General features: G+C 59.8%; 55 protein-coding genes and 3 pseudogenes (2 of these 58 running past the window's edge). 32 read left to right on the forward strand and 26 right to left on the reverse strand.

Annotated elements, in window-relative coordinates:
• Window positions 1–121, reverse strand: the 5' end (the start) of a protein-coding gene (locus tag C2I35_RS18445; protein WP_103764525.1) for a ParB N-terminal domain-containing protein. It extends 128 nt beyond the left edge of the window; the window shows 121 of its 249 coding nt (coding positions 1–121); the start codon lies at window positions 119–121; its stop codon lies off the left edge, out of view.
• Between the two features lie 632 nt (window positions 122–753).
• Between C2I35_RS18445 and C2I35_RS18450 the strand changes: the two genes are divergently transcribed.
• The 10 genes from C2I35_RS18450 to C2I35_RS18495 all read left to right on the forward strand — a co-directional run bounded on the left by C2I35_RS18450 (window position 754) and on the right by C2I35_RS18495 (window position 12781).
• Entirely contained in the window at window positions 754–1122 is a 369-nt protein-coding gene (locus tag C2I35_RS18450; protein ID WP_170067259.1) for a response regulator, read from the forward strand.
• Between the two features lie 188 nt (window positions 1123–1310).
• Entirely contained in the window at window positions 1311–1517 is a 207-nt protein-coding gene (locus tag C2I35_RS18455) for a cold-shock protein (protein WP_103764527.1), read from the forward strand.
• A gap of 377 nt (window positions 1518–1894) precedes the next feature.
• Window positions 1895–2131, forward strand: coding sequence for a hypothetical protein (locus C2I35_RS21970; RefSeq protein WP_146050079.1), 237 nt, complete (start codon window positions 1895–1897; stop codon window positions 2129–2131).
• A 362-nt stretch (window positions 2132–2493) separates the two neighbouring features.
• On the forward strand, window positions 2494–3135 hold the full coding sequence (locus C2I35_RS18465) for a helix-turn-helix domain-containing protein (RefSeq protein ID WP_103764529.1): 642 nt from the start codon (window positions 2494–2496) through the stop codon (window positions 3133–3135).
• 1362 nt (window positions 3136–4497) lie between these two features.
• Window positions 4498–5427 carry a DUF2493 domain-containing protein gene (locus tag C2I35_RS18470; RefSeq protein WP_103764530.1) on the forward strand — a complete coding sequence of 310 codons (930 nt, stop codon included), beginning with the start codon at window positions 4498–4500 and terminating at the stop codon, window positions 5425–5427.
• A 155-nt stretch (window positions 5428–5582) separates the two neighbouring features.
• Window positions 5583–6737, forward strand: coding sequence for an SH3 domain-containing protein (locus C2I35_RS18475; RefSeq protein WP_103764531.1), 1155 nt, complete (start codon window positions 5583–5585; stop codon window positions 6735–6737).
• 359 nt (window positions 6738–7096) lie between these two features.
• Window positions 7097–7303, forward strand: a complete 207-nt coding sequence (locus C2I35_RS18480) for a hypothetical protein (protein WP_007120662.1) — start codon at window positions 7097–7099, stop codon at window positions 7301–7303.
• Between the two features lie 555 nt (window positions 7304–7858).
• Window positions 7859–8452: a helix-turn-helix domain-containing protein gene (locus C2I35_RS18485; protein ID WP_103764532.1), complete on the forward strand. Its 594-nt coding sequence runs from the start codon at window positions 7859–7861 to the stop codon at window positions 8450–8452.
• Entirely contained in the window at window positions 8439–10772 is a 2334-nt protein-coding gene (locus tag C2I35_RS18490) for a relaxase/mobilization nuclease domain-containing protein (RefSeq protein ID WP_103764533.1), read from the forward strand. Before C2I35_RS18485 ends, C2I35_RS18490 begins: the two co-directional genes overlap by 14 nt.
• A gap of 8 nt (window positions 10773–10780) precedes the next feature.
• Window positions 10781–12781, forward strand: coding sequence for a type IV secretory system conjugative DNA transfer family protein (locus C2I35_RS18495; RefSeq protein WP_103764534.1), 2001 nt, complete (start codon window positions 10781–10783; stop codon window positions 12779–12781).
• A 281-nt stretch (window positions 12782–13062) separates the two neighbouring features.
• Here the strand turns inward: C2I35_RS18495 and phnF are convergent, their stop codons facing one another.
• Both phnF and C2I35_RS18505 read right to left on the reverse strand, forming a co-directional pair.
• On the reverse strand, window positions 13063–13860 hold the full coding sequence (gene phnF / locus C2I35_RS18500; protein WP_103764535.1) for a phosphonate metabolism transcriptional regulator PhnF: 798 nt from the start codon (window positions 13858–13860) through the stop codon (window positions 13063–13065).
• Window positions 13853–14977, reverse strand: a complete 1125-nt coding sequence (locus tag C2I35_RS18505; protein WP_103764536.1) for an alpha-D-ribose 1-methylphosphonate 5-triphosphate diphosphatase — start codon at window positions 14975–14977, stop codon at window positions 13853–13855. The genes phnF and C2I35_RS18505 overlap by 8 nt, the downstream gene beginning before the upstream one ends.
• Window positions 14978–15079: 102 nt before the next feature.
• Here C2I35_RS18505 and C2I35_RS18510 point away from each other — a divergent pair, with 102 nt between their 5' ends.
• From C2I35_RS18510 to C2I35_RS18525, 4 genes are all read left to right on the forward strand, one after another.
• On the forward strand, window positions 15080–15937 hold the full coding sequence (locus C2I35_RS18510; RefSeq protein WP_103764623.1) for a PhnD/SsuA/transferrin family substrate-binding protein: 858 nt from the start codon (window positions 15080–15082) through the stop codon (window positions 15935–15937).
• Between the two features lie 137 nt (window positions 15938–16074).
• Complete coding sequence (locus C2I35_RS18515; RefSeq protein ID WP_425442944.1) at window positions 16075–16815, forward strand: phosphonate ABC transporter ATP-binding protein; 741 nt, start codon at window positions 16075–16077, stop codon at window positions 16813–16815.
• Window positions 16808–17608, forward strand: a complete 801-nt coding sequence (phnE, locus tag C2I35_RS18520) for a phosphonate ABC transporter, permease protein PhnE (protein WP_103764537.1) — start codon at window positions 16808–16810, stop codon at window positions 17606–17608. The genes C2I35_RS18515 and phnE overlap by 8 nt, the downstream gene beginning before the upstream one ends.
• A gap of 327 nt (window positions 17609–17935) precedes the next feature.
• Entirely contained in the window at window positions 17936–18127 is a 192-nt protein-coding gene (locus C2I35_RS18525; RefSeq protein ID WP_103764538.1) for a hypothetical protein, read from the forward strand.
• A 5-nt stretch (window positions 18128–18132) separates the two neighbouring features.
• Here C2I35_RS18525 and C2I35_RS18530 read toward each other — a convergent pair whose 3' ends face one another.
• Window positions 18133–18939: a helix-turn-helix domain-containing protein gene (locus C2I35_RS18530; RefSeq protein ID WP_103764539.1), complete on the reverse strand. Its 807-nt coding sequence runs from the start codon at window positions 18937–18939 to the stop codon at window positions 18133–18135.
• 112 nt (window positions 18940–19051) lie between these two features.
• Here C2I35_RS18530 and C2I35_RS18535 point away from each other — a divergent pair, with 112 nt between their 5' ends.
• The 7 genes and pseudogenes from C2I35_RS18535 to C2I35_RS18565 form a co-directional block, all read left to right on the forward strand.
• Entirely contained in the window at window positions 19052–21058 is a 2007-nt protein-coding gene (locus tag C2I35_RS18535) for a CocE/NonD family hydrolase (RefSeq protein ID WP_103764540.1), read from the forward strand.
• Window positions 21059–21164: 106 nt separating this feature from the next.
• Complete coding sequence (locus C2I35_RS18540; protein WP_103764541.1) at window positions 21165–22757, forward strand: ABC transporter substrate-binding protein; 1593 nt, start codon at window positions 21165–21167, stop codon at window positions 22755–22757.
• A gap of 21 nt (window positions 22758–22778) precedes the next feature.
• Entirely contained in the window at window positions 22779–23717 is a 939-nt protein-coding gene (locus C2I35_RS18545; protein ID WP_103764542.1) for an ABC transporter permease, read from the forward strand.
• Window position 23718: 1 nt separating this feature from the next.
• Entirely contained in the window at window positions 23719–24597 is an 879-nt protein-coding gene (locus C2I35_RS18550) for an ABC transporter permease (RefSeq protein WP_103764543.1), read from the forward strand.
• On the forward strand, window positions 24597–25625 hold the full coding sequence (locus C2I35_RS18555; protein ID WP_103764544.1) for an ABC transporter ATP-binding protein: 1029 nt from the start codon (window positions 24597–24599) through the stop codon (window positions 25623–25625). The genes C2I35_RS18550 and C2I35_RS18555 overlap by 1 nt, the downstream gene beginning before the upstream one ends.
• The gene (locus tag C2I35_RS18560) at window positions 25622–26581 is read left to right on the forward strand and encodes an ABC transporter ATP-binding protein (protein ID WP_103764545.1); all 960 of its coding nucleotides are present in this window, start codon (window positions 25622–25624) and stop codon (window positions 26579–26581) included. Before C2I35_RS18555 ends, C2I35_RS18560 begins: the two co-directional genes overlap by 4 nt.
• A gap of 161 nt (window positions 26582–26742) precedes the next feature.
• A pseudogene (locus C2I35_RS18565) lies at window positions 26743–27132 on the forward strand (IS6 family transposase); the annotation flags it as partial.
• A 622-nt stretch (window positions 27133–27754) separates the two neighbouring features.
• Here C2I35_RS18565 and C2I35_RS18570 read toward each other — a convergent pair.
• The 17 genes from C2I35_RS18570 to C2I35_RS18650 all read right to left on the reverse strand — a co-directional run bounded on the left by C2I35_RS18570 (window position 27755) and on the right by C2I35_RS18650 (window position 42465).
• Window positions 27755–28315: an ATP-binding protein gene (locus tag C2I35_RS18570; RefSeq protein WP_103764546.1), complete on the reverse strand. Its 561-nt coding sequence runs from the start codon at window positions 28313–28315 to the stop codon at window positions 27755–27757.
• Window positions 28315–29844, reverse strand: a complete 1530-nt coding sequence (locus C2I35_RS18575) for a GNAT family N-acetyltransferase (protein WP_103764547.1) — start codon at window positions 29842–29844, stop codon at window positions 28315–28317. Before C2I35_RS18575 ends, C2I35_RS18570 begins: the two co-directional genes overlap by 1 nt.
• Window positions 29819–30613 (reverse strand): helix-turn-helix domain-containing protein, encoded by a 795-nt coding sequence (locus C2I35_RS18580; RefSeq protein ID WP_103764548.1) that lies wholly within the window; start codon window positions 30611–30613, stop codon window positions 29819–29821. The genes C2I35_RS18575 and C2I35_RS18580 overlap by 26 nt, the downstream gene beginning before the upstream one ends.
• A 279-nt stretch (window positions 30614–30892) precedes the next feature.
• The gene (locus C2I35_RS18585) at window positions 30893–31972 is read right to left on the reverse strand and encodes a TrbL/VirB6 family protein (protein WP_103764549.1); all 1080 of its coding nucleotides are present in this window, start codon (window positions 31970–31972) and stop codon (window positions 30893–30895) included.
• Between the two features lie 407 nt (window positions 31973–32379).
• Window positions 32380–32568, reverse strand: coding sequence for a hypothetical protein (locus C2I35_RS18595; protein WP_103764551.1), 189 nt, complete (start codon window positions 32566–32568; stop codon window positions 32380–32382).
• Window positions 32565–33551 (reverse strand): ATPase, T2SS/T4P/T4SS family, encoded by a 987-nt coding sequence (locus C2I35_RS18600; RefSeq protein ID WP_103764552.1) that lies wholly within the window; start codon window positions 33549–33551, stop codon window positions 32565–32567. Before C2I35_RS18600 ends, C2I35_RS18595 begins: the two co-directional genes overlap by 4 nt.
• Window positions 33552–33555: 4 nt before the next feature.
• Window positions 33556–34935, reverse strand: a complete 1380-nt coding sequence (locus C2I35_RS18605) for a TraB/TrbI/VirB10 family type IV secretion system protein (protein WP_103764553.1) — start codon at window positions 34933–34935, stop codon at window positions 33556–33558.
• Entirely contained in the window at window positions 34932–35597 is a 666-nt protein-coding gene (locus C2I35_RS18610; protein ID WP_103764625.1) for a TrbG/VirB9 family P-type conjugative transfer protein, read from the reverse strand. Before C2I35_RS18610 ends, C2I35_RS18605 begins: the two co-directional genes overlap by 4 nt.
• A 32-nt stretch (window positions 35598–35629) precedes the next feature.
• Window positions 35630–36283, reverse strand: a complete 654-nt coding sequence (locus tag C2I35_RS18615) for a VirB8 family type IV secretion system protein (RefSeq protein WP_103764554.1) — start codon at window positions 36281–36283, stop codon at window positions 35630–35632.
• A 114-nt stretch (window positions 36284–36397) separates the two neighbouring features.
• Window positions 36398–37207, reverse strand: a complete 810-nt coding sequence (locus tag C2I35_RS18620; RefSeq protein ID WP_103764555.1) for a type IV secretion system protein — start codon at window positions 37205–37207, stop codon at window positions 36398–36400.
• A complete protein-coding gene (locus C2I35_RS18625) occupies window positions 37207–38322 on the reverse strand; it encodes a lytic transglycosylase domain-containing protein (protein ID WP_425442945.1) in 1116 nt (371 codons plus the stop codon). The genes C2I35_RS18620 and C2I35_RS18625 overlap by 1 nt, the downstream gene beginning before the upstream one ends.
• A gap of 28 nt (window positions 38323–38350) precedes the next feature.
• Complete coding sequence (locus tag C2I35_RS22215; protein ID WP_170067260.1) at window positions 38351–38518, reverse strand: hypothetical protein; 168 nt, start codon at window positions 38516–38518, stop codon at window positions 38351–38353.
• Window positions 38515–40890: a VirB4 family type IV secretion/conjugal transfer ATPase gene (locus C2I35_RS18630; RefSeq protein WP_103764556.1), complete on the reverse strand. Its 2376-nt coding sequence runs from the start codon at window positions 40888–40890 to the stop codon at window positions 38515–38517. Before C2I35_RS18630 ends, C2I35_RS22215 begins: the two co-directional genes overlap by 4 nt.
• Window positions 40880–41158 (reverse strand): VirB3 family type IV secretion system protein, encoded by a 279-nt coding sequence (locus C2I35_RS18635; RefSeq protein WP_057796642.1) that lies wholly within the window; start codon window positions 41156–41158, stop codon window positions 40880–40882. The genes C2I35_RS18630 and C2I35_RS18635 overlap by 11 nt, the downstream gene beginning before the upstream one ends.
• A gap of 8 nt (window positions 41159–41166) precedes the next feature.
• A complete protein-coding gene (locus C2I35_RS18640) occupies window positions 41167–41457 on the reverse strand; it encodes a TrbC/VirB2 family protein (protein ID WP_103764557.1) in 291 nt (96 codons plus the stop codon).
• Window positions 41454–42068 (reverse strand): lytic transglycosylase domain-containing protein, encoded by a 615-nt coding sequence (locus C2I35_RS18645; RefSeq protein ID WP_103764558.1) that lies wholly within the window; start codon window positions 42066–42068, stop codon window positions 41454–41456. Before C2I35_RS18645 ends, C2I35_RS18640 begins: the two co-directional genes overlap by 4 nt.
• Before the next feature lie 46 nt (window positions 42069–42114).
• On the reverse strand, window positions 42115–42465 hold the full coding sequence (locus C2I35_RS18650; RefSeq protein WP_103764559.1) for a hypothetical protein: 351 nt from the start codon (window positions 42463–42465) through the stop codon (window positions 42115–42117).
• A gap of 214 nt (window positions 42466–42679) precedes the next feature.
• Between C2I35_RS18650 and C2I35_RS18655 the strand changes: the two genes are divergently transcribed.
• A complete protein-coding gene (locus tag C2I35_RS18655) occupies window positions 42680–42928 on the forward strand; it encodes a hypothetical protein (protein ID WP_103764627.1) in 249 nt (82 codons plus the stop codon).
• A 25-nt stretch (window positions 42929–42953) separates the two neighbouring features.
• Here C2I35_RS18655 and C2I35_RS18660 read toward each other — a convergent pair whose 3' ends face one another.
• Window positions 42954–43166, reverse strand: coding sequence for a helix-turn-helix domain-containing protein (locus C2I35_RS18660; RefSeq protein WP_103764560.1), 213 nt, complete (start codon window positions 43164–43166; stop codon window positions 42954–42956).
• A 726-nt stretch (window positions 43167–43892) separates the two neighbouring features.
• Here C2I35_RS18660 and C2I35_RS18670 point away from each other — a divergent pair.
• Window positions 43893–44624 carry a hypothetical protein gene (locus C2I35_RS18670; protein WP_425442946.1) on the forward strand — a complete coding sequence of 244 codons (732 nt, stop codon included), beginning with the start codon at window positions 43893–43895 and terminating at the stop codon, window positions 44622–44624.
• Window positions 44625–44933: 309 nt separating this feature from the next.
• Here the strand turns inward: C2I35_RS18670 and C2I35_RS18675 are convergent.
• Window positions 44934–45020: pseudogene (locus C2I35_RS18675) on the reverse strand (response regulator); the annotation flags it as partial.
• A 34-nt stretch (window positions 45021–45054) separates the two neighbouring features.
• On the opposite strand from C2I35_RS18675, the gene C2I35_RS18680 reads away from it, so the two are divergent.
• From C2I35_RS18680 to C2I35_RS18690, 3 genes are all read left to right on the forward strand, one after another.
• Window positions 45055–45279, forward strand: a complete 225-nt coding sequence (locus tag C2I35_RS18680) for a plastocyanin/azurin family copper-binding protein (RefSeq protein WP_103764562.1) — start codon at window positions 45055–45057, stop codon at window positions 45277–45279.
• 249 nt (window positions 45280–45528) lie between these two features.
• Window positions 45529–47025 carry a fused MFS/spermidine synthase gene (locus tag C2I35_RS18685; protein WP_103764563.1) on the forward strand — a complete coding sequence of 499 codons (1497 nt, stop codon included), beginning with the start codon at window positions 45529–45531 and terminating at the stop codon, window positions 47023–47025.
• A gap of 468 nt (window positions 47026–47493) precedes the next feature.
• Complete coding sequence (locus tag C2I35_RS18690; protein ID WP_103764564.1) at window positions 47494–48111, forward strand: antibiotic biosynthesis monooxygenase family protein; 618 nt, start codon at window positions 47494–47496, stop codon at window positions 48109–48111.
• A gap of 142 nt (window positions 48112–48253) precedes the next feature.
• On the opposite strand, the gene C2I35_RS18695 is transcribed toward C2I35_RS18690, so the two are convergent.
• Window positions 48254–49285 (reverse strand): trans-3-hydroxy-L-proline dehydratase, encoded by a 1032-nt coding sequence (locus C2I35_RS18695; protein WP_103764565.1) that lies wholly within the window; start codon window positions 49283–49285, stop codon window positions 48254–48256.
• 194 nt (window positions 49286–49479) lie between these two features.
• On the opposite strand from C2I35_RS18695, the gene C2I35_RS21975 reads away from it, so the two are divergent.
• Entirely contained in the window at window positions 49480–49983 is a 504-nt protein-coding gene (locus C2I35_RS21975; protein WP_146050080.1) for a hypothetical protein, read from the forward strand.
• Between the two features lie 286 nt (window positions 49984–50269).
• Here C2I35_RS21975 and C2I35_RS22220 read toward each other — a convergent pair whose 3' ends face one another.
• Complete coding sequence (locus C2I35_RS22220) at window positions 50270–50428, reverse strand: hypothetical protein (RefSeq protein ID WP_170067261.1); 159 nt, start codon at window positions 50426–50428, stop codon at window positions 50270–50272.
• 708 nt (window positions 50429–51136) lie between these two features.
• Between C2I35_RS22220 and C2I35_RS18705 the strand changes: the two are divergent.
• The 5 genes and pseudogenes from C2I35_RS18705 to C2I35_RS18725 all read left to right on the forward strand — a co-directional run bounded on the left by C2I35_RS18705 (window position 51137) and on the right by C2I35_RS18725 (window position 56459).
• A pseudogene (locus tag C2I35_RS18705) lies at window positions 51137–51850 on the forward strand (IS6 family transposase).
• Between the two features lie 154 nt (window positions 51851–52004).
• Entirely contained in the window at window positions 52005–52538 is a 534-nt protein-coding gene (locus tag C2I35_RS18710; protein ID WP_103764630.1) for a TRAP transporter small permease subunit, read from the forward strand.
• The gene (locus tag C2I35_RS18715) at window positions 52535–53860 is read left to right on the forward strand and encodes a TRAP transporter large permease (protein WP_211286182.1); all 1326 of its coding nucleotides are present in this window, start codon (window positions 52535–52537) and stop codon (window positions 53858–53860) included. Before C2I35_RS18710 ends, C2I35_RS18715 begins: the two co-directional genes overlap by 4 nt.
• 26 nt (window positions 53861–53886) lie before the next feature.
• Window positions 53887–54972, forward strand: a complete 1086-nt coding sequence (gene dctP, locus C2I35_RS18720; protein ID WP_103764631.1) for a TRAP transporter substrate-binding protein DctP — start codon at window positions 53887–53889, stop codon at window positions 54970–54972.
• A gap of 416 nt (window positions 54973–55388) precedes the next feature.
• Window positions 55389–56459 carry a DMT family transporter gene (locus C2I35_RS18725; protein ID WP_245890555.1) on the forward strand — a complete coding sequence of 357 codons (1071 nt, stop codon included), beginning with the start codon at window positions 55389–55391 and terminating at the stop codon, window positions 56457–56459.
• Between the two features lie 66 nt (window positions 56460–56525).
• On the opposite strand, the gene C2I35_RS18730 is transcribed toward C2I35_RS18725, so the two are convergent.
• Window positions 56526–57079: the 3' portion of an NAD(P)H-dependent flavin oxidoreductase gene (locus tag C2I35_RS18730; RefSeq protein ID WP_103764567.1), read on the reverse strand. Its footprint extends 454 nt past the window's final position; 554 of the gene's 1008 nt are visible here — the last part of the coding sequence; its start codon lies beyond the right edge, outside the window; it ends in the stop codon at window positions 56526–56528.

Below are 57079 nucleotides of genomic sequence, written 5' to 3' on the forward strand. Positions count from 1 at the left end.
TTGTTTGACCCATTTCAATTATGCTTTCAGCAATCTGTTGGACTTTCTCTTGATCCAGCGTCTTTAGGCGCTTCGCGGGTATGTAAATCTCAGCGATGGGGAAAGCCTTTTTGACAAGCATTTGAATTTTTAACACAGACGCAGCAACTTAGACAGTGAATTTGCTAAAAGTTCGGCATCCCTTTAAACTAAGGTTCTCGTAAATTTGACGGGACAGTTCCGAAGAGCTGGTTTGTCCCCCATATCACCCAACCGTCCAAAGTCTTCTAGATATTCGCCACTGCAAGTTCTCGGAGGGGCACATCAGCGGCGACAGAAAGCAGCAGCACACTGGCACGTTGGGTAAAAATGTCCCGCGCTGATTGTACGCCACGCCACTCTTGCGAATTCAGGAGGTCGCATCATTCCCCGTTAACTCGTATGGCATTTTCGATTTGCAGATCCGTCTGGCGGCCGTAACTCGTGAAGCAATCTCTCGCCTCATCACTGAGGCCATATTTTTAAGCATAGGCCGCAAGTATTCGTTCTGTTTGTTTCAGTCGGTCTTTGGTCATCTGTAGCGCTCCTGTGCGAGGAGAGTCGCGTCGAAAGGTTAATAAACATTTAGCCCTGCCAGATTATCCGCCCCACACTAATTAATCCCGAATATTTCTCGATTTGCGATTGTCTGGAACCATTAATGGTACATGAAAGTTAACAGACGCGTCTCGGATGGCCCCACATTCATGCGCCGGTTGCCGAGGAGCGCACACCATGAAATTCCCAAGGCTTAATATACTTCTTGTTGAAGATGAGGCTTTGATCCGCATGGATATGGCCCTCATACTCACGGATTGGGGCCATAGCGTTTCAGAAGCGTGCAACGCCAGTAGTGCGCTCAGTGTGCTCTTGCAGTTGACCAAAATTGACCTGCTCGTGACAGACATCAATATGCCTGGCGCAATGAATGGTCTTGCGCTTGCGTTTGACGTTCGAGGCCAATTGCCAGAGTGCCATATTCTTGTTCTGTCGGGAAATCTGCCACCGAACGCAGAAGAAATGCCTTGCCGAAGTCGCTTTCTAAGCAAGCCCGTGAACACCGACGACTTGTCATGCATTATGGAAGCATTTTTGACGGCTTGATGCAATTTGCAGGCCGGGATCAAGTATTGGAGGTTGTATTTTGATCAGAGAGACCATAGGTGTTTTTAGCTTATGTTGTTCCCTTCGAACCGCTGCCTCCGTTTATCCGGCTCTCAGTTGATCGATTCAGTCTGACTTTGCCGGGCTGCCGCATCCTGTGGGCAGCACCTAAACAGGAGTACACGGATATGGCCAATGGCACCGTGAAATGGTTCAACTCAACCAAGGGCTTTGGATTTATTCAGCCGGATAGCGGCGGCAAGGATGTGTTCGTTCACATCTCCGAGCTTGAACGTGCTGGCATCAGCAGCCTGGACGACGGCCAGAAAGTCAAGTTCGAGACCGAGACCGGCCGCGACGGGCGCGAGTCCGCCAACGCATTAGAACTCGCGTGAGCTTTTCCCTCGAGGACGTCTTCAAAGCCGTTCCACCGCAGACTGGCAATGGTGGCCGGCACCTTACGCCTTCGAGCGTATTCAAGGACGTCCCCGCCGCGCCAGCCACTCGGCTGGACAAAACGACAGCGGCAGCCAAGTTGATCATCGAGGCCGAAGCCAGCGAGCGTTCGCGCAAGACTGCGAAGCTTAGGATGGCACGAGAGTCACGCGACATTGGAAGCCAGGAATAACGGGAAACCTGAGTTCCAACTTCCTTCAATCGTGCGTCCAACGCTTCCGACACAAAATCACTATTGTCGGGAGCGGTTAGTGAAGCGCAGCCGGGGCAAGCACCTCATAAGACGTGGGCGTCGGCTGCGGACATACATTCAGACGTGTCTACTCCTTGGCGATGCTGGCCGGGCAATGCTCAAAAAGTGCCGCCGTCATTCTTTATGGAAGAAATCAAAATGGGCTACTCGACACCGAAGAAACAACTGGATCTGAAAGAGTTTTTGAGTGAACCGGCAAAAAAGCAGCCTTACCGGAAGTTCGGTAAGCGCAGTGCGCCAGTGAAGCCGAAGACAAGCGCCCCAAGTACGCCTGCTATCGATCAAGGGGCCAAAGGCTGACCATCGAGCTTGCGCAGATTGATATCGTTCCTCTCGGAGGCCCGAGATTGTCCTTTCGAATAGATGCACAGAGCAAGGTATTCCGAAGCTATTGGTTACCGTTTGAGCGAGTTGGATGTCTGCTTTCAATTCTGGCCAAACAGGCCAAAGCATGACCCGGAAAAAGGCGTCCGCTGATTTCGAAAGAAAACAGCCAGATCCACTCAATGACCGATTGGGCAGTAGCCTCCGGAAAGGCAGGAACAAAAACAGATTGTTGAATCTCAAACGAAGCTTCTTGGTCGCTCTGTCGCTCACAGTGCTTTGTGTCTTGGTCATCGCCGTTTTCGGTACATGAGCCGCACTGGAAAAAGGAAAGAAAAGTGTCAAAGAAAAAGTCTGGAAAGCAAAGAGGCAGCAAAGAATCCGTCCGTAGCGCTACTGACGTTGGTACGATCATAGAGGATGAGTTTGGACACTACCGAATCCGCGCCGGTCGTCTGAACGGCGACTTCATTGCGCGCGCATTTCCAAAGTCGAGTTCCAATAGCCAGGGGTTGATAGCCGAAGCAAGCGGTACTTCGGAAGCCGATGCTGTCGAGGCTTTGAAAGAAGTCCTGACATCTCGCTCCAAGAAACACACTGAAGAGCGAAGATGGGAGGAAAGGTCCGCAACCGCTGTTCCCAGCAAGGAAGAATTCATTGAGGCGCTCCGGCAAACAAGCCTGACAGAGCCGCAGGTGGCCATGCTCAAAGCCCACGCAATCGCGGGCGAACGCGGCATGTCATTGGCTGCTCTCGGGAGAGCTGCCGGGTACAAATCGCAAGATACGGTGCTAAGGACCTTTAAGAGAGCAGGTTCTCTGGTTTCAGACTTTCTGGGCGTGGAGATACAGTCCGACAGGGCCAATGACCGGCAAGATGCGCGCCAAGTACTGGGTTACTGTGTTGAGACAGACACGGACACTGCCGCCTTATGGGTGATGCATAGTGAACTGCGCGACGCGATCCGGGAAGCGCTCTAGAGAATCCGAGTGGTTCCGAAAATTTTTGGCTTCTATCCCCATTACTCCTCAATTCGATATCGCTTTGCGTTGAAATCGGTGACAGAAATGTAGAGCGAGCATTTTCAACAAATCTGTTACCGGCTTCCATAAAATCCGTGCCGATGCACGAAGACCTACCACAACCAAGAGAGCAATCCTGGCTCGGACAACCGGGACGACCCGGCCAGGCCATGGCAACTTCCGCAAAATCTGGCTGGCCGCAACGTACACCGCGCCGTCGAGGGCGCCGATTTCTCGCTCAACCCGATGATCTCGCTGTGCTGGTTCGCAAGCGACCGCGCCGCGCACGCTCTGATCGCGCTCGGCCTGCAAAGGCCCTTCCAGCTGAGCCAGTGCAGATTCCCAAAAACCGAGACATTGATGCCGACATGAAGCTGCCGGCGACCGCTCAAGGGGAGCTGTGAAAGCACGCAGGGGCTGGTAGACGGACGTTCAACCGGCTTCGGAGCGTTCAGATGTAGCAAGATGCGAGTTGGCACATGCGCTTGCGGGCTACCTTGCAGATCGAAACAGTCAGATACCGGTGGATTGATCCTGCCTTGCTCAGTGTTCGGGCACGCTCGGTTCCGATCTGTGCAGCCCAGAAGAAGACGCGGAGTCGGGATTGGGGTGCCTTTCGGGAATGGGTAGCGACCAACAGATGCCCGCCCAACCTGGCCTCGAAGCAGACGTTCATGCGGCCCGCAGCGAACTTCTGCTTCCCGCCCATCTCGGCGAAAGCTTGGACAAGGAATCCCTGTAATCGGCAGCGGCGTCGCCCGCACATCACCCTTGGGCTAAGCCTTGCGGCCTACCCTGCTCGGCTTCGCGTGTCGCAGGGGAGAACGGCCCTTCGGTCCGTCGCGCATTCGGCCATGCGGCCTCACCGCGGCGCTGCGCCTGGCATCCCGGTTTGCCCGCCTCGCGAGCACGTCCCTCCCCGGCCGCTCCGCCGGATTGCGCTCTGGTCTGTTTTGCGGGGCAAAACGATCCCGCCGCTTCATCCGTCTTCCGCGTCCGGTCGGGCCGTTTGCCTGCTCGGGTCGGGCAATCCTACCGTCAAAACACACACACACATGAGCATGGAAGCATATCCTCCGGATGGCTCCCAAATCAGCCCGCGTCAAGGATCGCAAAACTTTTCGGCGAGGGCGGGCCTGTGGCGCCGGGCGGTCCCGAGCGTGAGCGCGCGCGTGTGTCGGGAGTTGCACGCGGAAAACTTTTGCGCCCGGCAAGCCGGCGGCTGCGCCGTCCCTGACCCGGGCAGATTCGGAAACCAGGCATTCGGCCATGCCCCCACACTCACGTGGTGGCTCCACAACCGAACACTGGAGACCAGACATGGCTTACGACACCGCAAACACCTACGAGACCATTGAGCTTTTCGGGCTAACGGAAAAAGGCGCCCACCTGCCGATCCCGGAGGATTACATCCTGACCGACCACATCATCCGCGAGAGCTTCGAGGCTCTGCTTGGCCCGCTGCGCGGGACCGGCCTTGAAGGCGAAATCGAACCGCTGGCCCATGGGCTCGCCACGATCCTGCAGCGCCGCAAGGTGGCGCTCGGCAAGGAGGTCGACCGCACCGCCGACAAGATCGGCGCGCTAGCAAAATCCCACGACGGATCGGAGATCGCCGAGACCGCGATTGAGGAGGCGCAGGCGCGCTTTCTGCAGCTGCGCGAGGTCGTCAGCGCCATCGAGGTGATGAGCGAGGCGGCGGCGGAATGCTACGAGATCGAGACCGGTCACGCCTTCATCCCGGCGGCAGGCTCGCGCGCAAGCGTCCGGGCGCAAGAGACCGGGGCGGTCTTCGAGGCGCGGCAGCTCCTCGAGCAGCATGATCGGGAAACCGCCGAGAAGTCGAAAGTCGAGGGGGTGCCCCTGATCGTCTCGGGTGCCACCGACTGGACCGATGTCGATGTGATCTTCAATACGCTCGACAAGGTTCGCGAACGGATCAAGCAGAACCGCAATCAGGAAATCTTCCTCTGCCACAAGGGTGGCAAGCACGGGGCGGAGATGATTGCGGCTCGGTGGGCCCGGGCACGCGGAGTCGCGCAGGCGCGCTTCGATCCACGCTGGTCCGCGCACGGGCGGGCGGCACCGTTCAAGTGCAACGACGAAATGCTGGACGACAAGTTCGCGGCGACGGGAGTTGTGCTCTTCGGTGGCAACGGGGTCGCGCTGAACCTCGGGCAGAAGGCGGAAGCGAAAGGCCTGACGGTCATGCGAGTTGCCGACCCGGCGAAGAAGGCGTCGCAGGATTGAAGAGAGAGGGTCGCGCTTGGCGCGGCCTTTTCGTCGTTTTCCCAGATGTTTACGAACCTCGGCGGTGTCACAGTGAGCTCCAGCGATGTGCATCGATAGGCTTGGTGATCGCAATCCGGCCAATCTGGTTTCGGGAGTGGCTGGATGGTATTTCTATGCAGTTACAGCTTAATGTGGCCGTGTGGCAGAAGACATCTGTTGCGCAGTTCAATACCCGCCCAGGTTTTTCCTCGATGCCTTTTTCCCCGGAACGCACAAAAGAGATTCAATCGCGCATTGATGCGCGTTTGCGGTCCGGGCAGGCAAACGATTGGGAAGTGTCTTTTCTCACGAACATGGCTGAACGGTTTCAGCGGTATGGGACGGAGACGCGCTTGAGCAAAGCGCAGTATGCCAGCCTGCACAAAGTATTGAAACTGGAACGGGAAAAACCGGCCCAGACAAGGTCATCTGCCGACGACAGAACTTCTCAGCCAGCACTAAAGCGTAGTACCGGAACCGTTCAGGCGAGATCCCGTCCGGTCTCCGTGACCCGCGCGATCAATGCACCTCGGCGTGCCGTGCGCAAGGCTCAACGCCAAATCATGCTGCCGTTGGTGATCGCTGTCGGATTCTTCGCATTGGTTGGATCATTGTTTGAATCATCTAACACGCGATCCACTCCCTACAGTCCGTCAGCGGTTCCCTCATCGCAAACTGCCGACGCCGCTTACGTCTATGTGACAGGGACACGTGTCAATCAACGTGCTGGACCGTCTACTTCAAACGCCGTGATGGGTGTCTTGAGCGAGGGAACCCGCGTCGAAAAGCTTCGCGAAGAAGGGCAGTGGACAGAAATTCGATCCAATTTTGGTGCGGGCTGGATGGCGACCAGTTTCCTGTCACTGGTCGCGCCGCCAACAGAGCGACCCGCCTCACAGGACCGGTCGCTTCGCGCCAGCGATGTTCGGATCATTGACGGTGACACAATCGATGTTCCAGGCTTGCCAGCAAACGTGCGTCTCGTTGGATTTAACGCGCCTGAGACATGGAGACCCGCCTGCGCTGCGGAGCGTGAGGTTGGGGAGCGCGCGACCGCGCGTCTTGGTCAATTGGTGCGGGGTGCGGCGTCAATAGAATTTGAGCGCGTGGCCTGTTCCTGCCGGCCCGGGACAGAGGGTACGGATCAGTGCAACTTCGGGCGGTTCTGTGGCTTGTTGTTCGTTGACGGTCAACACGTCGGCAGCACGCTCATTGCTGAAGATCTGGCCGTGCCGTACCGCTGTGGCCGCACCAGCTGTCCCCCACGCCCTCAACCTTGGTGCCGATAACAGACGCGCCCATCCGATACAGACGACGGATCTTCGCGCGCGGCGGAACGCTGACCCGCCGCATCGCGAGCGTGACGGATCGCTATCCAGATGCATTGGATCAGAACGAACCAGGCCATCTTCGGTCACGATCGACGGGTTCGATGGCGGCTTCAAAGTGGTGGCACACATTCGGGTCTCTCCTTTTTTGCTATGCATGTGGATCGCACGGGGTCGGCCAAATCGTGCCCTCCGCTGACGCTCCGGCAAGCACAAATACGGCTTCCACGGCCGGGCCGCGGACCCTCCGCATTTGCGCTTGCGACCGGGCCTCTCGCCCCCGTGCTGGCAGATCCCCATCGCAACAAGGAGTAAGCCAAATGACCAACCATTACGTCGCCACCGTCCCCGTCAAGTTCACCGATACCGATGGCCAGGAGCGCACCCGCTTCCAACGCGTGGGCGCCATGTTCCGCAACACCCGCAACGGGGACGGCTCGGAGTTCTTCAGCCTCAAGCTCGACTTCCCGGTCGCGGTCTCGGAGCTGGTGATGTTCCCGCCGAGCGCAAAGGACCCGCAGGACTAAATCCTCTGACGAGGATGGGCCGCCCCAGGACGATCTTGGGGCGGCCCGATCCCTGTTCCAGGGATGCCGGGTCCGGCGGTCAGACCGCCCGAGGCGACCTAACGAAGCCGCCGGTCGCTGCGCATTCAAAGGACGCTCTTCCCCCGGAATGATCAGGCCGCGACAGACCGGGCAGACAGCCTCAAGGGGGCCATCCGCAAAAACCTATCGGCCAGGGCCTCCCGGTTTTTGCGGCAGAGATCTGGTGCCCAAATCTGGCCCTCCTTGACCCTGCCTGTCCGCCCTGTCGGTGGGGTTTGCGCCCGCCCGCGGTTCCGTCCGAACACATGCGTGTTCGGCCAGACCTCGGGCGGTGCTGGGGAAGGGGCCCCATGTGACAAGTGGGGTTCTTGTGGTGAGGGTCAGGCCCGCGCCCCTGCGGGCCGCGGGGGAAGCGGACACCAAGGCTGCCTGAGACTGCAAGCAACATAAGTATATAATTGACAGATTGATATATTATCGTAAGGTGGGGCAGCCTTGGTGGAAGGTGGCAGGAAATAGGGGGTCTTTCTTCGCATGTCGCGCTCAAAACGTCTCACAGATGCGGACCGCATGGAGATCGTTCGCGAGGCTGCGGAAGGTGTGACCAAATCTGCTCTTGCGGAGCGGTTCGGCGTGTCGCCGCGGGCGATCCAATACACGCTCAAGGCCGATGCCGAGCGCCAGACGGATGCTGCGATCCCGGTTTCAGCGGTCAGTGTGAAGGTGACGGCCGCGGAGCTTGCAGCCCTCGACGCGGTGCTGTCCGCTGCCGGGATCGAGAGCCGGGCCGAGGGGCTGCGGCGGCTCATCCAGGCGGCGGGCGGAGTGTTCGTGCCGGACGCGCAGATGGCGGCCGAGATGGCACGCTACAGGGCCTCGCTGCATGAGGTCGGAAACGGTGTCGCCCAGATCGCCAAGCAGATGACGAAGGCCAACCGGCAGGGGCAGGGGGCTGATGGTGGCACGAGTGCCGAGTTCTCCGAATTGCGCCTTGCGCAGATGCGCGGGTTGGCGCGGTTCATTCTGGATTCTGCTGACGAGATCGATCTGCTTCTGCGCCGCCGTCGGGACGCGATGCAGCTCGAGGCTACTGCCGCTTTGAGGGAGTTTGCCCATGCGGCTGAATGATGCTGTCGATGCCGTCACGGGCGAGGTTTTCCGGGACGGGTGGAGTCGGATCCGGGGCTCGATGCAGGGGCTGCACGTGGCCAAGCAGAGCCAGCTTGTGCGCGCGGCTGCAGGGCACCGGCCGGCGGTCTTCAAGGCGATCCGGGGTGGGGGCACGCACACCAAATCGCAACTCGCAAACCAGCTTGATTATCTGACCACCAAGTCCACCCATATCGTGGACAGTAGCGGGTTCCTCGATGGCAAGACGAAGCTCGAGGCGAAGGACATCAAGGACCTCACCGAGCGCTTTGCCAAGCGGTGGGACGCGCGCTTCAAACCCAAGCTTGGTCAGACCACCCACATGCTCATGTCCTTCCCCATCGGCACGCGGGGCGAGGATGTACGCGACATCGCGACGGATGTGGCCGAGCGGTTCTTCCAGACCGACGCGGGGAATTTCGATTACATCATCGCGGTGCATGAGGACCGCGATCATCCCCACGCGCACCTGGTGCTGAACCGCCGCTCGCAGGAAGGCGAGTTCTTCTTTCTGGGGCGCAACCACCGCTTCAACTATGACGACTTCCGCCTCGCCATGGTGGAGGAGGCGGAAAAGTATGGCGTGCGTCTCGAAGCCACGCGCCGGGTGGACCGCGGTGTCGTGCATTACCCCGCCCGGACCCGCGAGGTCTATGCGGCGAAAGACGAGGGGCGCGCGCCTCGCGAGCGCGAACGTGTGGGGGCCGACCTGACGCGGACGCTGGCGGAGATAGCCAACACCAGAACCGTCTACCATTCGCTTGCCGCGGAGGCTTCGCGCGAGGCCCGCGAGGATATTGCCGCAGCCCTCTTCCGCGCGGGCGAGGTGCTGGCGCGGGGCGGGCAGGTGGATCGAACAGGAGATGTGTACATGGCCGAGGATCAGAATTTCGAAGACCTGAGAAGCCTCTATGCGGAGAAGCTCGCAAGGGTGCAGGGCATGATCGCCGAGAAGTCTGACGCCGAACGTCCCGCGCTGGAAAAACGCCTCATCGAGATCCAGACGCAGGTCCAGCACATGCAGCCTCTCGGTTTGCGATCATCCACGCTGTCCGAGGCGGCCTCGGAGGGCGGGATCTATTCCGAGGCCAATATCGACGCCAGCCAGCTTGAGCGTTTGGCCGAGCCGGACCTGAGATCGCGCATTGACGTAGCACTGCGGGGTACGGGGATCAGCACATCGGAAGTGATGGCCCGGATCGAAACCGGGGCCTCCAATGCAGCGCTCGAGCATCAATGGATCGCCGATGACCTCTCCAAGATGGCCGAGGCCCGCGATCTGAACCTCGAACGCCGCGCCGATCTGGAACAGGCGCGCGACATCCTGAACGATGTGCATGTCGAGCTTGGCACGCTTCTGGAACGGGAGCACGTGCTGCGCCTGGATGGGGTCGTTGAGGAGGAAGCGGTCAGCGAGCGGTTCCATTATCACGAGGACGCGGTGCGGGCGATGGAAGGGACAATCCTGCAGGAGATGCGCGCCGACGGCCTGACAGCGCAGCAGATCGAGGACCGGGACTGGGAGGTGGTCTCAAAGGCAGAGCGCCGGATTGAAGCGGAGCAGCGCGCGTATCTCGACGCACACCCGGAGCTGCTTGCACGTCCTGGCGATGTGATCGACCGGTCAGAGCCCTACAGGGAGACCATCACCGATGCGGCCCGCGCCAGCGAAATCAGCCGCGAGGTCGACCGGATCATGGAGGGGCGCGATGCCCGCACCCCTGTTGTAGACGCAGTTACGGATGACTTGCGCGCGCGCTATCCGGACATGCCGGCCCACCTCGCCCGTGGTCTCGGCGCGACCTATGCGGCCGTCGTCGAGATACGGGACACGGAGGCCATCAATCAGGTCCGCCGCGAAACCGAGATGCGCGAGGGGCTTGGGGTTGGCACGCGTGACGAACGTCTAGCGACCCGAGATGAAACTGCGCCGCAGTCTGACCGTGCCGACCGCCTTGCAGACGAGATTACGCGTGTTCTGGAGCATGAGCGGGCGGGGGAGTTGTCCGCGCCCTTCGAGACCGAGGCGGAGCGGGATGCTTTCCGAACCGAGATCGCGCGGGTACTGGATAACCGCCAAATCGAGCGGCTCACATCTGGCGATGCCGATGCGCTGAACAAGGTTCTCGAGGACCGTCTCGACCGGCTCTATGTCGCCAAGGTCTATCTGCAATCGGATGCTGCGACGGCCAACACGGACGCCTTGCGCCAGGTGGCCGATGAACTCGCCGACGCCGAGTATGAAAAACACCGCGCGACAGACGTGGATGGCGAGACCGAGCGGGGACAAATCCATTGAGCGCCGCCATGGGAAAGGCGCGGATCGCGACCGGCGTGCTTCTCGTCACGCTGGTGACCGCCGCCATAGGCTACACCATCGCCTCGGCGGTGCTGAGCTACCAGGACCTCGGTTTCGGGGCCGAGATCGACTTCGCCTATATCGCGCAGAACTATCTGGCGATCCTCGATCGCCGCCCGGAGGACGCCCAACTCATCCACCTGATCATCGGCAGCTTCGCCGCCGCCGGCCTGATGCTGAGCCTCGCCCTGTCGGGGTCCGCGCTCACACGCTTTGGCCAGACCCATTGGCAGACCTCCCGCGAGATGAAGGCCAACGGGTTTTTCGGAGCGCCCGGCACGGGATTTATCCTCGGCAAGCTTGGGGCGCCGGGCTCCCGCGCGAAATACATCTGCTCGAAGGTCTTTCCCCATGCGCTGATAGTGGCCCCCACGGGCCGCGGCAAAACCACGGGCTTTGTCATTCCGAACCTGCTGACCTGGCAAGGCTCCGCCGTGACGCTCGATGTGAAGGGCGAGTGTTTCGAGGCCACGGCCCGCTACCGCGCAGCCCAGGGTGACAAGGTCTATCGCTTTGCCCCCACCGATTGGGAGTGCAGGCGCACGCATCGCTACAATCCACTCCTGCGCATCTATCAACTGAAAGACCCCGCGCGCCAGCAGATGGAATTGCAGCTTCTGGCGACGCTCTTTCTGCAAAGCGACAACGATCGGGTGCAGGGCCTCCTCAAAGGCGGGATCGATCTCTTCGTGGCGGCGGGCCTGCTGGCGTTCCAACGCAAGCGCCCCACCTTGGGCGAGATCTATCGCATCGCCGCGTCTGGCGGGAACAAGCAGAAGGAGTATTTCGCGCGGGGCCATGAGGTCGACAACAGGGCGGCCAAGCTGATCTTCACGCGGCTCGCCTCCACCAACAACGACACGCTGACCTCCTACGTCTCGCTCCTGATGACCTCGGGGCTCGATCAATGGCAGAACCCTGCGATCGATGAGGCGACGGCGGTCTCGGATTTTGATTTCCGGAAAATCCGCAAGAAGCCCTTCTCCGTCTATCTCGTGGTCCAGCCGTTGATGGTGAAGCCGCTGGCGCCGCTAATCCGCCTCTTCTTTTCCGATCTCCTCTCGGCCATGCAGGAGAAAGATCCCGGCCCCGACGAGCCCTGGCCGGTGATGATCATGCTCGATGAGTTCAATCGCCTCGGCAAAATGCCCATCGTGGTCGAGAGCATCGAGACCTTGCGGACCTATCGTGGTCATCTGGCAGTGGTCACCCAGACCATCCCCGCTCTCGATGAAATCTACGGTGAAAACACCCGCCGCGCGCTGCAGGGCAACGCCGGCGTGAAACTCTACCTGACGCCCTCGGACGAAAAAACCGTCGAGGAGCTGAGCAAGGCGGTCGGCAAGACCACGAAGACCGTCGTCACCCGCTCGCAGTCCATCGGAAAGAACCCCTTCGAGGGCCGTAGCCAGTCTACAAGGACTGAAGAAAGCTCCTTGCTCCCCGAAGATGAGGCCCGCCGCCTGCCGCTTGATGAGATCGTCATGGTGATCGATGCGCAAATGCCGGTCCGTGCAAAGCGCATCCAGTACTTCGACGATCGGCTGTTCAAGGCGATCCATGCGGCGCAGACGGGCGAGTTGCCCTTTCCGGCGCCGGGGGGAGGGGGAGCGCAGGGGAATCTCCCACTGAGTGTGCGGGCCATGCCGATGACTCCGCCACCGGACGGGTCAGGCAGACCCAATGCCGACGTTGAGGCCGAACGCCAGGCTGCTGATGGCCAATCGTCAGGGCAAACCGATGTCGCCCGAACGAAGACTGCGCCTGTCGTTCAAGCCGTTATCGCCGAGGAACAGCGACAGATGGAAATGGATTTTGGGGGCCAAGTCACGGATGCCGGGGCAGTGAGCGCCGTGGGTGAGGCGCAGATGCGCTCCGCTTTCGATGGCTTGAGTGAAATGGAAGCGATGCTGCAGGAGGGGGATAGCGAAAAGCAGGTTGCTCGATAGGGTGGAGCGCGCAGGCTTACTTGGCCATCGCGTCCGCAAGACTCGATGATAGCCGAAATTCAATGCGGATCAGGCAAGAAGCTTTTTCGGAATCGTCACATGACGACTCCGTGCCCTTCCAAGACATTCACAAAAGAGAAGCTGCGAGAATTCATGTGCTTACCTAAATGTCATACGCACCGGCGCCAAAATCGGCAATCTCGACAGTCAGTATTGTCACAACCTGATCGGCCCACTTCATGCTTGTTGACTTCCCTGGCTAGTCGACATCTTCCCTCAATTCAGCATTCGGCCTCGGGTGAATTGTCAAAGACGAACTCGACGCTCATCATTGGCCAGCAGCCTTGATTGAACTCGATCGCCTCGCCGTCCCGCGTGCGGTTAACTGAAGTCACGTATTGCACTGGGGCCTTGGCGCTGATGCCCAGGATCGCCGCCTCTTCGGGCTGTGCCAAACGTCCGCTGATGCGCGTCTCGGCGCGGCGGAACCACGGAATTCCCGACGCCTCGTAAACCGCGCTGACAGAATTCCATTCATGAAACAGCCGTTCGAAATCTGGGAAGCGATACGCAGGCAGTTCCTTGTGGGTGACGTAAATCGGGGCGCTGTCCAGCAAACGCAATCTGTGTAGCACGATGACCTCGTCCTCCGGCGCCAACCCGAACAGATCTTGCGCCTGCGGGCTTGGCCGCCCGCGGTCCAGCCGCAAAATGCGTGAGGTGGTATCCTCCCCCCGCCCAACCAGGGACTCTGAAAACCGCATGTCATTGCGGATCACGAAGGCGCGGCGGTTCTGGCGCACAAAGATGCCGACGCCTTTGCGTGCCTGCAGAGTGCCTTCGCTTTGATGCATGGCCAGGGCTCGCCGCACGGTGATGCGACTCACGCCGAACATCTCGGCAAGTTGTACCTCGCCGGGCAGGCGGCTGCCTGGCGGGCAAACGCCGTCTTCGATCGCCATGCCGAGACGATCGTATATTTGCAACCAAATCGCTCTTGTCGACTTCGCGTCGTAGGGGCGTCTTGCAAGCGAAAGTAACTCGGTTTCGCCCTGAAGAAGCGCTGCATGATTATTCACGGTTCAATACCCTTCTTCCGTCCACGAAGACCGACCTGATCCTCCGCGTGGTCTTGTCCAGCACCACAATGTCTGCGCGTTGGCCCGGCGCCAAGGTGCCGCGATCCGCCAAACCGGCGGCCGCGGCGGGATTCGCGGAAACCAGCTTCCATCCCTCATGCAAGGGCAACACGCCCGACTTATCAAGTCTAAGCACTGCATACAGAGGTGCCGGGTAGTAGTAATCAGAAGCAAGCACCGTACATAGGCCCTGCACGATGGCACTCGTGGCGCAAAGTGCGCCGTTATGGCTTTCCCCGCGCAACGCGTTCGGAGCACCCAGAACGACGTGCTCACCGGCCTCTCGAGCCTCTGCCGCAGCCTCCTCAGACATTGGAAACTCGGCCACCGTGATCTGGCGGGCGCGGCCCTCGCGCCGATCCTCGCGGGTCATGTCGTCATGTGAAAGTATTGGCCGTCCCAACCGAGTCGCGGCGGTGCAGATCTCGTCGAGATAAGCAGGCACCTCTTCCCTACGGCTCCACGTGCGTTCGATCTCCGCCTTGGCGTCGGCTGGCGACATTCCCATCCGCACGGCCATACGCTGGAGCTTGGCGCTGTCTTCGCCAAGCTTGTGATTTGCACTGGTATGATCGTTGATCGACAGGATGTCGCCGGAGCGCTTCGCCAGCCACGTAATCACCTCGTCCACGTGATCGAGCGCAAATGTCTCCCACCGGATGTTCAAATGCGTGTCGCAGGTCAGCCGGGGCGCCACCACGTTGAGCGCCGCGACCAGCGCTCGAGAGACCGCGATATCCCGCAAGCCCGGTTCCCAGGACACTGTCAGGGCATGAAACCCTGTCGTGATCCCATTCGAGATCATCTGCGCGTCCGCCTCCTGAAAAGCAATATCATAGGGAAAATGCACCCCCGGACGCGGCTGGACGATGGCCTCGAACCCGTCGCCGTGCAAATCGACGATGCCGGGCAACACCCAGGCGCCGCTCGCGTCGAATTCCTCTGCGTCCGGCGCGGCGGCTGTTTCGATCCGTCCGTCTGCCACGTGCAGGGGTGTTTGCTCGAACCCGTGGGGCCCAAGCCTGTCGCCGCCGTTAAGTGTCCAACTTCTGGTCATGTCTTCTAAGGTCTCCGTGTCACGAAAGCTTTAATCGAATCCCTTATGCGATGCTTGTGTGACTTTCCTGTGTACACAACGATAGACATGCTGGAGAAACCAATGATCCGTTCCCTGATCGCCGCTGCCGCGCTTTCCGTCGCCGCAGGCGCCCCGGCCTCTGCCGAAGCCCTGAAATTCGCCGTGACCGACATTGAAGGTCTCGAAGCGTTGCAACAGGAATTTGGAGCCTTTGAGGCGAAGCTCGAAGAATTGACCGGCTACGAGATCGACCTCTTCCCGGTCAGCTCTCGCACCGCCGCCGTCGAGGCGCTGAACCAGGACAAGGTTGACCTCGTCCTGACCGGCCCTGCCGAATACGTCGTAATCCACGAGCTAACCGATGCAGAAATTGTGACCGCCTGGCAGCGCCCGAATTACTACGCTCAGATCGTGTCCCTATCGGACGGTCCGATCAAATCCGTTCAGGACCTCAAAGGCCAGACTGTGACCTTCGGCTCCGTCGGCTCGACCTCACAGCATCTCGGGCCGGCACAGGTGCTGGCCGATTTTGGCCTGAGCTACAATGTCGACTACCAGCCGCAGATCATCTCGCGCAATCTCGCGATCGAGGCCCTGATCCGCGGCGACGTTCAGGCGGTGGGCATGAATGAAGGGCACCTGAGCCGTATCCGCGAGGCGTTTCCGGACACGTCCTTTACCGTGTTAGCCCGTGGCCGCGACCTTCCCAACGACATCCTTGTCGCGCGGTCGGATCTTGACGAAGACACCGTCGCCGCCGTGAAATCCGCCTTCGTCGATCACTCGGCCGAGTTGATGTCCGCGATCCTGACCGGTGAAGACAATCAGAAATACAAGGGTGGTTTCTTCCTCACCAAGGTGGAAGACAGCGAATACGACTATGTCCGCTCGATGTATTCGACCATTGGCGTCGACACGAACGACTTCGTCGGAAACTGATCATTCCGAACCCGTGGCCGGGGGCACTGCCTCCGGCCATGTCTCTTTTTTTGCGGAGCAGGTTTTTGCTGGAACTGGCCGAAACGGAACTGAAGACCTCACCGCGCGTAGACGCGCGGCAGATGGTCACTGAACCTCTGATCGAAGCCAAGGGACTGACCAAATCCTACAAGCGGCACAAGCCCGTTCTCACCGGCGTGGATATTGTCATCGCTCCTGGCGAACGCGTCGCGCTGATCGGCTCGAACGGAAGCGGCAAGTCCACCCTACTCAAGAGTCTTATCGGCTTGCATCCCATCACCGGTGGCACACTGCGTTGTTTTGGGGAGCCGCTCGATCATCGTGCGACACGCGCGCAAAGGCAGCGTATGCGTCACCAGACTGGATTCGTCTTCCAGAAACACTGTCTCGTGCGCCGCCGGACGGTGCTCTCCAACGTCATCCACGGCCTGTTCGGCGAGGCCGGCAGCTGGCGCGCCTTCTCGCACAGTTTTGCGCCCGAGAGCTGGCGCGCCCGCGCCATGCAGGCCCTCGAAGAGGTCGATCTGGCCGAGAAGGCGATGGAGCGGGCTGATGCGCTCTCCGGAGGTCAGCAGCAACGCGTGGCCATCGCGCGCGCGCTCGTGCGGCGACCGCGCCTGCTCATCGCAGATGAACCCGCCGCAAGCCTCGATCCGGTCTCGGGCCGAAACGTGATGGAGCTCTTCTGTCGTCTTTGCGAGGATCACGGGATCACCCTGCTTTACACGTCGCATGATATGTCTCATGCCGTCGATTACGCCGACCGGGTTCTGGCGCTGAGAAACGGTTCGATCCTGTTTGACCGGCCTGCGAGCAAGGTGTCAGGCGCACACCTCAAGGCCACGTTCGATGGTTAATCCCGCTCTCAAGGCACCGGACCGCTTCACCGGCTTCTCGCCGCTGAATTTTGCCCTGCTCGTGGCCTTGGGCGCGATCATTCTGGCCTCGATGGGCAAGGTCGCACCGTCGCCCGGACAACTGGCTGATGGCGTGCCCGGCATGGTGAACCTTGTGGGCCGGATGCTGCCGCCCAATACAGAGCCCGCTTTCCTGTCGCGCATCGGGTTGCGCATCCTTGAGACATTCCAGATCGCGCTCGTCGGCGCGGCGATCGGCATCGTGCTAAGCCTTCCCATTGCCTGGTGCGCCGCGCGCGGTGTCTCACCCCTCGGGCGTGGTCACTTCTTGATCAAGGCCTTCGTGTCCTTCCTACGCACGGTGCCCGACCTCGTGTGGGCGCTCCTCTTCGTGGCGTCGATCGGCCTCGGGGCCGTTGCCGGAACCATGACCATCGTCGTCGACACTGTAGGCTTCTGCGGCCGCTTTTTCGCCGAGGCAATGGAAGACGCCGAGAAAGAACCGCAGGAGGCGCTATCCGCGATTGGCGCCGGGCGCGGCTCAATCCTCGTGGGCGCAATCCTGCCGGACATCATGCCGTCCCTGATCAATTCGTCGCTCTTTGCTCTGGAGAAGGCGGTCCGGTCTTCAGTTGTACTGGGGCTCGTGGGCGCGGGCGGGATCGGTCAGGAGCTCAAGGTCGCCTTCGACCTCTTCCAGTATCGCAACGCCTCGATGATCATTATTGCGATTTTTCTCATCGTCATGGTCATGGAGATCATCACCGACAAGCTGCGGGCGCGTATTCAATGACGTCACGTACTGCAGTGATGAGGCGTAGGTGCCGTATGCATTCAGGGCGTATTCGGTTCTCTAATCTATCAATGTCATTCTCCTGAACGTCGATGTCTGAGGTTGCCTTCGTTCTCTTCGAGCTCCGGGGCTGACGATCGGGCTGGCTGGAGGTAGGCTGGCAAGGTTGAAACCGCAGTCATGATTGGCTTGCTGCTACAGAATACACGCGGTGTCCTACGCCCTCCCTCGGGCATCGTTCCCGCCGGGAACTGATTGTTGGAACCCTCGATTGACGTATGTCAGGCGGCTTTGAAGTCGGTTCGGTCCCTCATGATGGCATGAAGGATGACCCGCGCCGACTTCGAGTGGGATGCAGAGAACGACCGATACATCTGTCCCGAGGGGCACGAGCTGAAGCAGTTGATCCGCCACTCCGCATCGCTCAATTCAAAACGTGCCATGATCCACCTCCTGTTGCAGAGCAGTGAATCACAGGCTCACCCGGTTGAGATTCTTGATTATGAGTACAGAAGCTAATCCGATCAGAGCTGTTCGACCTCGAAGGTCCAGGCTTGCGGTGGCAATTCATTGCGCACGAGCTGCGCGATACGCGGGTCGATCTGGTCGGGCTCGAGCAGGCCGCATTGCGCCATCGCGCGGCGCGGATCGACATTTTGGCCGAGGTAGTCGAGCACTACCCGCGACGCGGCGGGTTTGCGCCCCAGCCGCAGCGGTCCGCCGGTTTGTATTCCGAGTAGGTAGTCGATCCCCGCACTGTAGGAGGGGTAGAGGATCATCTGGGTGATCGAGGAGGACAGGGTTGCCTCGTTTTCCACGACATTGATGCGGTCGCCGAGGAAGAACACCAGCCCTTCGTACTTGTAGACTTCGTGGGCGCCGCCCTGCGGACCCGCGTCGCGCTCGATATTCTTCCAAAGGTAATAGCCGTCCCGGCGGGTGATCCTTGCGTAGGAGCGCATGATCCGGCCGGGATTGCTGAACGAATGGAAGTACCTGAAATAGCTGCCGCAGTAGCGTTCCAGGGGGGCTGAGAACTGGTTCAGCCGCCGCAGGGTGGGGCCGACGGGCGTCGCCTCGACCTCGCCGCCCGGCTGGCGGCGCAGGGCGATCAGGTCGGCGAAGCGCGCAGGCTCCATCAAGAGCTCGCCCTCGGTGACGCCGAAGAACTCGCAGATCTTGCGCATGTTGTGCCGCGAGGGGCGCACGCGGCCCGAGAGATACTTGTTGAACTGTTGCCGGTTGATGCCGATCCGGCGACAGACCAGCGCGATGGAGGGCAGGAAGGAGCAGGCGAAGGTGAGATTGGTGGAGAGGGGGTCGGAGGTCATGATATGACGCTACCTGACGCACTTTCAATGTCAACATGCGTCAGCCAGCGAAATTGTGAGGAGGTCCTGCGCATGCAACGATATGCGCCTGAATCACGCAAGGAAGCACCGCATGAATCAGTCTGGACCGCCCAACGACGTCATTGAAGAACGCCACGTCGAGATCCCCTTGCCGGATGGCTGCATCCTGGCGGCGCGCATCTGGCGTCCGGCTAATGGCACGCCGGTTCCCGCCATCTTCGAGTTTCTGCCCTATCGCAAGGGCGACGTGACGCTGCCGCGCGACTCGGTGCGCGCGCCCTACATCGCGGCGCGCGGCTATGCCTATGTGCGCGCCGACTTGCGGGGCACGGGCGAGTCCGAAGGGTTGATGGAGGATGAGTATACCGCGCAGGAGTTGCAGGATGGCTGCGATGTGATCGCGTGGATCGCCGCGCAGGACTGGTGCGACGGTGCGGTCGGCATGGTGGGCATCTCCTGGGGCGGGTTCAACGGCCTGCAGGTGGCGGCGCTGCAGCCGCCCGCGCTGAAGGCGGTGGTGTCCGTCGCCTCGACCGACGACCGCTATGCGGATGACGTGCATTACATGGGCGGCACGATGGTGGTCGACCAGATATCCTGGGCGTCGCACATGTTCGCCATCAACACGCAGCCGCCCGACCCCGACCTGGTGGGCGACAAGTGGCGCGAGATGTGGATGCAGCGGCTGACCGGCTCTGGCCTGTGGCTTAAGAACTGGGCCGAGCACCAGCGCCGCGATGCGTTCTGGAAACACGGATCGGTCTGCGAGGATATCAGCCTGATTCAGGTGCCGGTCTATGCGGTGTCGGGCTGGGCCGACGGGTATTGCCGGACGGTGTTCCGCCTGATGGAGAACCTGAAATGCCCCAGGAAGGGCCTCGTTGGGCCGTGGTCGCACAAGTACCCGCATATCGGAGTTCCGGGGCCTGCGATCGACTGGCTGGGCGAGGAGCTGCGGTGGTGGGACCAGTGGCTGAAGGGTGCCGAGACCGGGATCATGGACGAGCCGCAGCTGCGGCTTTACATGCAGGACCACGCCGCGCCCGCTAGCTATTACGCAAAACGCGAGGGCCGCTGGGTGGAAGAGCCGTCCTGGCCTTCGCCGAACGTGACGCGGACACCGTTCGCGCTGGGCCGCGACGGGACGCTGGGGCAGGACGATGCGCCGAACGGTGTGCTCAAGATTCGCTCGCCGCTTGGCACCGGGCTCGTGGGGGGCAAGTGGTGTTCCTATGCCAATCCCGGTGACCAGCCCGTGGACCAGCGCCGGGACGATGCGGGCAGCCTGGTGTTCGAGACGGAGCCGCTGGAGGCGCCGCTGGAGATTGCCGGCGACGCGCAGCTTGAACTGACCTTCTCGGTCGATCAGCCGGTGGCGCAGGTGGCGGCCCGCCTTGTGGACGTGGCCCCCGATGGTGCGGCGACGCGCGTGAGTTACGGGTTGCTGAACCTGACCCATCGCGACAGCCACGAGACGCCCGAGGCGTTGGTGCCGGGTGAGACCTACACCGCGACGGTGCCGTTCAAGCATGTCGCGCAGACGTTCCGCGCCGGGCACCGGCTGCGCCTGTCGGTGTCGACCAGCTATTTCCCCGTGGCCTGGCCTGCGCCGGAGCCGGTGACGCTGCAGCTCGATACCGCCGCCAGCCGGCTTGTGCTGCCGGTGCGCGACAGGGATGCAGTGACCCAGCCGCGCGATCTGGGCACGCCCAAGGGCGCGCCGCCGATGGAAAAGGAGGTGCTGGAGCCGGAGCACGCCGAATGGATCGTGCGCGAGGACCTGGGCACGGGCGAGACGCAGGTGCGGATCGTCGACTCGGATGGCCGGGTGCGGATCAAGGACAACGACCTGACCCGCGGGGCGACCTGCGTCGAAACTTATTCGTTCACCGGCACCGACTGGCGCTCGTTCAAGGGGCACGTGGCGTGGGACCTGGAGATGTCGCGCGGCGACTGGCGCATGTCCAGCCGCACGGAAACCGAGATGACCGCCACGACCACGCATTTCGTCATCAACGCCAAGCTGGTCGCCAGGGAAGGCGATGCGGTTGCCCATGAACAGACCTGGTCCTGCGAGATTCCGCGCGACCTGGCCTGACCCGCGTTCCGCGCCCTGCGTGGCGCGGACAATCACTTTCCGTGCCGGGATCTTCCGGCGCCGAACACGAAAGGCCGAAACGGCCAAACAACTGGGAGTAACAAGAATGACCGATCACGTGACCGCCAACAAACCCGGCATCGGGCGTCGCGCGTTCCTGCGCGGGGCCGCCGCGACCGGGCTTGCCGCCACCACCATGCCCTTGGGCTCGCGCATCTGGGCGCAGTCGGGCAAGGTGCTGCGAGTCAGTTCCTATGCTGATATCGACGCGCTCGATCCCGGCTTCTACCAGAACGGCTACAACGTCGATGTCATGAACTGCATCTATTCCAAGCTGGTGCGCTATGTGCCCGGCCGCGAGTGGGAGTGGGAACTGGAGGCCGCCGAGGCGATCGAGCAGGTCGACGACACGCACATCACCTTCAAGCTTAAAGAGGGGCTGATGTTCACCGGCGGGCATGGCGAGATGACCGCCGAGGACGTCAAGTTCTCGTTCGAGCGCGTGCTGGAGCATGACAGCCCGGTGAAGAGCGACTGGGGCCCGCTGGACCATGTCGAGGTGACCGGCAAGTACGAGGGCACCATCGTTCTGAAAGAGCCGTTCCAGCCGCTGTGGAGCATCACGCTGCCCTATGGCACGGGCCATATCGTGTCGAAGAAGGCGGTGATGGAAGCCACGGAGAACGGCGGCAATTTCGGGATGGAGCCGCCGGCCTTTTCCGGCCCCTACATCCTGGAAGCGTGGAAGCCGAACCAGTACGTGCACCTCGTGCGCAACCCCGACTGGAAGGGCGAGGCGCCCGGGTTTGACGAGATCCGCATCCTGCCGATGGACGACACCAAGACCGCCGAGCGCGCCTATGAGGCGGGCGACCTGGATTATACCGAGATCACGCTGTCGTCGCTGGCGCAATATCGCGGCAACGTGCCCGCCAACACGGTGATCGAGGAATACCCGTCGCTCTACTATGTCTGGCTGGGCATGAACCTCGACAACCCCGCGCTGGGCGACGAGAACCTGCGCAAGGCGATCCAGCACACCATCAACGCCGAGCAGATCATCGACGCGGCCTATTTCGGCGAGGCGGCCCCGGCCACCGGCATGATCGCCCCCGGCCTGCCGGGCCACCGCGAGACCCCGTCGGTTCCGGTGGCGGGCGATCTGGACAAGGCTCGCGAGTACCTGGAGGCCGCGGGCGGCCCGCCGGCCGAGCCGCTGACCATCGACGCGCTCAATGCCACGGTGTGGAAGACGATTGCCGAGGTGGTCCAGGCGCAGCTGGCGCAGATCGGCATCCAGACGCAGATCAACGTGCAGGATTCGGGGTCTTTCTGGACGCTGGGCATGGAAAGCGAGGGCGACCGCTGGAAGGACATGCAGCTGGTGCTGAACCGCTTCTCGATGCTGCCCGACCCCTATTACGCGACCAGCTGGTTCGTGACCGAGCAGGTCGGCGTCTGGAACTGGGAGCGGTTCTCGAACGCGGAGTTCGACGAGTTGCACGCCGCTGCGCTGAGCGAGGCGGATGGCGAGAAACGCGCCGAGATGTATCGCAAGATGCAGGACCTGATGGAAGCGACCGGGGCCTACAAGTTCATCACCCATGAAGGCACCCCGGTGATGTACCGCGAAGGACTGGAGCCGGCGCTGCGGCCCGACGGGCGGCCCTTGTTCATCGACTTCGACGGCGAAGTCTGACGCTAAAGGAGACCGCGACCAGTGCTGTTATACACCTCCCAAAGGCTTGTCCTTTCGGTCGTGATCGTGATGGTCGCGGTCTCTATCCTGACGCTCATGCTGCACGTGGTGCCGGGCGATCCGGCGGTGATGATCCTGGGCCCCCGCGCCACGCCGGAGCTGATCGAACAAACGCGCGAGGCGATGGGGTTGGACAAGCCCCTGCCGGTGCAGATCGTGACGTTCTTCGGCAACATCCTGCGCGGGGACCTGGGGCAGGACGTGTTCACGGGCCGCGAGGTGTCGCAGATCGTGTTCGAGCAGTTGCCCTACACGCTGATCCTGATCAGCGTCTCGATCCTCTGGGCCGCGGTGCTGGGCATCGCGCTGGGCTGCTATTCGGCGCTGCGGCGCAACACGTGGCTCGATACGCTGACCGGGGTGCTGTCGGTCGGCACGATCTCGATCCCGGCCTTCGTCATGGCGCTCTACTCGGTGCTGGTTTTCGCGGTCTGGTTGCAATGGCTGCCGGCGATCGGCGCGGGCGAGGGGTTCTGGGACGGGGCCACGCACCTGATCCTGCCGTCCTTTGCCATCGGGGTGTCATGGGTGGGCTACGTGTCCCGGATCGTGCGGGCCTCGATGCTGGAGGTGATGGGCCAGCCGCATGTGCGCATGGCGCGCGCCTATGGCCTGCCGGACGGGTGGATCACCCGCTCGCATATCCTGAAGATCGCGGTGCAGCCCGCCGTGACCCTGATCGGCACGGGAGTGGCGCATCTTTTCTCGGCGGCGGTGTTCGTCGAGGTGATCTTTGCCCGGCCCGGCATCGGCGCGCTGATCGTGCAGGCGGTGAACGAACGCAACTATCCCATCGTCCTGGGCGCGGTGCTGGTGACCACCGGCATCATCGTGCTGGCGACGCTGATCTCGGACCTGGTGATCGCTTGGCTGGACCCGCGCCAGCGGGAGGACATGTGACATGACCGACGCCACGCAAGAGGCCGTTTCCGAACCCGGCGTGCTGAGCCGGACCTGGCGGGTTCTGTCGGCCAGCCCGACCGGCCTGATCGGTTTCGTGCTGGTGGCGCTGATCGTCGGCTCGGCCATCTTTGCGCCGTGGATCGTGCCCTATGACCCCGCCGCCATCATGACCGGCCCGCGCATGGCGCCGCCCTCGGCCGAGCACTGGCTGGGCACCGACAATATCGGGCGCGACACCTTCAGCCGGGTCATCGCGGGCGGGCGCATCGCGATGCTGGTCGCCGCGGCCTCGCTGGCCGCGGCGCTGAGCATCGGGCTGCTTCTGGGGCTGATAGCGGGGCTGGGGCCGCGCTGGCTGGACAATATCCTGCTGTTGATCTTCGATGCGCTGCGCTCTTTCCCCACCATCGTTTTCGGCCTGGCGGTGGTGACCATCATCGGCCCGAGCCTGTTCACGGTGATGCTGGTGGTGGCGATCACCTCGGTGCCGATCTATGCCCGCATCGTGCGGACCCAGACGATGGCGCTGAAGAACGCCGAGTTCATCCTGGCCGAGCGCGCGATGGGGGTGGGCACGCCGCGCCTTTTGTTCGTGCATGTGCTGCCCAACGTGCTGGGCCCGCTGCTGATCCTGGCGTCGATGGACGTGCCGCTGGTGATCGCGACCGAGGCGGGCCTGAGTTTCCTTGGCATGGGGGTGCGGCCGCCGACGCCGTCCTGGGGCGTGATCTTGAACGACGGCTACAACTTCATCCGCAACTCGCCCTGGCCTGTCATTGGCGGGTCGATCCCGATCATCCTGGTCACACTGGGGTTCACCTTCATGGGCGAGGCGCTGCGCGACATCTTCGATCCCAAGCTGAGAAAGGCCGGCTGATGGTATCCAGCGTTGCGACAGAGCCGGACCGGCAAACGGAAGGCGGCGCCGAGCCGCTGGTGCGGATCGACGGGCTGTCGGTGGATTTCGCCACGCCGCGCGGGGCGATCCATGCGCTGCGCGACATCACGCTCGACGTGCCCAAGGGCAAGGTGCTGGGCCTTGTCGGCGAAAGCGGGTGCGGCAAGTCCACGCTGGCCTATTCGCTGATCGGTCTTCTGGCCGAGAATGCGCGGATCGCGGGCGGGCGGATCGACATGGACGGCCAGAACCTTGCGCATTTGAGGCCGAGGGAGTGGCGCGCGCTGCGGGGCAGGCGGATCTCGATGATCTTTCAGGACCCGATGACCTCGCTCAACCCGGTGACGACCATTGGCCAGCAGATGATGGACATTCAGTATCGTGAAAAGGGCGGGCGGGCCGAGAAGCGGGCAAGGGCCATCGAATTCTTGGAGCAGGTGCAACTGCCGGATGCGGCGTCGAAGCTCGATGCCTATCCGCACCAGTTGTCGGGCGGGATGCGCCAGCGGGTGTGCATCGCCATGGCGCTGCTGACGCGGCCGGACCTGTTGATCGCGGACGAGCCGACGACGGCGCTGGATGCCACGCTGGAGATGCAAATCGTCACCCTGCTGCGCGAGTTGCAGGAGAAATTCGGCTGCTCGGTGCTGTTCGTGTCGCACCACTTGGGGACGGTGGCCGAGCTGTGCGACGAGGTGGCGGTGATGTATGCGGGCGAAGTGGTGGAGCGGGGCGACGTGGCGCAGGTGTTCCGCGACCCGTGCCACCCCTACACGCAGGCGCTGTTCGAGTGCGACCCGGCGCGAATTCGCGAGGCGACGCGTCGGTTGCCGACCATTCCGGGCACCCTGCCGGACCTGCGCCGCCCGCCCGCCGGATGCGCCTTTCGCGCGCGCTGTCCCAAGGCGTTCGAGCGCTGCAAGACCGAGCACCCGCCGCTTTACGATGCCGGCGGGGGGCAGGCGGCGCGATGCCATCTGAACGACCCGGCGGAGGACAGGGCATGAGCCTTCTGGAAGTCGAGGACCTGCGCATCCGGTATGCGCGGCAGGGGCGTCTGAAGGCCGCGCTGCGCCGCGAGCCATATGATTTCGAGGCGGTGTGCGGCGTGTCCTTCACGCTGGGCGCGGGCGAGACGCTTGGGCTGGTGGGTGAAAGCGGGTCGGGCAAGTCCACGATCGCGCGCACGCTGATCGGGTTGAAGAAAGCCTCGGCCGGCTCGATCCGCTTTGACGGAACGGAAATATCGGAGGCGTCGGCCCGCGAGTGGGCACGGCTGCGCACCGACATGTCGATGATGTGGCAGGACCCGGTTGGCTCGCTGTCGCCCCGGCTGACGGTGAAGTCGTTGGTGACCGAACCGCTGCGCATTAATGGACGGCCTGCCGGGCGCGACGAGGCCGAGCGCTTGCTGGGGCTGGTGGGCCTGCCGGCCGAATTTGCCACGCGCTATTCGCACCAGCTGTCGGGCGGGCAGGCGCGGCGCGTGGGCGTGGCGCGGGCGCTGGCGCTGGACCCCAAGCTGCTGATCGCGGACGAGCCTACCGCCGGCCTCGATATGTCTGTTCAGGGCGAGGTGCTGAACCTTCTGGCCGATGTGCAAGCCCGCAGCGGCGTGGCGATAGTGATCATCACGCACAATCTGAACCTTGTGCGGCATGTGACCGACAAGATGGCGATCATGTACCTGGGCCGGTTCGTCGAGAAAGGCCCGACAGATCGGGTTTTCGCCCATCCGCGCCATCCCTATACCAAGGCGTTGCTGGCCGCGAACCCCGAGCCCGACCCGGATGCGCGGCACGAGAGAGTGACGCTGGACGGCGAGGTGCCGAGCCCGGTGAACCGGCCCTCGGGCTGCGATTTTCACCCGCGCTGCCCTTGGGCGCGCCCAACCTGCGCCACAACAGAGCCGAATTGGACCAAAGACGCCGGTCGTGGACATAGGTGCCTGTTTCCATTGTGACATGCCCGCCGAGCGAAGTCGGGTAGGTCGACCTATAGTCTGACTTGAATGACAAGAGGACGTGCGAACAGCCTATCTCGCGAAAGTGGTACGAAAGGGGTCTGTTGCATTAACCTCTTCGATTGCGCAGGTTCCGCGTGTTGTTGATGATGGGGGAGCCGATGGCGCAACGCAAGAACCCGTTCAATCGGCATCGGTTTCCGCGAGAGATCATCCTTTTGGCGGTGCGCTGGTACTGTCGTTATCCGCTGTCGTGCCGAGACGTCCGCGACATGCTGAGCGAGCGCGGGGTGACGGTCGACGCCTCCACGATCCACCGCTGGGTCAGGAAGTTCGGCCCCGAGATCCGCGAACGGGCCTACAGTGGCCATCGTTCCTGGCGTGGGTTGCAATGGCATGTCGATGAGACCTACATCCGCGTCGGCGGACGCTGGTGTTATCTATGGCGCGCCGTCGATCAGTTCGGCCAGTTGATCGATTTTCGGCTAACCGCGCGGCGAAATGCCAAGGCTGCAAGAGCCTACTTGCGGCAGGCCCGAGAGACGGTGCGAGCTTCGTTGATTCTGCAGTCGATGTATTCAATTTGTTCGAAGCCGCTGTTCCAAGCTTTGTCCGCCGGCTTGATGACCGTAATGAATGGTCTGACTTTCGTATTGGAAGGGGTGAACCTCAGCCGGAAGTAACCATGCGAACCATTCGCTGATTGCCCAGAAAGCGACAAAAGAGCTTGTCGAGTGATAGTGACCATCGTCCCGGAAGCCTGTTGGCCTAAAGCCAGCTCGTCGCCGTCGATACCACCTTCGTCACAACTGAATTGATGAACGCCGCAGTAAACCGTGTTGCCATCGAAGAGCTCAACGCATTTGTCGTCCTCCGAGACCTCGCACGATAAGGGCTCGTTGAAGATCCCTTGCGCGATACTAATTTCTTTGAACCTGGGGCCCAGATCAGTGATGTCGCTCCGCGAGATTTTGAATGGCAAAAACAGCTTGATCTGTTCCAATCCACCTGGATCGGTTGGCTTAATTCCAATCTCAAAAAAACTCTGATTATCGGTATTGGAAAAGTGCCAAAGGTTAATGTGAAATTCAACGGAAGGTCGCTCTTCTTCAGGCCTCCCGGCTGCGTCTTCGTTTAGCTCGCACCATGCTGCGATGGAATTCAAGTCTGCCATCAAGTTTTGCCCTGCATGTCGTTTAATATGTCTTTCAATGCAACAATTTCGCCTGCTTCGATCATCTTAAAGGAAATTCCCAAACGTGAGGCGAGCTCCTTCGCCCAGTCATGAGCGGCTGTTTGTTGTCGACGGAGTTCCGCGGGTGATCTGCGTGGTCTAAGACGCGTTATATCTTCATTTCTTTGTGCAGAAATCACTTCGGCGTCGCCGGAGACGAAGACAATCAATTCTGGTCCGATCCGTTCAAAAACCTCTACCGGAATGAAGGTCAGACCTTGGGAGCTGTCGATCACAACATGGCCGTCGAGAACAACTACAGAGGCATTCCGGTCGATGGAACGAGCAAGTCCATCTGTTAAGGCACGCTGGTTCACCAGGATATCGTACTCGCGAAGCTGGTCGTGTGGAACGGGGTCAAGTTCAGCGTTTCTCCTGATTTCATCTGATATCAATTTGCTTGCTGAAAGCACCTGTACATCCTCAGACCTAAACGCGCGATTGAGCATCCAGCTCTTTCCGACACCTGAGATACCGGCCACGACAACAATAGGCGGCATCAGACTTCAAACCCGAAACTACATAGTGCGAGTGCGTCTCGCAGCTTGGTGCCTTTCAACTCGGAGATCGACTGCGGCGGATGGGCCGCGAAAATCTTTTTGCTTTTCAACACTTTCAGCGTGACGGGTGGCTCAATGTAATCGATCAGGAGATAGTTGATAACCTTCACAGGATTTTCTGACGTCGCAGAATAATCCAGTAGTTCCCTTTCACTATAGACTGAACGACCGCCCGTTAGGAGCATGAGTTCTTTGGTCGATGTCGCGAGTGACATCTCTTCCAATACACCAACGGCCGTCAGTGCTTGTGACGGGGTATCGTCCGACTTGCCTTTGTAAAAGAACAAGATTGAGCCGGGACCGTCCAAATTCGACTGGGCCCGGCAAAGGTAGACCTTTCTAATTGTGTTACCTGGGCGCCGAGGGCGGTCGGCATCAGCAAATAGGTCCGACTGACGTGCATCCCGCAGATCAGGGTAAAGAACGTCGTGGTATCCTTCTTTGATGGGTATGACAAATCCGCGAACCTCGTTATCGACGATAACCCTTGGGTAGTTCCGCCTATCTGTATCAAAGGCACTTTCACCCTCAACACGTTCAAGCTTTTTGGTCGAGAGGACGCGTTCGAAGATCAGCTCGCCGTCGGCCTTCGTCGCTGTCTTCTGAAACCCGAAGTACTCCAACAGAGCAATCAGAGCCGCCTGTTCAGCATACGCTGTGATGTATGTGAGGTCGTATTGGTTTCGTTGTGCATGCCACAGAATCTTCTTTAGAAGAAGCTCGCCAAGTTTAATCCCGCGCTGTTCCGGACTGACCTTGAAGGTACAGATCTTCAGGATCTTTTCGAATTTTTGCGTAGCATCTGTGTCTGCGCCGGTTTCATCCTTCCTGACGACGAGACCTGCTAGGACATCGTTGTGGTAGACGACCCAACACGGTCGACGTTGGGCGATGCACTTTTTCTGCCACCAGTCGTTGAACTCTGGATAACCCTCGCGCAGGCTGTCAAAGAAGGTGTCGGTTATCGAAATTGTGTGAGCCGATACGTCGTCGACATGAAGGATTGGAACCTCTCGTGGTTCGTAAGTAACCTCGAGTAGTTGAGCCGCATCAGCCACAAATAGTACACGACGAGCAAGATCTGCCGAGTGATTTTGAGCGCGGTCATGCAGGCCCTGATCCTGGGTCACCAGAAAATCGGCGGCCCCAATCTTGAGTGCATGCAGGAGGGTGGCATCGACCTCATCGTTGTGTTTCTTGATCCTCCCGAATTCGTCTGCCAGCGCCTGCTTGGTCAAGCCTTTCACTTTCTCCAAGGTCTGGAATTTTTGTAGTTTACTGAGGGAGATGTCTCGCCGTTTTGTGTTCTTGTCGCGCTTTATATCATCTCGCGCAGCTTCATGCACAAAGACATCCACTTTGTGTTTTGCAGTAAGTTGGGAAAGTTTCGCGTAGGCCGGTTGTACTGTGTGGTTGTCTTCAAGGCCGATGATGACGTTTGTATCAATGAGGTACGATTGTGTACTCATCCTTCAGCGCCCTTCGTAAATCCTGCTTTGCGTATAAAAACGATTGCGGCGGCTCAAACCCGAAACGCTCACGCAAATCGGACAAACTTAGTGGGGACACGAACGGCCTCACGGTGCCAAACTCCAGGGCAAACCCTTCATCTAAACCCTCGAAGTAAGCGTCAAAATCGGGCTTTTCGATGAACGCAACGGACGAATACTGATCCCAAATATCTGAAACAGCCAGCTTCTTCACGCCTTTGATCTCGGCAACACCGACCATGGCTCTGTCAGGAGACGTTGAATAGAGGTAAGCAATTGTTCCCTTTGGTGCCGTCGCAGGAAAACGTCGGCGTAGTTCGACCTTCTTATCCCCAGCCAGAATGCGCGACGCATACTTTGGGCGAATACTAAGGACCACATCACGATGCGGTCGGAATACGTCATCTGAAAACATGGGTAAGATGAGCTGATCATCGTTGTTCAACTCAATGTCGAACAGTTCCAACATGCGAAGTGATAGTGGACTGTCAGAAGAGAAGGCGGCGTTTACGCGCAATGATCCCCCTAAGGCCTCAACGTATTTTTGGAGCGTCGAAACCTGCATGTCCGCCCGGCCGCTTTCGACTTTTGAGACTGCGGCCTGGCCGACATCAAGTCGTTGAGCCATTTGAGCTTGCGTCAGACCGCTCATTTTACGCATGTCTCGCAAAGACTCACCGATTTTCCGAGTTGCATCGGTGTCTTGTGTAGGTCGCACTTCGACGACTTTGCCCTTAAGCTCGCCCATACATCACCTCCGAGGCACTCCGCCTCATAAATTACGATCTCCACTATTCCCTACAGGGAATATATCGGGACATCCAGAAAATATTGTGGTTTGACCCCATTGACCTACCACATAGCGAACCATCGGCTGACTCCTGCGGGACAGTGCTCCGAACGAACATCCGCTCGTCAAAACCCTCAGATCGCCTGATCACTGACTATCTGCTCTGGCAGCGAATGTCAGCAATGGGGGCGCAACCGCGGCATCTCGACTTCGTTTTGAGCGGCAGCTCTGGGCCGTTCACCGCCTGCCGAGGCGACCCAACCTTGAAAGCTGCGCCAGCATTCGGGCTCCTGTGCCGGTCGCCGTGCCGGAAGGAGCTGCAGTTGGCCCTCCCGCAGTATTGGGTCGGCTTGGCAACGCTTGCACACCGAAGAATTGGCGCGCGCGCAGGGCTGCGTATTCCGCGCCAGTCGCACCTCCGATGGCGTGCCGGTTGTATACTTGTTGGCTGCCTGCGAGGCCTCGGGCAAAGGCATAGCTGCCGCCGAAGCCGGCTGAGAGCGCTGGCATCATGATGTTTCCAGAGATCGCCCGAACCAGGAATGGCGTAGCTATGATGAACCCTTTTGCCATCAGCACCATCATGAAGAACGGAATGAGAGCGCCGATATTGGAGGCGCCTTCCGGGTCGCCCAGTTCAGCAAGTAGCGCACGCGAAACACCTGTGATCGTTGCGAACACACCGGCAACAACAATCGGGTACATAGCAAAGGAAATCAGCGCCGAAAGCCAGCGCGCGAAATAATCCTTGGTCACTTCGAAAAGTGTCAGGAAGATCATGATCGGTGCTATCCCGATCAGCAGAGCGATCATGAGCCTGGACGCAACGACGATGAACGCGGCTAGGCCACCGAGGATCGAGAGCAGCAATACCCCGAGGGTGTCCAACAGGGCACCGGCCATCCAGTTCAGTTCAGATCCCGCAGCATTCAAATATTCCCCGAGCGCCGCGATCAGGTCATCGAACTCCTCTGCAAAGGTGCCGGATGGGCCCGGTGACCCACCGCCGACAGAGGCCACGAGCGACCCGGCAATGCTGTCGATCCCGTCCAGGATCGACGCGGCAAGGATGTTGAACTGCACCCAGTTCGTTGCAAAGACACCTATCAGCCCGACTTTCACAGCCAGCCAAAAGGCCGTGCGCCCGTCCATGGCGCGATACTGGTAGATGGTGTTGATGAAAACGAGAATGATAACCAGTGTTGTGCCAAGTACCAGCATCGTTCCGACTGTTGCGGCGATCGCACCGAATTGCGTCTCGGCGGCGGTATTGAGATAGCCTTCAGCCGTTTCCACGAAGTAGGTGACGACACTCATGGAACCCTACCAGTTCCCGGCGGCTTCGCAGATTGGCATGGCTACGCGTCGAAGCTCATTTGCTTGGCGCCGGTATTGGGACGTCGCTTCCACGATGTCCCAGTATTCAGACGAGGCGAAACGCTCGACGTATACGCGTTCGGCTGCTGCCCAAGATGGATACCGCGTGGGACATTCACAGCTTTGGGCTTCAACGATGCGCTGCATACTCTGCGCCCGATAGATTTGTTGGATCAGGAGCCGTTTGTGGGACTCGCGCACATCTATGTTTTGCATCCACTCTGGCTCGGGAGGTTGATCAGGGCAGACATCCGGCTGATTTTCGAGCGTTGGGACCAGGTTCCGCTCGGCCACGCCAGCGGGTGCGCCAAGAACGACCAGCAGGCTTCCGATTGCAACGGCTCGCATCATTCTGATGCTGCCTTCGTATCAGCAATCTCGCGCTTCAGGAAAGTGGTGTAGCCATAGTCGCCAGCCTTGGCAGTGATGACTTCCCACCCTTCCGCGCCGCGCTCGTTCAAGGCGCTTCGCATCGCGTCATAGTCCTTTTGCTTCTTCACCTGGAAAAACAGGATGTCATATTCAAAGGTCTTCATTGGGAAGCTCCGATCTGTTTTGCGCCGGGAAGGTAAAATTCGGTGATGCCGCGCCTGCCGTCGTGGCGACCGGCCTGGATGATCACGTCGATGGAATTCTCGATATATTGGATCATGTCGGCATAGGTCATTGGGATCTCGGTCTTGAGTGCCGCGATCGCAAGCCTCTGCACGGCGAGTTGCGGGGTTTCGGAGTGCAGCGTGGTCATGGACCCGCCATGACCGGTGTTGATCGCCTCGAGGAAGGTCATGGCTTCCTTACCGCGCACCTCGCCAAGGATGATCCGGTCTGGGCGCATCCGTAGTGTAGCGGTGAGCAGCACATCGGCGGTCTGGAACTCCGCATCACGATTGGCGATGAGGGTAACTGCATTTGGTTGGGTCGGCAGAAGCTCGGCGGCTTCCTCTATTGTGACGATGCGTTCTTCGGCAGGCACGTGAGAGAGGATCTTCCGCGCGGCAACGGTCTTGCCGGTGGAGGTGCCGCCCGAGACGATCATGTTCAGCTTGTTGCCGACGCAAAAGGCCAGGGCATCGTCGATCACGCCCGCCGCCACCACTTCGCGTAGTTCCCGGGTTTTCTCGAGGCGGAGTTCTTCAAGCTTTCGTTCCTTGCCATACAGAAAATCGATCGCGATCCCATCGAGCGGCAAGCTTGAAAAGAACCGAAGGCTGATCGACATGGCGGACAGCACGGCGGGCGGGGTGATGACCTGTGCGCGGATCGGCCGGCCCTTGTAGGTGATCGAGACCGATACGATGGGCCGGTCCTTGCTCATGGTTGTGTTGGCGGATGAGGCGATCTGATTTCCGAGGTCCTTCACCTCCATCGCCGTGAGCTTTTGGTCCAACGCCCGCATGAAATGATCCCCCTGGAATTCGCCCCAGCAGGTTCCGTCAGGATTGATGCAGATCTCGATGACATCGTCTCGGGCGGCGGCGTCGATCCGGTCAAGCGAGGTCTGGAGATAGCTCAGCGACATGGGTTCAGAAAATCTCCAGATCGCGGTCGACCATCACCGTCACGCGGGCCCCCTGGTCGACATAGATGACGGGTCCTATCGAAAGGTAGTCGCCAATGACGCTGTCGGTGGCATCGGCGAGATCATCGCCCACGTCTTCGAGAACGTCGGCGGCAGTCTCGCCTTCGACATTGGAGGCGGCGGCGTTCGGCGCGGCGGATATCAGAGAGATCAGCACGGCAGAGCCGAAACGCTCGTCAAATCTGGTATCGACAAAGCCGGTCACACCGGAGCGGCCAAGTTCGTCTCCTCCGAAGGAACTGATCTGGATGGTTTGATTGTCGGGCAGGACGATCCGGTCCCAGGCGATGGTGACCCGGCGCTGTGCGATATCAACGCCGGATCGATAGCGCCCGATAAGACGGGAGCCGCGTGGGATCAGAAGCCGGGAACCGTCGAAGCTGAACACGTCTTCGGAGACGACGGCACGGGTCTGGCCGGGCAAGGAGCTGTCGAGGGCGGTTTCTATGACGGCCTGGATCATCGTGCCCTGGACAATGGTGTTCGATGGATTGGCGATAACCTCGGCCTGCGTGACTGAGGTCGGCAGGGCACCGTTCAGCACAAAATCCGTCACCTCGCCGAAAGTGCGTTCGGTCAAAGCCGTCTCATTCGCGCCCGACGTGCCGCCAAAGGCGATGGTGGGCGAGGTGATGCGGCTTTGCTGAAACGCACGTTCCGCGGCTGCGCGACGTTCGAGGTCCGCGAGCCGTTTCGCTTCCTCTTCGCGGCGGAGCCGTTCTTCTTCCCGCGCGCGTAGCTCGTCCTCGGAAGGCCCCAAAGGTGCGGGAGCAGGACGATTGGCTTCGAGTTGCGCGAGTTCAAGGTCCATGCGCAGTTGCTCCAGCTCGCGATCGCGCGCCGAGAGTTCATCGCGAAACTGCTTCTGCGCGGCTTTTGAGGCGGACTGTAGAGCGGCGATCTGGGTGGTCAGCGCATCAATGGCTTCGGCGGCTGCGGTATCTTCTTCCACCACCGGTTTGGGCGCGTTGCGCAATTCCTCGATCTGGGCCTGAAGGGCGGCAAGCTGCGCCAGAAGCTCGGCGTTGGGTTCCACCGGATCCGGTGCGACCAGCACCACCTCAGGATCAGGCGGAGGGAGGGTTTCTAGCGTCCCGAACCCGTCGCCTTCGTTTTGGAACACGTCCGGCGTGGCCGTGGGCAGGGCTTCCTCTTCTTCGGGTTGGGAGAGGAGATAGAATAGGGCACCGCCCGCGCCGATCACGAGGACGACGACCAAAGCGAGCAGCGGTGAGCGCCGCGGGGCAGCTAGTCGACCTGTTCCTTTGCCTTGTTCAAGGGCGGCGAGGCGCTTTTCTAGGTCCGCGTTTCCGGTGTCGCTCATGAGCCTACCCCCACAGGCGGTGTGGCCTCGATACAGACCACCTCTTCCCCGACCCGCAGAACCCATTGCTTGTTCACACCGGAGACCCGGATCACGCCGTCCTCGGTGGCCTGCGTGTTGACTGTGCGCTCGCGGCCGTTTGCGTAGCGGAAGATCGCGGGCACCGGCGCGTTCCGCGGGAATTCAAAATACGTAAAGGTCCCATCATCCCAGATGCGGGACGGCGTGAATTCGGTGCGCGCGCTGGCACCGTAGTTGTAGTTCGGCGCTTGTGCCGCGACGGCGCGCGTTGGACGGTTGTTGTTCTCGGGGTAACGGAATTGGACCACGTAAAAGGTTGGGCTGCGGGTTTCCTGGACGTTGAAGTAATAGCTTCGCCGGTTCGTGTAGACCGTTACGTTGGTATGAACGCCACGCGCGATGGGTTTGATCGCGAAGGCCTGGCCGCCGGGTACGCCGTCAATCTCAAAGCCCTCGGTGTCGCCTGCGATGATCGAGCGGATGCTCTCGCCTTCGCCGAACTCGACGGTGGTGACATGGGTGAGCGAAACGCTCAGACGGTAGACCTGACCTTCCTGGTAGGTGGCCAAGCGCACCCGGTTGTCGTTGTGCCCGCCGCGCGGGATGGCTTCGGCGAAGGCGAGGTCCGGCAGGAGGGCCATCCAGAAAGCGAACAGGCTGAAGCGAAACACAGTCAATTTTCCAATCTGTCGGAGCGGATGGAATATTCGAGCACGGTGAAGCCGAAGGGATTGGTCCAGACCTCATCGATGGAGCGGCGAGTCTCGGGGCGGAACTGAAATAGTAGGGTGGCTGTGAAAAGACCGGTCTGGACGCCATTGATGGACGAGAGACGTTTGCGCAAGCGCACGGTGGCGCGGCTCAAACCGATGCGATTGATGCTGAGGATTTCCACATCGAGCCGGGCATTGGGGCCATAGACCGTCGGTGGGTAGTTCTCATTGGCGCTGTTCCATATCTGGCGCAATCCGCTCTCGGCCGCCCCGTCCGAGCGGCGCAAGACGCTACGGATGCGCAGATCATTGTCGAGCTGGTTGTAGACCTCGCGGTCGGTCACATAGCGGAAAACCTCCGCGTCGATGACCGCCTGGTTGGCGGTGACCGAAGTCGCGCCCACCGAGGCTTCGGGCAGGGCAAAGCCAGTCTCGGGATCATAGGGCACGACCACAGGCGGTGGATCGACATCGAGGATCGAGACAGCCGCCGCGCTCAGGCATCCGAAGATGCCGAAAATGAGGCCTATGAGCCCAAGGCGCTGCCAGAGGCGCTCGCGCCTGAGCGCTCCATAGACCAGCTCTTCTTCGATGATGTCCTGTTCACTCGCCACGCGTCACACCTCAAATCGGCGTTTCGAAACAAGCCGAAGCGGTTCTTCTCTGCCTCTCGCTTCGCGCGAACGCGAAAACCGATTTTTGATTTTGCAGGTCAATTTCGAAACGCCTTAGTCTGCGCGCAACTCGGGCAGCGTGAAATCCATGAAGCGCTGCTCCTCGGCAATTGTGGCGGCATCGATGACGCCGCCTGTGCCGTCGCCCACGGTTTGCACCGCTTCGAGCTGCCACATGGCGACGAGCGCGATCGCCAGTTCCGCCGTCACGCGCGTATTGAGATCGACGCTTTCCTTCAGTTCATCCATGTCATCGATCAGCCCGACGAGACGGTCGACCCGTTCGAGCGATTGTCCGGTATCCTCGTAACTGTTCTGGGCCGCGGCCGATACGAGCGCGCCCGTCGTCGCTTGCGTCGCCACACGGTTTGCTCCGGGATTGCCGCTGGTCGCCATTTCCGAGAGGGTGTCTTCATCGAAGCCGAGATCGGCCAGCACCCGGTCCATCTGGGTTTCGATCTCGCCCGCGCCGGAACCGGACAGGCCGGAGAAGTCTCCGGTCTTGATGGCCTCGATTGTGGCGAGGATGTCCCCGAACTCCTGGTCGAGCAGGCCGTTGAGCTCGTCTTCCATCTCGGTGCGGATGATTTCCGGCAGTTCGGCAAGGCGGGTGAGGGCCTCATAGGTGCGTTGCAATTCGCCAAGTTGGTCCGTGAGCGTCGCAAGCTGTTCGCGGAGCTGTGTCAGCTGCTCGTTTTGCAGGATCTCGTCCTCGAACATCTGCCGGAGCTGCTGAATGTTTTGCGCGATGTTCTGGGTATCGACGACGGGAACGCCTTGCGCGAGGGCAGGGGACGGTGTGCCGAAATGCAGGCCAATCCCAAGTGTCGTGGCCAAAGCCGTTCTCAGAAAAATCCGTCTCATCAGTCAATCTCCCTGATCGTAAAATCCATGAACGTGTCTTCGGTCATGCGGGCGCTGGCCTGCGCCAGCTCCTCTGCGGAGAGAACGCGGGTTCGCACCGCCTGAAGCCGGATGCGGGCAGCGACGAGACGCACGAGTTCGGCGCGGGCATAGGTGTTGAGCGCGATGCTTTCCTGCATATCTTCGGTCGTGGAAATCCGCGCGACGATGTCCGCAGTGCGCAGGGCTGCCTGCCGGATCGCGGCGGGTGCGTTGTTGCCATAGACGGCCGCGCCATGTCCGGTGATCGAGAGGTTCGCATTGGCCAGAAGTGCGGGGTCGATCGTGCCGAGCGCTTCGATCCCACCGATGCGGCTCAGATAGAGATTGTAGCGTTCGGGGATGACCTGGACGTAGTGCTGGGTCTCAGTGAAAGGCGGCACCCCACCATATTCGAACACCCGGCCGGGTCCGGCGTTGTAGGCCGCGAGCGCGTTGATGATGTTTCCGTCGAAGGTGCTGAGCTGGGCGGCGAGATAGCGCGCGCCACCATGCACCTGCAGGTAGGGGCTGTCATAGTATTCTGGATTGATGCCGAGATCGCTCGCGGTGCCGGGCATGATCTGGGTGAGGCCGAAGGCCCCGACCGGCGAGCGGGCACCGATGGTGAACCTGCTTTCCTGCCAGATGAGCGCCTGCAGCAGGGCCCGCCATTGAACTGAGGAGAGGCCGGCGCGGCCAACGCCGGCAAAGCCGCTCGTCTCCTGGGCGACGCGGACGATAAGCTGCTCGATGTTTTCCGCCGCATCCCCGAACATCTGTGCGCCTCCGGGGTTGGGATCGATTTCGGCATTGCCATAGACGGCCTCGACGGAACGGTCCGGGTCGCCGCTGCCACTTTCCAGCCCGGAGACCATGGCCGGCAGGCCCTGACCGCCAAAGCTGGTCTGGGCATCGAGGATGCGCTGCAGGGTGGCCAGTTGCTCGCGTTCGATCTCGGCGATGAGTTCGCGCACGGCAAGTTTGTCGGCCTGGACAGAAAGGTCGGCCTCGCGATCGCCGGTCTCGACGATATCGCGCGCGGTCAGCCCGCTGTCATCGGTCGGCACGCCTTGGGCGAGACAAAGACCGGGCATCAGGCAAAGCGCGAGGATATGGGGCAGCTTAGACCTCAACGTCACCCTCCGGCGCGCCAAGAGGTGTGTAGGTGCAATCCTGCGCGACGGGTGCAGTCGAGGCGAAGAAAGCGAAGCAATTGGCCTGCGGTTCCTGGTACTGGGCGCAGGAGGCCAGCACGCCGAGTGCGGCGACAAGCAAAAATGTGCGGATCATGAAAGCCTCCAGAAGTCGGGACGGTCGCGGTAATCAGCGCCGACGAGCGCCTCGCCTTTTTCCATTCCGCCGAGAATGGTGAGATTGGGCCCGAGCGCGCTCAGATCGGCATCGACGACGATGGACCCCTGGTCATCGCGGATAAGCGCAAGGCGGCTGTCACTCCCAGTGTTGAGAAGCACATCGAGTTCCTTCTCGTAGAGGTTCAGCATCGCGTAGTCGGACGCATGGGCGCGGATATTGGGCAGCAGGATCTGCGTCGGCACCGCCTCGACGATGGTCTTGCCCGTGCGCGTGCGCTCCAATTGGCTCGCATATTGCGTCATCATCACCGCGACGGTGTTTTGCTTGCGGGCGGTCACGAGCCAGTTGGACAGCCGCTCGGCGAAATAGGCGTTGTCGAGCGCCTTCCAGGCCTCATCGATCACGATGATGGTGGGGCGGCGATCCTCGATCTCGCGCTCCACACGGCGGAAGAGATAGGAGAGGACGGCCATCCGTTCCTTCTCGGACTCGCTGTCGAGAATGCCGGTGAGATCGAAACCCACCACATCGCCTTCGAGCGAGAATGTGTCTTCCAGCGTCTGTCCGAAGATCCAGCCATAGCGGCCCTCTTCGGTCCATTCGAGCAATCGCTGGTGCAGATCGCCGCCATCATCGGTCGAAACAAAAAGCGATGCGAAATCCCGCCAGTTCCGCAGGGCGGGGTTCGTAGCCTGCGCGTTCTGGCGCACCACTTCCTGGATGCGGTTGGTCTGTGCCGGCGTGAGCGGCTTGTCGGCGCGATAGATCAGGGTGGCGAGCCAGTCCGAGAGCCATGCCGTGCCGCGCGCATCTGTCTCCGTCCAGAGCGGGTTGAGGCCTGTGGGTTGGCCGGCGTTCAGAAACGCATAGCGCCCGCCATTGGCGCGGACCGCCATCTCCATACCGAGACGATAATCGAAGACGAAGATCCGCGTCCCTGCTCGACGGGCCTGTGTCATGAGGAATGCCGAAAGCACCGACTTGCCCGAGCCGGGCCTGCCCATAATCAGGGTATGCCCGCTGGTCGGTTCTTTCTCGGGACTGCCTTGCTCGTGATAGGAAAATCGATAGGCGCTCTGCTCAGGCGTGGGCAGATAGGTGATGACCTTGCCCCAGGGGGTCTTCTCCGCCGGTTTGCCGAGCTGCGTCCGGTGAAACGCCGCGAAATCCGCGAAGTTGCGGTTGGTGATGGCACTGGCGCGCACGCGCTTGGGCTGGTTGCCCGGATGCTGGCTCAGGTAATGCGCCTTGGCCGCGACCCGCTCGCCGATCATCTTCACGCCCTCAGTCGCGGCGGCGTTCACGATCTCGGCACTGAGCGTCTGCAGCTCATCGAGCGTATCACAGAAGATCGTTACGACCATATGGTGCTCGCCGAAGCTCTGCCGCTTGGCCTCCAGATCATCGGCGGCGATATCAAGCGCTTCCATCAGCGAGAGGGCGGCGTCCTGGCTGGCCTGCATCTGCCGTTTTTGCCGCTTGATGCGACCCGCCATGAGGTTCGAATTGATCGGTGTGAAGGAGTGCGTGACGATCATGTCGACCGGCAGGTTCAGCATGTCAAACATGGTGCAGGAGGTGGCCTCGGAATATTCCCCGATGGTGAAGCTCTTCCCGTAGCGATGGCCGACGACTCCTTCGGAGAGCTCAAAGTGATCCCCCTGAAACGTCACGCGCGTATTGGCGACGTTGAAGGACAGGAAGCCAAAGGTGTTCGCCGGATAAAGCGGCAATTCCTGGCCGGTATTCAGCGCGCCCAGAAGGCCGATCAACTCGCCAGACTTTGCCGAAAGCACACGCGGGTTCAGCTCCGTCAGGCCCGACACGAACACATTCACAGCCTCGCCCAATCGGCGCAGGCGCTTTTCGGTAGCTTCCTTCAGCCGGTCCGGCGCGCTGCGGTTCAGGAAGGGCAGAACGCTTCTGGGAGGCGGGCGATGAATGATGGTGAGCGTCAAGGTTTTGTCGCGCAGGCCGCTGGTCTCCAGCTTCTCGCGCCAGAGCCGATCTACTTCGCCCGCGAAGCTTTCCTCGCGCACGGACGCGAGGTCCGGCGTGATCGACTTGGAGACCTTGTGGATGTAGTAGCTGAACTCCGGCCCCAGCTGCGCGATGATCCGGGCAAAAAGGGCGGTCACCTTGTCGAGATAGGCATCGTCTGTCGTGTAGCTATTGACCCCATCGAGCCGGATGCACTGGAAGAGCTCGTTCACCCGCGTCCGCACGGTGCGGTCATCGACCAGACTGACATAGGGCAGCATATGCGCGAGGCGGGTTTCGCGGGCATACCAGTCCGGCGTCATCGTGCGGAGATCGAGGGCGTCGTCCAAGGCTTTACTAGGGCGCATAACTGTCCCCGCCGTGAATACTGCGGTTCCGGGTGGGTGGGGTTTCCTGTAGTGCCGTCATCATCACGTCGATGAAACGCGGATCCCAGTCCGCGGCCTTCCAGAGCACCGGGTAGAGCAGAGCGGCCACGCCCAGTATCGCGATATGCTGGACCCAAACGAACAGGAGCACCGAGCCGAAGAGCCAGACCATCGCGTACATGATGGGCAGGCCCAGAAGCTTCGGCGGGCGCACGAGGCCGAGAAAAAGGGGTGAGCGTTCAGCCACGGAAAACCTCAGCCACCAAAGACCGCGGCAACGATGGTGGGAGCGGCGGCGACCCCGGCGATGCCGACAAGCACCCAGAGCGCCTGGCGGAGATCGATGATGTTGAAGAACCAGCTGAGGAAAACGCCGAGGACGGCCAGTGTCGCGATGACAACGCCGAGCGGCCCGGTCAGCGCATCGACGATACCCTGTAAGAGGCTCTGGATCGGGGAGAGATCGATGCTTTGGGCAAGGGCAGGCTCTGCAACGAGTAGGAAGAACGCCAACGAGGCAACAAAAAGGTTTGAAGTCTGTCTCATGAATCTGATCCTTCCAATCGGGCCACGACGGCCATGACACGGGCCACGTGGTTCTGGGTTTCTCGGTAGGGGGGAATGCCGCCGTACTGGCGGACCGCATCCGGGCCGGCGTTGTAGGCTGCGAGGGCAAGACGCGGATCGCCGAACGTCTCCAGCATCATTGCGAGGTAGCGGGCAGACCCGTCGAGGTTCTGAAGCGGGTCATACGGGTCGACGTCCAGAACGCGCGCAGTCGCGGGCATCAATTGTCCAAGACCAATGGCGCCCTTATTTGAGACCGCGTCCTGCCGGTAGGCACTCTCGACCTCGACGTTGGCGCGGTAGAGGGTCAGCCAAGCTCGCACCGAAAGGTCCGCGCGGCGCAGCCCGGGATGGCTTGCGTAGCGAAGTGCGGTGGCCTCGATGGCCGTGAGAACATCGGCGCGGGGCAGGGGAGCAGGCCGCGACATGGCTGCCAATTGAATGTTTTCTGACTCGGCATCTCGTTCACCGAGGATCGCCAGCTCATCAGCAGCGGACCCCTGACCAATGCCGTCATTGTAGTTGCGGGCAAAGCCATCCTGGGAGCGGGACGGGGTCAGAGAGCCATCGCTCTCCATGACCAGTACCATCTGTGCATTGGCGGAACCCGCAAGAAACCAGAATAGGAAGAGGCTACTAGCTGCTGCCCTTGTCGGTTTCAGCCAGCTTTTGCGTGGTCCGCTGGCCTTTTTCGAGTGGCACATCGGCGTGGGAGAAACCAATTCCAATGAGGAAGGACACCACGCCGGTGATCGTCTTGAATTCGCGGATCTTGATGTCGTTATGGGTCGTGCGGGTGCGAGCTGTAACCAGGAGCTTCTCAACGCCCTCGTCAGACACAACGCGCATGATCCAGACCCCATAGTAGCTGGGGCCCTTCTTGTGTGCCGACTCCTGGCAGAGGAGTTCAGCGCTGTAACCACTTTCCACGAGTTCGCGGAAACGTGCCTCCGTAACCACATTTGGTGCTTCGATGTCCCAGCTCATGGCCTGGCTCACGCTCTCTACAAAGGCGCAACCCCAGGCATTCTTACTTGAAGCCCAGAGTTACGATAGTATATTTACGTCCGCAAGGTATAAAAACGTCATAGCGGCCGATTTTCGGTTGCTCAGGTATTAGGCACGTGCGGTGGTATCATTCAAGGAATTAAGGGGTTTGGGTGCCGCTGGATCATCGCTCTCGCGGTTGTTCTCCGCCGCAATTTTCTCAGCATTTCTTGCCGGTTCCGCTGCCGCAGAAACTTGCATTGCGCCACAACCTCCCTTCGTTCCTGGCGATCCAGAGGAGGCTCGAGAGTACAGCGACATCATTCGAAACGACTTCGAACTCTATATTCGCGATATCGAGCTATATTTCCGTTGCCTCGATGACGAACGGGCAAGGGCCTTCGAGGAAGCGCGGGAGGTCAGTGCGGCATATGGGCGGTTCTTGAATTTGATCGCGCCATGATTTGAGCCATGCCTCTCTGGCAGCATCAGTATCTTGGTTTAAGAAGGTCCATGGGCTCTGTGTCCAGCGCCGCTGCGATGGCCTCGATCATGTCGATCGTCGCCGCATGTTTTGCATTCTCGATCTTGCCGATATAGCCGCGATCAATATCGGCTATGTGTGCAAGCATTTCCTGGCTGATCCCCTTGGAGCGGCGGATCTCCTGAATGTTCAAACCAAGTTGTATCCGCAGCGTCATGCCATAGGCAGAGCCACGATGTAGAACATTTCACCACGCAATATATTCTACAATCGGCTTTCCAGCTATTGCCTTTCATAAAAAACTTGTGGAATTGGCATGCGCCGCCGCATAGGGCGAGAGAGGTTAACATCGTACAAGCCAAGGTTGGGCTGTCGTCAAGCAAAGCGAAGCTGCGTCAAACACAACCGCAGGGAGCCAGTTGAAAAAGCGATACGTTTCCTGAAATTCTTGAGCCACTGCGGAAAGGGTGCATCCGGCGCACTGATCTTCCTAATAGCGATTAATCAGACTGGAGGACGGGCCAAGGTCAGCGAAAGGCCTGTCGAATCCACAAGAGTGCAGTGTGAGAGATGCATGGAACCAACGCAGAAGGTATGGTGATCGCCCGGCTCATTGGCGAAGACTCTGAGAAAACCGTCGCTTGGTTGTATCGCTGGGAAACTGGCGGGCTAGGGTTGCTCTGGACGAGTGCGGATCGGCGGGTTGCTTACATCGACAGGCGCATCGAACCGGAGGTCCTAACGCAGGCAAGAACCGTTGGTGATCTGAAAATCGCAGACTTCCTAAACGCTCTTCCAGTGAGCGAACCCGAGGCCCGCTAACGGATGTATCAGCCACGTGAAATTATAAACTATTGTATATTTAAGGTGACAAAAGTATATAATTGCCTAGGATTGTCGTGGTTTCAAAACTCGGAGCGCGCAGGTGATTCCAGCACTGAAAATGATTGCCATTGTACACATCTCGGCTTTGGGGATTTTGTTTTCTCTGTTGCCGAACCGTGCGATGGCGCAAAGCTATCCGATCGATTGTGCAATTCTTCTTTGCCTCTCTGGTGGTTGGCCTTCGTCCGAACCATGCGCACTGGCTCGTGCTGAGTTCATTCGCAGGATAACACCGTGGCCTGTAGAGCCGCCGCTGCAGATCTGGCGTTGTCCGATGGGCGCCTCTTTCGAACCCGAACCAGGTTCGGCATCAGGTCTGGAGGTTCTAGAGGCCCGCTCGAAGCTTGAGGACCTTAGCCTTATTCGATCCCCGCTGAAGGCCGTGCGGGTTCGATCGCAGCTTGGGACTTTCTCGCGCGGGGCGGCCTTGTTGCACGCGGTGGGTGCCGAAAGTAGTTCCCTCCGGTTGGTTCAGGATCGTGCCGATATCGACATCGGTGGACCGGAATTCGATTTTGTGCGGTCCATTCGAGTCTTCGATGTACGCTACGCGTCACAAAGGCTGGTCGGCGAGGGCGAAGTTTGCAGGCGCTATGCAAGTGTCTACCTCGGTACGTATGGTCGCCAAGGTGGCTTTTCATGGCACGTTTCTTCTCCGGAGGCACTGCCCTCAGCTCACTCCGGACTGGAAGGCTGGGGAAAAAACTGCCCGCAGATTTCCAACCGGTCTGTCTTTGTGGATTGGCGGGACTTCGACGGTAACTACGGGTTTGAACAGGTCGCGTATTAGCGTCGTTCGCCTCGCTGCTTGCTGATTGAGGGACGTCTACCATGTGGGAGTTGTCGATCCTTGGGCGACGCAAGAGTTACCAACAGATTCTGGGGATAAGTCGCGCATAACTTGACACTTATAAATTGTAAGCCCAGAGCACTTAAGCCGAAACTTTTGGCACGATGAAAAAATAGGCAAAGGTGTCGGAAACTTTCCCAAGGCAATAGAGTCAATGAATTTTTCGAGCTCAGAAATCTCTGGGTTTCCAAGTGTGCACCAACTCGCGTGGCGCATCTTCGGTGATGAACTCCCCTTCAAGTTGGTAGGTTTGGCCGCCTCCTTCATGATCAGCGTGTCCAGTGTCAGATCCGATACAGCGCGTCTCAGCTGCTCATTCTCCTTCTGGAGCCGCTTCAGTTCCTTCAATTGATCTACGCCCATTCCCGAGATGCTACCCGAAGGTGCCCAAAGTTTTATTGGAAAAATCGACGAAGAGATCTCCGTCAGCTTCGAGATTAAGGGACGCTACGGCATCAAGTGCTCACCGCATTACGCCATGGGCATGGTGATGATTATCGACGTAGGGGACGTCGACGATGCGACGCCGCTGCCGGATGCAGTGCCGCGACGTGCGCGTGAGCGGATGTCAAAGATTCTTATGACTGGCGAATAATACCCAGAACGCGGTTGTCCGTAGGTGAAGCGGACCCTCGTTCATAACCCAGCGAAGGTCTGAAAAGTCCGCACAGCGGACCTCGGAGGGAAGTGAGAGCTTCGCAGGTACGGCGAACGGCAGCTCTGAGCCCAAAGGTGGCTTCACGATCCTTCGCTCTTAGGTTTCAGCGCCTTCTCAATTTTCCTGAAGCTACTCTTGATCCAAGACTGTTCATGGTTTCAGGTGAATGATCCATGAGGAGACCCCATGACACGCACAACACCTTTATGTCTTCTGGTGACTGCGCAAGGCGTCGTCAGCGCGGCATCGCTTGTCGTGGAAATCGTAGCAGGGCGCATGCTGGCGCCGCATGTCGGTATGTCGCTTTACACATGGACCGCGGTGATTGCTGTCGTCCTTGCGGGGTTTTCTGCTGGGCACTGGTGGGGCGGTCGGCTGGCCGAGAAACCGGCGCCAGTGTCCCTCAGATGGACCGGCGGTGCTATGCTTGCCGGTGCAATCACGACGGGCGGTGCTGTCCTGTTACTGCCCGCCGTGGCGGGTTGGGTGCTCCACGTGGTGCCGCAGCAGATTTGGAGCATTACGGCACTCACGGCACTGGTGTTCTTCCTGCCTTCCTTCTTCGCAGGAGTGCCGGCGCCGGTTCTCGCCATGATCGCGGTGACAAGCACGGACAGGACAGGGCCGGCCCTCGGCGCGATGTTCGCCTCTGGGGCCATCGGAGCTATCGCCGGAACCCTCCTCGCCGGTTTTTTCTTCATCTCATGGCTCGGCTCGTCCGCAACGCTTGTAGTCGTGACTGCGGTTTACCTTGTCTCAGGTCTGCTGTTTTTCCGTCTGGGAGGATGGAGCGGAACCGGCGCGGAATTTCTCGCGTCACTCGTGGCGCTCGGCACGGCCACCCTCGCTTTGAACGCACCAGCCCCTTGCGATCGCGAAAGCCGTTACTTCTGTCTTCGTGTCGAAGATATTTCGGCAAATCCGTCAGACCCGGTGCGCCTAATGGTCATCGACCATCTGGCGCATGGTATCAGCGCGGCGAGGCTGCCGGAGGTCCAGTTTACGGAACACACCGCAATGCTCGACAGGCTTTCGATACTCCGTGCTACTCGGGCCGAGTTCACCAGTTTTCATATTGGCGGCGGCAATTATGCCGTTCCGCGCGCCTTTGCGGCACGCGGGACCGGAGAGATAACCGTGGCCGAGATCGACCCTGCGGTCACACAGATGGCTGCTGAGTCTTTCTGGTTCGATCCAGCCTCCGCCACGGTCCTGCATGAAGACGGGCGTCACGCATTGCTCACAAGGCCAGAGGCGCGCTTTGACATCATCATTGGAGATGCCTTCACGGATGTCGTGGTGCCGGTCCATCTTGTGACACGCGAGTTCTTTGAGCTTGCAGCGAAACGGCTGTCAGATGGCGGCAGTTTCCTGATGAACGTGATTGACCACGAGGACAGGCTTGGCGCCCTCGCCTCGATTGTCGTGACGATGCAGACCGTTTTCCCAGTGGTCGAGGTTTGGGCGGAGCAAGTTCAGCCAACGCCCGGCCAACGTATGGTGTTTGTGGTCGTGGGCGGCGATGTGCCAACTCAAAGCGATAGCTTCCTCGCAAGCGCGCCCAACCAAAAAGCTTTCGGCGCGCTTTCAGACGAAATGGTCGCAGAAATGGCGGACCGACATGGCCGGGTTTTGACCGACGATTTTGCGCCGATCGACCGCCTCATGGGGCTCACCGATTGATCTTGCGTAACACGAGATGGAGATCGAATTCGCTAACTTTCGGTCTGCCCGTAGAGCGGTCACCAGGCATGAAGTACAACGCTGTGATGAAGCTAGAGGCAGATTTGTCCGCCTTGCCGACCTTAATGCACCTTACGGCGAAAGTCGGGGTTGAGCCTAATTTGACCGGTGCTTCAGTTTGTTCAAATGGTGGCAATGTGTGTTATGCAACCTAAATTGCAGGCGGAACTCAACAGAGCCCGCACATGCTGCCATCATTTGCGTGAAATTTCATGTCTTCTGTTTTTTCGGGCACTGATGCTGACATAGGCAATCGAACCTGCATAATGTTCCGATGAAGCAAAAGCGACATGACTGGACCTATAGACGCTTTCACCAAGCTCTGGGCGTGTAGGAATAGGATCGGGACGGGACGAGCAGCCCATCTTTGTCTTCACGTGTACGAATCACAAAGGATGCGTTTGAAACATGCAGGCACTACTTTTTGAGATGGAGCCACGCGACGGCCATGAAGATCACTATTTCCGGCACGCAACAAAACTCCGTCCTATTTTGATGCAACATGACGGCTTGATTTATATTGAGCGGTTCAAGTCTCTGTCCCGCCCGAAGGTCATCCTCTCTCATTCACTCTGGCGCGATGAGGCATCAATTGCGCGATGGAGAACGGACAGGGAGCACCACAAATCTCAGAAGGCAGGACGGTTCGAGCATTTCAAAGACTACCGCATTCGAATTTCGCATACGTTGCGTTATCAGGAACCGAATTCCGAGGCTGAAGAATGGAGCAATGACGGTTCATATACTACATCGCACCGGACAACAGACCGTTTTGTCGTTATTCTCAGGCGCCCAAATCAGCTAGCGACACAGGAAGGCGAAACCTTCGCCAGTGTGACAGAAACAAAATCTTACCTAAGTATTATTGAAGTTGGCAACGAAGGCGACGGGCGATCAAAGATCGACGAAGCACTCAATGGTGGCAACGTCTTGACTGCGCTCCTCGCCCGCGTGTCAAGAGACTACGGAATGTACGACCGTGCTGAGGCCCCTCAATATTTTGAACCGGTCGAGAATGGCGAATGACGCCCAAAATCGCTATTCCAGCGAACTTAGCGAATGACGGAAAAAACGCATAGCAGACCTTCATGCTCTCGTAGCGGAGGTATGCGATGAGCCCAAACTGAAAGTTGCTGCAACTTTCACGTATGACCGCTTCTCTGACGCCCTACTTTAGGTCCGGCCACGTATCGCTCAGTCGGTAGCCCTCGGGCCACGGGTCGGAGGGGTCTAGCATGTATTGATGCGTGCCGGTGATCCAGCCGCGGCCGGAAATCTCGGGAATGATCGCCTTGGTGTTGCCCACTTGGACTTCTGCGACGATCTTGCCGGTAAACGTCGAGCCGATAAGCGAGGTTGCTTCGAAGTCGTCGCCGACTCCCATCTCCTTCGCCGCATGAAGCAAGGCCATCCGCGCCGAAACCGAGGTGCCCGTCGGCGATCGGTCGATCTTGCCGGGTTGAATTGCCACGGCAGAAGCCGCCTTGAGTCGGCCCGCCTTATTGCGCAGTGGACCGGCAAAGAGGCAGAAGGATACATGGGTCCATTCCGGGTTCGTGGGGTGGTGGAAGTTGTGGCTGGCGTTGAAGGCGTTGGTGATCTTGACGCCGAGCTCGGCAAGCTTGCGTGCCTCTTCGGGCTTGAACTCCACGCCCAACGCCGCCGCATCGACCACTACAAAACTATCACCACCATAGGCCGTGTCCACCGTGACGGCACCAAAACCCGGTACATCGAGTTTGATACCTCGCTCGCCAGCAAAGGAGGGCACGTTCTGCACATTTATGCGCTCGGCCTTCCCTCCCTTGCATTCGGCGCGGACACGCACCAGCCCGCCGGGGGCTTCTAGCACCATATGCGTCTCGGGTTCTGTCATGGGAACGATGCCGCTATCCAAAAGCACCGTGGAAACGCAGATGGAATTGGAGCCGGACATGGGCGGAGTGTCCTCGGGCTCCATGATGATCCAGGCCGCCTGAGCTTCGGGATGCTTAGGCGGCACCAGCAGGTTCACATGGCGGAAAACGCCGCCGCGTGGTTCGTTCAAGACGAAATTCCGGAGCGTTTGGTCTTGGGCGATCCACGTCCGCTGATCCCACAGCGTCTCGCCCGGAGGCGGAGAGACCCCACCGACAATAACATCCCCCACCTCGCCCTCGGCGTGGCAGGAAACCACATGGATTGTTTTCGTGCTGCGCATTTTGCTTTTATCGAGTGGCTTCGTGGAAATTGCGAGTGTATTCGGACCTCGCCCCGACGAGTCTCAGCCCTGGCGGTGGTAAAAGCAGACGTCGCCCTACCAACCTAAACAGGCAGCTTTGTCCGCACAGCCGACATTCACGCAGCTTGCGGCGGACGTCTGGAAGGAGCCCATCCCTGCCTGAATATTATTGGGTGGGAGACGGCCTTGCCTTAATCATGTCAGTTTCAATACCTAAAAAAACCGATTATCTTGGAGTTGAAAGCATCATGTTCATAGTGTCACTTCGCGGAAGGTTTGGAACCATAATTGCGGTTCAACTCTGTCTGCTTTCTATAGCATTGACTGTTGTTCTTTTCAGCTCATCCATTTTGGGGCTTCAATTGACAGCGGTTGCTGCATTTTTGGTGGGATCATTTTTGACCTTGGCACATATGGGCTGGAACAAGGAAAAACTGATCTTTAACAGTCAAGTGAACCGAGAGTTTGCATATCCGCCTGCGTCCAAGAAAGAGAAATGGATGGCGTGTTATCAGTGGACGCAGGTTATCTTCTTCTTCTGCGGAGGTCTCTTGGTAGCTTTATCAGGAAAGGATAAAATCGCTCACCCAACCGGAGTAATTGCTGTCGGCTTTTTCCTTGGATGCCTTAGTGTGATAGATGTCATTCATCGACTTTCCCGCAAGCGCGACCACTAACTCCACGCTTTTGCTGTCGGGCTGAATCTGATCGCGCTGCACGCGACTTTCACCGCGTCGCAGACCTTGGACCGTCTCGGGGGCCTGGCAGGTACGGCAGCGCAAATCGGAACAAAAGCGGCGGGCATTCAGTTCAACCCGCATTAGGCTCAAGCCAAGGGACAGCAGAATAAAGTAGACCCACGCGTACATTGGATACGCGTTTTTCCTGACGTTCGTTTTGGGTGTTGTGCTCGTAGCAGAGTGACTTGTCGCTCACACTGGCAATTTACAGGCAGTCTTGTGGCTATTTGTGCCTTTCACTCGGTTGTTCCACGCCAACGGACAGCAGCTTTTTCGCCGTTCCCCACTTTGCGAAATACCTCCTGGCTTCGTCATTTAGGCCGTATTGCGCCGCGTAGGCAGCAAGGACCCGCTCTGCTTCTTCCAGTCGTTCTTTGGTCATCTGCAACCCTCCTGTGCAGGGAGTGTCGCATCAAAAAGTTAATAAACCGTTGCTACGACGCAGATTGGCCGAGCACCTCGCCAAGCGGAAAGAACTTTGGGAAGCGCGGGCGAATAACGCGCGGAATCCGCGCGAAACTCCGGCGCGTCCGAAAGGTTCCGCAGGCGAGACGGAGACAACCACCGGGGTTTCACGCCGTAGGGTTCAAGAGGCGGTGTCGCCCGCGCCTATGCGCAAATCCCGTCAGCGCGGGCCATTCAAAGTGCACGTGAACTATAAATTAAGCCAGAGTTAGCGCAAAATCACGGCGCTGAATTCGCACGTTGACGTCTCCAAGAATAGCGCAGATCCTAAGGTCGGGAGGTTAGTGCTATGGAAAGAAACCGTGTGCACCTTGAGGGCCGATCCCTTGATCTTCTTCGAAAGATCAAATCTGGCGGTCAGCCATATTTCGATAGAACGAAAGTGGAGCCTTTAATCGACTGCGGTCTCGTCAGAATCGGCGAATTCGGACGCGTGGTGATCACGAGGTCTGGCTCCAAGTTTCTTGATTCGAAAAAACTCGTAAGTTGATGGCGTCCAACCTGTTGGTCATCCAGCGGTCTGGCGTATCCGAAACGGATAGGCTTGCAATTAGTCTATTCGGGTCTGTTGCATTAACCTCTTCGATTGCGCAGGTTCCGCGTGTTGTTGATGATGGGGGAGCCGATGGCGCAGCGCAAGAACCCGTTCAAGCGGCATCGGTTTCCGCGAGAGATCATCCTTTTGGCGGTGCGCTGGTAATGTCGTTATCCGCTGTCGTGCTGAGACGTCCGCGACATGCTGGGCGAGCGCGGGGTGACGGTCGACGCCTCCACGATCCACCGCTGGGTCAGGAAGTTCGGCCTCGAGATCCGCGAACGGGCCTACAGTGGTCATCGTTCCTGGCGTGGGTTGCAATGGCATGTCGATGAGATCGACATCCGCGTCGGCGGACGCTGGTGTTATCTATGGCGCGCCGTCGATCAGTTCGGCCAGTTGATCGATTTTCGGATAACCGCGCGGCGAAATGCCAAGGCTGTAAGAGCCTTCTTGCGGCAGGCCCGAGAGACGGTACGACTCTACCACCCGCTGACGATCGTCACTGACAAGGCGCACAGCTATGCGAAGGTGATCGGTGAGATCAATGACCGGCTCGGGCCGGAGGATGTGATCCGGCACGTCGATCGAAAGTACCTGAACAACCGGATCGAGAGCGATCATGCTGCCCTGAAGCAGCGACTGCGACCGATGCGTGGTTTCCGAACCATGGCCGGAGCGAAGGCTGCCCTCGCTGGGATCGAAACCTTCCGCACGATCCGAAAGGGCCAATTCGAGAACTGCAAGACCGGAGTTGCAAACGAGATCGACTTCGTCGCCAAGCTCTTCCCGGAAGCTGCCTGAAGGATGGGGTTCCGCCTCCTAGTGTGCGGCTCTCATGTTAATGCAACAGACCCAATAAAAGCATAGGCTTATACAGCTTTCCTCGATCGCTTGCACTTCCATGCGAATTGCCCGATGGTCGTGCCGGAGACGGGGATCGTGGTTGCAGGGCACCATGACATTCGCGGATCACCAGGGAGGAGACTTCGCAGTGGTTCTGGTGCGTGCAATCGACGGCTTGAACGAAATAGTCGGCAGGATCGTCTCTGTTCTGGCCATCATATTCGCGGCAATCATCATATATGATGTTGTTTTGCGCTACGTATTCAGCGAGCCGACACGCTGGGCCTTTGATGTTTCCAAGCAGTTATTCGGCTTCTATTTCGTGCTGCTCGGGGGATACGCATTGCGGCACAATGCGCATGTCCGTGTCGACATCCTGACAGAAAGATTTGGCCACAATGCGCAGCGTATCGTGAGCGTTCTGGGTTATGTAATCTTCTTCTTCCCTTTCGCGTGGGTCTTTCTGACCCGGTCTTGGGAGTTCGCCATGCGCTCCTGGTCGCAGGGCGAAGTGACATACGGCGCCATTCAGATGCCAGTCTATCCACTCAAGATGGCCATGTGCGTGGCAGCGGGGCTCTTGCTGCTTCAAGGGATCTCGGAGGTTCTGAAAATCATTTTCGACCGGCAGGAGGTCTCTGAATGAATCCCGAATTTATCGCGGTTCTGATGTTCGGCCTGCTACTGGCGGGCTTGTTCCTAGGGCATCCGCTGGCATTCGTCCTGGGCGGCACGGCCGTGTTGACTGCGATAATCGCGGGCAAGCCGATGGTCTTGGGCATCGTCATCAACCGGATTTTCGGCGACGTTCTGGACAACTACACCCTTATCGCCATTCCGCTTTTCGTCCTCATGGCGCGGTTCCTGTCGGATTCAGGCGTAACGGACCGAATGTTCGAAACCCTGCGCCTTCTGCTCAGCCAGGTTCGGGGCGGACTTGCCCTTGCAGTCGTTTTCATCTCGATTCTTCTGGCCGCGACGACGGGCATCATCGGTGCCTCGATCACGGTTATGGGCGTCATGGCCCTGCGCCCGATGCTGCAATACGGCTACGCGCCTTCGCTCACCGCCGGGGTTATCGCCGCATCGGGCTGTCTCGGCATCCTCATACCGCCGTCCATCATGCTCATCCTGATGGCCAGCTATTCGCCACTGTCGGTGGGCGAACTCTTTGCTGGCTCGATGATCCCCGGTGTTATGCTCGGGCTCAGCTATGCCGTGTATGTCTACTTCATTTCCGTGATAAGACCGGACTTGGCCCCGGCGGTCGAGCCCGAAGAGAAGGTCGAACGCGCCACGCTCCTGCGTATGCTGGTGGTCGAGGCGCTGCCGCCGCTGGTTCTGATCTTCGGCATTCTCGGATCACTTCTGGCGGGGATCGCAACCGCGACCGAAGCGTCGGCCCTCGGCGCAGCATTGGCGCTCCTCATCGTCATTGCGCGTGGCCGGTTCCGGCTTGGCAGTTTCTACGGCGCGATGCTCGAAACCGGGCGGACCTCTGCGATGATCCTCTTCATCGTGGTGGGGGCGACCGCGTTCACCGGCGTCTTCAATATTACCGGCGGTCTGCGAGCAACACAGGAGATCATCCGGACCCTGGACATGGAACCGTGGATGCTGATCACCATGATGATGGTGATCGTGTTCATCCTGGGCGCGTTCCTCGACTGGACCGGGATCGTGCTCTTGTCCTTCCCGATCTTCCTGCCCATCATCCAGGAAATGCCCGATGTGAACCTGTTGTGGTTCGTCGTGCTGATGGCGGTTGTCCTTCAGACCTCGTTCCTGACACCACCGTTCGGATATGCGCTGTTCTACCTCAGGGCCATTGCGCCCAAGGAATTGCGCACAGGCGCGATCATCCGCGGCGTTCTGCCGTTCATCGCGCTGATCGTGGTGATGTGTCTGCTCGTCGCCCTGTTCCCGGCCCTGGTCACATGGCTGCCGGACGTCCTCTATACCCAGTAACCTCAACCATGGAAAAGGGAGAGACCATGACTATGAAGGTGATAACATTTGCGGCCGCGGCCGCGACAGCGGTGGCCAGCCATGCCACGGCGCAGGAAAACTGGACGATGACCACCACCTGGCCCTCGTCTCTGGAACTGATCGAAACCGACAAGCACTTTGTCGACCTGGCCAACAAGCTGACGCAAGGCGAGCTGACCATCGAGTTCTTTGAGGGCGGAGCTCTCGTCCCCTCGGGCGAGGTGTTCGGTGCTGTCGAATCCGGCACGATCCAGGCCGGCGCAGACTGGCCCGGCTACTGGGCCGGACGCGACGCCGCCTTTTCGCCGCTGGCGACCACCCCCAGCCTCTTCAATGCTGTCGACTACGTGAACTGGATTCAGCAATGGGGCGGCGCAGAGCTCTATAACGAGATCTACGGACAATTTGAAATGGTCTACCTGCCTTACGGCGTGACCAACAACGAATCCGGCTTCCGCACCAACGAGCCGATCGTTAATCTGGAAGACCTGCAGGGCAAGCGCCTGCGTCTTTCCGGCCTGGAGCAAGGCAAGCTGCTCGAGCGGCTCGGCGGTAACCAGGTGTCGATGGCCGGCGGCGAAATCTATCAGTCGCTCGAGCGCGGCGTGATCGACGGTGCCGAGTTCTCGACTCCCAATGTCGACTGGTCGGGCGGCTTTCAACAGGTCACCCAATACTGGGCGACACCTGGCTGGCACCAATCGGCCTCCGTGTTCGGCGTGATGATCAACAAGACTGCCTGGGACGCGCTGAGCCCCGAGACCCAGGAGAAACTGCAGATCGCGGCAGACGCGACACTGCTGTGGTCGCTGGCCTTCACAGAAAAACGCGCCACTGAGGCCTATGCCAAGTTCGACGAAGCGGTCGAGATCAACCGCTATGACGACGAAACTCTGGAGCAAGTCCAGCAGATGGCGAATGAGGTGATCGTCGAGACTGCCTGCGAGAACCCGAACTCGGCCAAGGTCTATCTCAGCATGGTGGAATATCTCGAGGACTATGCCCAATGGCGCGACGCCTCCGCCCCGTTCAACCTCGGGCGCACGCCCAACGGCCCGGACGTTGCCGCACTGAGAGACTGCGCAGGCTGACTTCCTCGAATGGTGCTAAGTCGAATGCCCGCCACAAGGCGGGCATTTGCATTTGAGTGCACGGGACTGTTGCATTAACCTAGTTTGGCCCCAAATCGACCGAGATGATGCATAGATCCGTGCCACATTTTGAAGAGTTGAGAATTTCTACACCTAAATATGGGCTGGAATCTTCGTCAATTGTCAGGACATTCAATTAATGCAACAGTCCCAGTTCATTCCATTAGCTCAGAGTCTGGAGGGCTATGGCAACTACAAGGCGGGCACCCGGGCCGACGCCATGCCGAGCCGCAAGACAGGCTGACAGGTCTTCCGAGTGCCGAAGGGCAACATCGATCACGGGTTGGTAATAGCTTGTGAACACCGCTTGACCGAACCAGGCATCGGGGTCTAGAAACGGATCACAGGCCTTGGCGGTGGCGCCGTATTGCAAGGCTGTTTCCCACAATTCGTTTCATGTCCTGGACGCCCGGACATCTCCTGCCCTGTTCGCGCCGGGCCTCTGGATTTATGGAGTGATGACCATGACGCATGTACTGACCGGATCGCGGGGTGCTGCAACCGGACCTCTCGTCGGGATGATCTGCATGGCGATGGCGATGCTGCTTCTGCCAGTGGGCGACACCTTTGCCAAGCTGCTGACCTCGCATTTGGGGGCGGTGGAAGTGACGACTGCGCGCCTGCTGGCGCAGGGCCTAGTGATGATGCCGATTGCTGTAGTGCTGCGGCATCGGCTGCGTGGTCCGATGTTTTCCCCCATCGTAGTGCTTTCGGGCGGCCTTGTCATGATAACGTTGACCAGTCTCGTCTGGGCGTTCTCCGTCATGCCCATCGCCACGGCCATTGCGATTTTCTTTGCCGAGCCGCTGATTTTGACATTGCTGGTCGGTCCGCTGCTTGGAGAGCGCGTTGGGCCGCGGCGTTTGGTGGCCGTGGGCGTCGGCCTTATCGGGGTGCTGCTCGTGGTGCGCCCCGGCGGCGACCTAGGGCTCGCCGCGCTGCTGCCGCTTGTGGCGGCGACGGCCTATGCGCTGAACATGATCGTGCTGCGCCGCGCGTCCGGTATCCGCTCGGGCCTGACCGTGCAGTGTGGCGCGACGGCGTATGCGTGCGTTGGCATGACATCCCTGTGCATTATCCTGGCTGCCGCCGGCTGGATCCAGCCAGACTTCGCAACGCTGCCGGATTGGGGTTGGGGTGCCATCGCCGCATCCGGTCTGTTCGCGGCTGTGAGCTTCATTCTGATTGCAGAGGCGTTCCGCCGTGCGGAGGCCGGTATGCTGGCGCCGTTCCAGTACCTGGAAATCATTGGGGCGACCATTGTCGGCTACATTGTGTTCGGTGACTTTCCCGACGAGTTGACGTGGGTCGGTGTCGCGATCATCCTGGCGTCTGGACTGTATGTCTTCTGGCGTGAACAGGTGCCTTCGAACCGGGGCAGCATCTTGCCGGGTCGTCGCAGAACACGCCGCATCCGGGTGCGTTGACCGCCACATTCTTTGGCTCGGCCGAGGGGGCGGTGCCGGGCCATGGCGGTCTGCGCCGCAAACGTGTCATCTCGCTTGGATCAGGGCAATCTGTTCGCGGGCCTCTTCAAGGATATCCGCCACGATCTCGGCAGCGGGGCGGATGGCGTGTACGTCTCCAACGCACTGACCGGCAAAGAGTGCGAGTTCATCCAGATCGCCCTGCATCGAGCGCAGCGGGGAGTCCGTGCTCCAGCGATATATCGGCTTGCCGTCCTCGTCGGCGATCCGGTGGCGGGGGATCGCGTCGGGGTCGTGGCCGAACAGCCGGTCGCCCAGACTGTCGGTGACGGCGGAGCGCAGGACCCTGACCGCGGCGCCCTTGGGCCAGTTGATGACGAAGGCGTCCGTATGGACCGTCTCGTCCGAGGTCGCCTGAACGACGCGCTGTTTGTGAAGTTCATGGGCAAAGGCTTCCGTTGCCGCGAGGAAGGCCGTGCCGCAGTGGATGCCCTGCGCACCGAGTGCCATGGCCGCAACGAGGCCGCGTCCGGTTGCGAAACCGCCCGAAGCGATGACAGGCAAGTGGGTTGCGGCTGCCACCTGCGGCACCAGAACAAGCGAGGATACAGTGCCGTGCA

The sequence above is a fragment of the Roseovarius confluentis genome (assembly GCF_002917925.1).
GTDB lineage: Bacteria > Pseudomonadota > Alphaproteobacteria > Rhodobacterales > Rhodobacteraceae > Roseovarius > Roseovarius confluentis.

Coding starts and splice junctions, on each gene's coding strand:
- C2I35_RS18450 (WP_170067259.1), top strand. CDS start 754: ATGAAATTCCCAAGGCTTAATATACTTCTTGTTGAAGATGAGGCTTTG.
- C2I35_RS18455 (WP_103764527.1), top strand. CDS start 1,311: ATGGCCAATGGCACCGTGAAATGGTTCAACTCAACCAAGGGCTTTGGA.
- C2I35_RS18470 (WP_103764530.1), top strand. CDS start 4,498: ATGGCTTACGACACCGCAAACACCTACGAGACCATTGAGCTTTTCGGG.
- C2I35_RS18475 (WP_103764531.1), top strand. CDS start 5,583: ATGCAGTTACAGCTTAATGTGGCCGTGTGGCAGAAGACATCTGTTGCG.
- C2I35_RS18480 (WP_007120662.1), top strand. CDS start 7,097: ATGACCAACCATTACGTCGCCACCGTCCCCGTCAAGTTCACCGATACC.
- C2I35_RS18485 (WP_103764532.1), top strand. CDS start 7,859: ATGTCGCGCTCAAAACGTCTCACAGATGCGGACCGCATGGAGATCGTT.
- C2I35_RS18490 (WP_103764533.1), top strand. CDS start 8,439: ATGCGGCTGAATGATGCTGTCGATGCCGTCACGGGCGAGGTTTTCCGG.
- C2I35_RS18495 (WP_103764534.1), top strand. CDS start 10,781: ATGGGAAAGGCGCGGATCGCGACCGGCGTGCTTCTCGTCACGCTGGTG.
- C2I35_RS18505 (WP_103764536.1), bottom strand. CDS start 14,977: ATGACCAGAAGTTGGACACTTAACGGCGGCGACAGGCTTGGGCCCCAC.
- C2I35_RS18510 (WP_103764623.1), top strand. CDS start 15,080: ATGATCCGTTCCCTGATCGCCGCTGCCGCGCTTTCCGTCGCCGCAGGC.
- phnE (WP_103764537.1), top strand. CDS start 16,808: ATGGTTAATCCCGCTCTCAAGGCACCGGACCGCTTCACCGGCTTCTCG.
- C2I35_RS18525 (WP_103764538.1), top strand. CDS start 17,936: ATGACCCGCGCCGACTTCGAGTGGGATGCAGAGAACGACCGATACATC.
- C2I35_RS18530 (WP_103764539.1), bottom strand. CDS start 18,939: ATGACCTCCGACCCCCTCTCCACCAATCTCACCTTCGCCTGCTCCTTC.
- C2I35_RS18535 (WP_103764540.1), top strand. CDS start 19,052: ATGAATCAGTCTGGACCGCCCAACGACGTCATTGAAGAACGCCACGTC.
- C2I35_RS18540 (WP_103764541.1), top strand. CDS start 21,165: ATGACCGATCACGTGACCGCCAACAAACCCGGCATCGGGCGTCGCGCG.
- C2I35_RS18550 (WP_103764543.1), top strand. CDS start 23,719: ATGACCGACGCCACGCAAGAGGCCGTTTCCGAACCCGGCGTGCTGAGC.
- C2I35_RS18555 (WP_103764544.1), top strand. CDS start 24,597: ATGGTATCCAGCGTTGCGACAGAGCCGGACCGGCAAACGGAAGGCGGC.
- C2I35_RS18560 (WP_103764545.1), top strand. CDS start 25,622: ATGAGCCTTCTGGAAGTCGAGGACCTGCGCATCCGGTATGCGCGGCAG.
- C2I35_RS18570 (WP_103764546.1), bottom strand. CDS start 28,315: ATGCCGCCTATTGTTGTCGTGGCCGGTATCTCAGGTGTCGGAAAGAGC.
- C2I35_RS18575 (WP_103764547.1), bottom strand. CDS start 29,844: ATGAGTACACAATCGTACCTCATTGATACAAACGTCATCATCGGCCTT.
- C2I35_RS18580 (WP_103764548.1), bottom strand. CDS start 30,613: ATGGGCGAGCTTAAGGGCAAAGTCGTCGAAGTGCGACCTACACAAGAC.
- C2I35_RS18585 (WP_103764549.1), bottom strand. CDS start 31,972: ATGAGTGTCGTCACCTACTTCGTGGAAACGGCTGAAGGCTATCTCAAT.
- C2I35_RS18595 (WP_103764551.1), bottom strand. CDS start 32,568: ATGAAGACCTTTGAATATGACATCCTGTTTTTCCAGGTGAAGAAGCAA.
- C2I35_RS18600 (WP_103764552.1), bottom strand. CDS start 33,551: ATGTCGCTGAGCTATCTCCAGACCTCGCTTGACCGGATCGACGCCGCC.
- C2I35_RS18605 (WP_103764553.1), bottom strand. CDS start 34,935: ATGAGCGACACCGGAAACGCGGACCTAGAAAAGCGCCTCGCCGCCCTT.
- C2I35_RS18610 (WP_103764625.1), bottom strand. CDS start 35,597: ATGGCCCTCCTGCCGGACCTCGCCTTCGCCGAAGCCATCCCGCGCGGC.
- C2I35_RS18620 (WP_103764555.1), bottom strand. CDS start 37,207: ATGAGACGGATTTTTCTGAGAACGGCTTTGGCCACGACACTTGGGATT.
- C2I35_RS18625 (WP_425442945.1), bottom strand. CDS start 38,322: ATGCCCGGTCTTTGTCTCGCCCAAGGCGTGCCGACCGATGACAGCGGG.
- C2I35_RS22215 (WP_170067260.1), bottom strand. CDS start 38,518: ATGATCCGCACATTTTTGCTTGTCGCCGCACTCGGCGTGCTGGCCTCC.
- C2I35_RS18630 (WP_103764556.1), bottom strand. CDS start 40,890: ATGCGCCCTAGTAAAGCCTTGGACGACGCCCTCGATCTCCGCACGATG.
- C2I35_RS18640 (WP_103764557.1), bottom strand. CDS start 41,457: ATGAGACAGACTTCAAACCTTTTTGTTGCCTCGTTGGCGTTCTTCCTA.
- C2I35_RS18645 (WP_103764558.1), bottom strand. CDS start 42,068: ATGGTACTGGTCATGGAGAGCGATGGCTCTCTGACCCCGTCCCGCTCC.
- C2I35_RS18650 (WP_103764559.1), bottom strand. CDS start 42,465: ATGAGCTGGGACATCGAAGCACCAAATGTGGTTACGGAGGCACGTTTC.
- C2I35_RS18660 (WP_103764560.1), bottom strand. CDS start 43,166: ATGACGCTGCGGATACAACTTGGTTTGAACATTCAGGAGATCCGCCGC.
- C2I35_RS18670 (WP_425442946.1), top strand. CDS start 43,893: ATGATTGCCATTGTACACATCTCGGCTTTGGGGATTTTGTTTTCTCTG.
- C2I35_RS18680 (WP_103764562.1), top strand. CDS start 45,055: ATGCTACCCGAAGGTGCCCAAAGTTTTATTGGAAAAATCGACGAAGAG.
- C2I35_RS18685 (WP_103764563.1), top strand. CDS start 45,529: ATGACACGCACAACACCTTTATGTCTTCTGGTGACTGCGCAAGGCGTC.
- C2I35_RS18690 (WP_103764564.1), top strand. CDS start 47,494: ATGCAGGCACTACTTTTTGAGATGGAGCCACGCGACGGCCATGAAGAT.
- C2I35_RS18695 (WP_103764565.1), bottom strand. CDS start 49,285: ATGCGCAGCACGAAAACAATCCATGTGGTTTCCTGCCACGCCGAGGGC.
- C2I35_RS22220 (WP_170067261.1), bottom strand. CDS start 50,428: ATGACCAAAGAACGACTGGAAGAAGCAGAGCGGGTCCTTGCTGCCTAC.
- C2I35_RS18710 (WP_103764630.1), top strand. CDS start 52,005: ATGACATTCGCGGATCACCAGGGAGGAGACTTCGCAGTGGTTCTGGTG.
- C2I35_RS18715 (WP_211286182.1), top strand. CDS start 52,535: ATGAATCCCGAATTTATCGCGGTTCTGATGTTCGGCCTGCTACTGGCG.
- dctP (WP_103764631.1), top strand. CDS start 53,887: ATGACTATGAAGGTGATAACATTTGCGGCCGCGGCCGCGACAGCGGTG.